Source organism: Streptomyces sp. NPDC014995, from assembly GCF_043080745.1.
Classification (GTDB): domain Bacteria; phylum Actinomycetota; class Actinomycetes; order Streptomycetales; family Streptomycetaceae; genus Streptomyces.
In genome coordinates this window covers 280032-336418 of record NZ_JBIBVX010000004.1, presented here as the reverse complement: position 1 = coordinate 336418, position 56387 = coordinate 280032, and the positions used below count along the sequence as shown (strand labels likewise).

At 72.4% G+C, this 56387-nt stretch carries 52 protein-coding genes, 1 tRNA gene and 1 riboswitch (2 of these 54 cut by a window edge); of the genes, 28 read left to right on the top strand and 25 right to left on the bottom strand.

Going from position 1 to position 56387, the window contains the following annotated elements:
• A protein-coding gene (locus ACF1A1_RS11185) for a M56 family metallopeptidase (protein ID WP_391998897.1) crosses the window boundary here: on the bottom strand, nt 1-276 show its start. 663 nt of this gene lie to the left of the window's left edge; the window shows 276 of its 939 coding nt (coding positions 1-276); its start codon is at nt 274-276; its stop codon lies off the left edge, out of view.
• A gap of 182 nt (nt 277-458) precedes the next feature.
• Nucleotides 459-1670 carry a fumarylacetoacetase gene (gene fahA / locus ACF1A1_RS11180; RefSeq protein ID WP_391999060.1) on the bottom strand — a complete coding sequence of 404 codons (1212 nt, stop codon included), beginning with the start codon at nt 1668-1670 and terminating at the stop codon, nt 459-461.
• 391 nt (nt 1671-2061) lie between these two features.
• Here fahA and ACF1A1_RS11175 point away from each other — a divergent pair, with 391 nt between their 5' ends.
• The 5 genes from ACF1A1_RS11175 to ACF1A1_RS11155 all read left to right on the top strand — a co-directional run bounded on the left by ACF1A1_RS11175 (nt 2062) and on the right by ACF1A1_RS11155 (nt 10030).
• On the top strand, nt 2062-3540 hold the full coding sequence (locus ACF1A1_RS11175; RefSeq protein ID WP_391998896.1) for a DegT/DnrJ/EryC1/StrS family aminotransferase: 1479 nt from the start codon (nt 2062-2064) through the stop codon (nt 3538-3540).
• 91 nt (nt 3541-3631) lie between these two features.
• A complete protein-coding gene (locus ACF1A1_RS11170; protein WP_391999059.1) occupies nt 3632-6295 on the top strand; it encodes a lipopolysaccharide biosynthesis protein in 2664 nt (887 codons plus the stop codon).
• Between the two features lie 182 nt (nt 6296-6477).
• Nucleotides 6478-8322, top strand: coding sequence for a glycosyltransferase (locus ACF1A1_RS11165; protein WP_391998895.1), 1845 nt, complete (start codon nt 6478-6480; stop codon nt 8320-8322).
• Nucleotides 8319-8744, top strand: coding sequence for a hypothetical protein (locus tag ACF1A1_RS11160; RefSeq protein WP_391998894.1), 426 nt, complete (start codon nt 8319-8321; stop codon nt 8742-8744). The genes ACF1A1_RS11165 and ACF1A1_RS11160 overlap by 4 nt, the downstream gene beginning before the upstream one ends.
• Before the next feature lie 149 nt (nt 8745-8893).
• Nucleotides 8894-10030, top strand: a complete 1137-nt coding sequence (locus tag ACF1A1_RS11155) for a glycosyl hydrolase (RefSeq protein WP_391998893.1) — start codon at nt 8894-8896, stop codon at nt 10028-10030.
• A 41-nt stretch (nt 10031-10071) separates the two neighbouring features.
• Here the strand turns inward: ACF1A1_RS11155 and ACF1A1_RS11150 are convergent, their stop codons facing one another.
• The 3 genes from ACF1A1_RS11150 to ACF1A1_RS11140 form a co-directional block, all read right to left on the bottom strand.
• Nucleotides 10072-10848 (bottom strand): polysaccharide deacetylase family protein, encoded by a 777-nt coding sequence (locus tag ACF1A1_RS11150; protein ID WP_391999057.1) that lies wholly within the window; start codon nt 10846-10848, stop codon nt 10072-10074.
• Between the two features lie 311 nt (nt 10849-11159).
• Nucleotides 11160-12467, bottom strand: a complete 1308-nt coding sequence (locus tag ACF1A1_RS11145) for a glycosyltransferase (protein ID WP_391998892.1) — start codon at nt 12465-12467, stop codon at nt 11160-11162.
• A gap of 202 nt (nt 12468-12669) precedes the next feature.
• On the bottom strand, nt 12670-13737 hold the full coding sequence (locus tag ACF1A1_RS11140) for a GNAT family N-acetyltransferase (protein ID WP_391998891.1): 1068 nt from the start codon (nt 13735-13737) through the stop codon (nt 12670-12672).
• A gap of 418 nt (nt 13738-14155) precedes the next feature.
• Here ACF1A1_RS11140 and ACF1A1_RS11135 point away from each other — a divergent pair, with 418 nt between their 5' ends.
• Together ACF1A1_RS11135 and ACF1A1_RS11130 are read left to right on the top strand one after the other, a co-directional pair.
• A complete protein-coding gene (locus ACF1A1_RS11135) occupies nt 14156-14617 on the top strand; it encodes a carboxymuconolactone decarboxylase family protein (protein WP_391998890.1) in 462 nt (153 codons plus the stop codon).
• Nucleotides 14618-14661: 44 nt separating this feature from the next.
• Nucleotides 14662-15486 carry an HAD family hydrolase gene (locus tag ACF1A1_RS11130; RefSeq protein ID WP_391998889.1) on the top strand — a complete coding sequence of 275 codons (825 nt, stop codon included), beginning with the start codon at nt 14662-14664 and terminating at the stop codon, nt 15484-15486.
• 21 nt (nt 15487-15507) lie between these two features.
• On the opposite strand, the gene ACF1A1_RS11125 is transcribed toward ACF1A1_RS11130, so the two are convergent.
• Nucleotides 15508-15984, bottom strand: coding sequence for a transglycosylase SLT domain-containing protein (locus ACF1A1_RS11125; RefSeq protein ID WP_391998888.1), 477 nt, complete (start codon nt 15982-15984; stop codon nt 15508-15510).
• Between the two features lie 3 nt (nt 15985-15987).
• Nucleotides 15988-16168, bottom strand: a riboswitch (cyclic di-AMP (ydaO/yuaA leader).
• A 1011-nt stretch (nt 16169-17179) separates the two neighbouring features.
• Between ACF1A1_RS11125 and ACF1A1_RS11120 the strand changes: the two genes are divergently transcribed.
• The 4 genes from ACF1A1_RS11120 (at nt 17180) to ACF1A1_RS11105 (ending at nt 21611) form a co-directional block, all read left to right on the top strand.
• A complete protein-coding gene (locus tag ACF1A1_RS11120) occupies nt 17180-18190 on the top strand; it encodes a polyprenyl synthetase family protein (RefSeq protein ID WP_391998887.1) in 1011 nt (336 codons plus the stop codon).
• A gap of 287 nt (nt 18191-18477) precedes the next feature.
• The gene (locus tag ACF1A1_RS11115; protein ID WP_391998886.1) at nt 18478-19689 is read left to right on the top strand and encodes an outer membrane lipoprotein carrier protein LolA; all 1212 of its coding nucleotides are present in this window, start codon (nt 18478-18480) and stop codon (nt 19687-19689) included.
• A gap of 34 nt (nt 19690-19723) precedes the next feature.
• Nucleotides 19724-20701 carry an ATP-binding cassette domain-containing protein gene (locus ACF1A1_RS11110; protein ID WP_391998885.1) on the top strand — a complete coding sequence of 326 codons (978 nt, stop codon included), beginning with the start codon at nt 19724-19726 and terminating at the stop codon, nt 20699-20701.
• Nucleotides 20688-21611, top strand: a complete 924-nt coding sequence (locus ACF1A1_RS11105) for an ABC transporter permease (RefSeq protein WP_391998884.1) — start codon at nt 20688-20690, stop codon at nt 21609-21611. Before ACF1A1_RS11110 ends, ACF1A1_RS11105 begins: the two co-directional genes overlap by 14 nt.
• 9 nt (nt 21612-21620) lie before the next feature.
• Here the strand turns inward: ACF1A1_RS11105 and ACF1A1_RS11100 are convergent, their stop codons facing one another.
• From ACF1A1_RS11100 to ACF1A1_RS11090, 3 genes are read right to left on the bottom strand one after another with little or no spacing between them, the layout of a single operon-like run.
• Complete coding sequence (locus tag ACF1A1_RS11100; protein ID WP_391998883.1) at nt 21621-22208, bottom strand: flavodoxin family protein; 588 nt, start codon at nt 22206-22208, stop codon at nt 21621-21623.
• A gap of 45 nt (nt 22209-22253) precedes the next feature.
• A complete protein-coding gene (locus tag ACF1A1_RS11095) occupies nt 22254-23483 on the bottom strand; it encodes an amidase family protein (protein ID WP_391998882.1) in 1230 nt (409 codons plus the stop codon).
• Between the two features lie 14 nt (nt 23484-23497).
• Nucleotides 23498-24028 (bottom strand): hypothetical protein, encoded by a 531-nt coding sequence (locus ACF1A1_RS11090; RefSeq protein WP_391998881.1) that lies wholly within the window; start codon nt 24026-24028, stop codon nt 23498-23500.
• Between the two features lie 238 nt (nt 24029-24266).
• Between ACF1A1_RS11090 and ACF1A1_RS11085 the strand changes: the two genes are divergently transcribed.
• The gene (locus tag ACF1A1_RS11085) at nt 24267-25634 is read left to right on the top strand and encodes a tetratricopeptide repeat protein (protein ID WP_391998880.1); all 1368 of its coding nucleotides are present in this window, start codon (nt 24267-24269) and stop codon (nt 25632-25634) included.
• Between the two features lie 14 nt (nt 25635-25648).
• Here the strand turns inward: ACF1A1_RS11085 and ACF1A1_RS11080 are convergent, their stop codons facing one another.
• The 4 genes from ACF1A1_RS11080 to ACF1A1_RS11065 form a co-directional block, all read right to left on the bottom strand.
• Nucleotides 25649-26599 (bottom strand): M28 family metallopeptidase, encoded by a 951-nt coding sequence (locus ACF1A1_RS11080; protein WP_391998879.1) that lies wholly within the window; start codon nt 26597-26599, stop codon nt 25649-25651.
• 240 nt (nt 26600-26839) lie between these two features.
• Complete coding sequence (locus tag ACF1A1_RS11075; protein WP_391998878.1) at nt 26840-27304, bottom strand: VOC family protein; 465 nt, start codon at nt 27302-27304, stop codon at nt 26840-26842.
• Between the two features lie 165 nt (nt 27305-27469).
• Nucleotides 27470-28504 (bottom strand): EamA family transporter RarD, encoded by a 1035-nt coding sequence (rarD, locus tag ACF1A1_RS11070; protein ID WP_391998877.1) that lies wholly within the window; start codon nt 28502-28504, stop codon nt 27470-27472.
• Nucleotides 28505-28654: 150 nt separating this feature from the next.
• Nucleotides 28655-29509, bottom strand: a complete 855-nt coding sequence (locus tag ACF1A1_RS11065; protein ID WP_391998876.1) for an SDR family oxidoreductase — start codon at nt 29507-29509, stop codon at nt 28655-28657.
• Between the two features lie 92 nt (nt 29510-29601).
• Here ACF1A1_RS11065 and ACF1A1_RS11060 point away from each other — a divergent pair, with 92 nt between their 5' ends.
• Nucleotides 29602-30009: a winged helix-turn-helix transcriptional regulator gene (locus ACF1A1_RS11060; RefSeq protein ID WP_391998875.1), complete on the top strand. Its 408-nt coding sequence runs from the start codon at nt 29602-29604 to the stop codon at nt 30007-30009.
• 22 nt (nt 30010-30031) lie between these two features.
• Here the strand turns inward: ACF1A1_RS11060 and ACF1A1_RS11055 are convergent, their stop codons facing one another.
• The 6 genes from ACF1A1_RS11055 to ACF1A1_RS11030 all read right to left on the bottom strand — a co-directional run bounded on the left by ACF1A1_RS11055 (nt 30032) and on the right by ACF1A1_RS11030 (nt 38657).
• Nucleotides 30032-31111 (bottom strand): 2-oxoacid:ferredoxin oxidoreductase subunit beta, encoded by a 1080-nt coding sequence (locus ACF1A1_RS11055; RefSeq protein ID WP_391998874.1) that lies wholly within the window; start codon nt 31109-31111, stop codon nt 30032-30034.
• On the bottom strand, nt 31104-33032 hold the full coding sequence (locus tag ACF1A1_RS11050; RefSeq protein ID WP_391998873.1) for a 2-oxoacid:acceptor oxidoreductase subunit alpha: 1929 nt from the start codon (nt 33030-33032) through the stop codon (nt 31104-31106). The genes ACF1A1_RS11055 and ACF1A1_RS11050 overlap by 8 nt, the downstream gene beginning before the upstream one ends.
• A gap of 250 nt (nt 33033-33282) precedes the next feature.
• Nucleotides 33283-33954, bottom strand: coding sequence for a LuxR C-terminal-related transcriptional regulator (locus tag ACF1A1_RS11045; protein WP_391998872.1), 672 nt, complete (start codon nt 33952-33954; stop codon nt 33283-33285).
• 66 nt (nt 33955-34020) lie between these two features.
• Entirely contained in the window at nt 34021-35445 is a 1425-nt protein-coding gene (locus ACF1A1_RS11040) for a hypothetical protein (protein WP_391998871.1), read from the bottom strand.
• A 349-nt stretch (nt 35446-35794) separates the two neighbouring features.
• Nucleotides 35795-37156, bottom strand: coding sequence for a sensor histidine kinase (locus ACF1A1_RS11035; protein WP_391998870.1), 1362 nt, complete (start codon nt 37154-37156; stop codon nt 35795-35797).
• Nucleotides 37157-37451: 295 nt separating this feature from the next.
• A complete protein-coding gene (locus ACF1A1_RS11030) occupies nt 37452-38657 on the bottom strand; it encodes a sensor histidine kinase (RefSeq protein ID WP_391998869.1) in 1206 nt (401 codons plus the stop codon).
• A gap of 498 nt (nt 38658-39155) precedes the next feature.
• Between ACF1A1_RS11030 and ACF1A1_RS11025 the strand changes: the two genes are divergently transcribed.
• From ACF1A1_RS11025 to ACF1A1_RS10970, 12 genes are all read left to right on the top strand, one after another.
• The gene (locus ACF1A1_RS11025) at nt 39156-39551 is read left to right on the top strand and encodes an NADH-quinone oxidoreductase subunit A (protein WP_189941185.1); all 396 of its coding nucleotides are present in this window, start codon (nt 39156-39158) and stop codon (nt 39549-39551) included.
• Nucleotides 39542-40147, top strand: a complete 606-nt coding sequence (locus ACF1A1_RS11020) for an NADH-quinone oxidoreductase subunit B (protein ID WP_391998868.1) — start codon at nt 39542-39544, stop codon at nt 40145-40147. Before ACF1A1_RS11025 ends, ACF1A1_RS11020 begins: the two co-directional genes overlap by 10 nt.
• Entirely contained in the window at nt 40144-41652 is a 1509-nt protein-coding gene (locus ACF1A1_RS11015; protein ID WP_391998867.1) for an NADH-quinone oxidoreductase subunit C, read from the top strand. Before ACF1A1_RS11020 ends, ACF1A1_RS11015 begins: the two co-directional genes overlap by 4 nt.
• A complete protein-coding gene (locus ACF1A1_RS11010; RefSeq protein WP_391998866.1) occupies nt 41649-42617 on the top strand; it encodes an NADH-quinone oxidoreductase subunit H in 969 nt (322 codons plus the stop codon). Before ACF1A1_RS11015 ends, ACF1A1_RS11010 begins: the two co-directional genes overlap by 4 nt.
• Nucleotides 42618-42619: 2 nt before the next feature.
• On the top strand, nt 42620-43195 hold the full coding sequence (locus tag ACF1A1_RS11005; protein ID WP_391998865.1) for a NuoI/complex I 23 kDa subunit family protein: 576 nt from the start codon (nt 42620-42622) through the stop codon (nt 43193-43195).
• Nucleotides 43192-43788 carry an NADH-quinone oxidoreductase subunit J gene (locus ACF1A1_RS11000; RefSeq protein WP_391998864.1) on the top strand — a complete coding sequence of 199 codons (597 nt, stop codon included), beginning with the start codon at nt 43192-43194 and terminating at the stop codon, nt 43786-43788. Before ACF1A1_RS11005 ends, ACF1A1_RS11000 begins: the two co-directional genes overlap by 4 nt.
• The gene (gene nuoK, locus ACF1A1_RS10995) at nt 43788-44186 is read left to right on the top strand and encodes an NADH-quinone oxidoreductase subunit NuoK (RefSeq protein ID WP_391998863.1); all 399 of its coding nucleotides are present in this window, start codon (nt 43788-43790) and stop codon (nt 44184-44186) included. Before ACF1A1_RS11000 ends, nuoK begins: the two co-directional genes overlap by 1 nt.
• Nucleotides 44183-46177: an NADH-quinone oxidoreductase subunit L gene (locus tag ACF1A1_RS10990; RefSeq protein WP_391998862.1), complete on the top strand. Its 1995-nt coding sequence runs from the start codon at nt 44183-44185 to the stop codon at nt 46175-46177. The genes nuoK and ACF1A1_RS10990 overlap by 4 nt, the downstream gene beginning before the upstream one ends.
• Nucleotides 46178-46183: 6 nt before the next feature.
• Nucleotides 46184-47758 carry an NADH-quinone oxidoreductase subunit M gene (locus tag ACF1A1_RS10985; RefSeq protein ID WP_391998861.1) on the top strand — a complete coding sequence of 525 codons (1575 nt, stop codon included), beginning with the start codon at nt 46184-46186 and terminating at the stop codon, nt 47756-47758.
• Nucleotides 47755-49278, top strand: a complete 1524-nt coding sequence (locus ACF1A1_RS10980) for an NADH-quinone oxidoreductase subunit N (protein WP_391998860.1) — start codon at nt 47755-47757, stop codon at nt 49276-49278. Before ACF1A1_RS10985 ends, ACF1A1_RS10980 begins: the two co-directional genes overlap by 4 nt.
• Before the next feature lie 193 nt (nt 49279-49471).
• A complete protein-coding gene (gene htpX / locus ACF1A1_RS10975) occupies nt 49472-50335 on the top strand; it encodes a zinc metalloprotease HtpX (protein WP_391998859.1) in 864 nt (287 codons plus the stop codon).
• Nucleotides 50332-50724, top strand: a complete 393-nt coding sequence (locus ACF1A1_RS10970; protein ID WP_391998858.1) for a YccF domain-containing protein — start codon at nt 50332-50334, stop codon at nt 50722-50724. Before htpX ends, ACF1A1_RS10970 begins: the two co-directional genes overlap by 4 nt.
• A gap of 255 nt (nt 50725-50979) precedes the next feature.
• On the opposite strand, the gene ACF1A1_RS10965 is transcribed toward ACF1A1_RS10970, so the two are convergent.
• A complete protein-coding gene (locus ACF1A1_RS10965; RefSeq protein WP_391998857.1) occupies nt 50980-52236 on the bottom strand; it encodes an APC family permease in 1257 nt (418 codons plus the stop codon).
• Between the two features lie 264 nt (nt 52237-52500).
• Between ACF1A1_RS10965 and ACF1A1_RS10960 the strand changes: the two genes are divergently transcribed.
• Entirely contained in the window at nt 52501-52767 is a 267-nt protein-coding gene (locus ACF1A1_RS10960) for a GlsB/YeaQ/YmgE family stress response membrane protein (RefSeq protein WP_391998856.1), read from the top strand.
• Nucleotides 52768-52877: 110 nt separating this feature from the next.
• On the opposite strand, the gene ACF1A1_RS10955 is transcribed toward ACF1A1_RS10960, so the two are convergent.
• Entirely contained in the window at nt 52878-53366 is a 489-nt protein-coding gene (locus ACF1A1_RS10955) for a YajQ family cyclic di-GMP-binding protein (RefSeq protein WP_391998855.1), read from the bottom strand.
• 234 nt (nt 53367-53600) lie between these two features.
• Between ACF1A1_RS10955 and ACF1A1_RS10950 the strand changes: the two genes are divergently transcribed.
• A tRNA-Tyr gene (locus ACF1A1_RS10950) sits at nt 53601-53682 on the top strand.
• 76 nt (nt 53683-53758) lie between these two features.
• On the opposite strand, the gene ACF1A1_RS10945 is transcribed toward ACF1A1_RS10950, so the two are convergent.
• Both ACF1A1_RS10945 and ACF1A1_RS10940 read right to left on the bottom strand, forming a co-directional pair.
• Nucleotides 53759-54331 (bottom strand): GNAT family N-acetyltransferase, encoded by a 573-nt coding sequence (locus ACF1A1_RS10945; protein WP_391998854.1) that lies wholly within the window; start codon nt 54329-54331, stop codon nt 53759-53761.
• 97 nt (nt 54332-54428) lie between these two features.
• A complete protein-coding gene (locus ACF1A1_RS10940; protein ID WP_391998853.1) occupies nt 54429-54719 on the bottom strand; it encodes a hypothetical protein in 291 nt (96 codons plus the stop codon).
• Between the two features lie 98 nt (nt 54720-54817).
• Between ACF1A1_RS10940 and ACF1A1_RS10935 the strand changes: the two genes are divergently transcribed.
• A complete protein-coding gene (locus tag ACF1A1_RS10935) occupies nt 54818-55030 on the top strand; it encodes a hypothetical protein (protein ID WP_391998852.1) in 213 nt (70 codons plus the stop codon).
• A gap of 117 nt (nt 55031-55147) precedes the next feature.
• Here the strand turns inward: ACF1A1_RS10935 and ACF1A1_RS10930 are convergent, their stop codons facing one another.
• Nucleotides 55148-55804 carry an SDR family oxidoreductase gene (locus ACF1A1_RS10930; protein WP_391998851.1) on the bottom strand — a complete coding sequence of 219 codons (657 nt, stop codon included), beginning with the start codon at nt 55802-55804 and terminating at the stop codon, nt 55148-55150.
• Between the two features lie 80 nt (nt 55805-55884).
• Nucleotides 55885-56387 carry the final stretch of an amidohydrolase family protein gene (locus tag ACF1A1_RS10925; protein ID WP_391999056.1) on the bottom strand. It continues 778 nt past the right edge of the window, so the window shows 503 of its 1281 coding nt (coding positions 779-1281); the start codon falls outside the window, past its right edge; the stop codon is at nt 55885-55887.

The window sequence follows — 56387 nt, the reverse complement described above, 5'->3', positions numbered from 1 at the left end:
CGAAGTCCACACCGGGGTGGTGGAGAGGTCGTACGCCTCGGTCACGGCCGGCGGGGCGGGTGCGAAGACCTGGCGGCGGACGGTGTGGAAGACGGCGGCGGCGCCCAGGACCAGGGCCGTCAGACAGCACAGCAGGACCGTGGCGACCAGGCACTGCCACGCCCACAGCGCGACCACCGGCTCCCGCTCGGGCCACGTGGCCCGGGTCAGCGCACGCGGGGCCGGCACGGCGGCCGCCAGTGCGACGACGCTCAGCAGGAGCAGGCAGAGGGTCATGCCACGGGCTCCGGATCCTGGTCGGAGACGACGGGGGAAGAACACGTCGGAGCGGACGGACCGGCCGGGCCCGCCGGACGTGGCGGTGCCGGGCCGGGCGGTCGTGCTCCGGGTGCGTGCGTACGGCGGGCGCGGCGCGAGGACCGTTCCCGCCGCCAGTATGACGGCGGGAACCGCCGGAGTCAGCCCGCGAGAACCCGCCCGCTCACCTCCCCCAGACCGACGCGCAGTCCGTCCGGTCCCGGTGCCCAGGCCGACAGGGTCACCACGTCCCCGTCCTCCAGGTAGGTGCGCTTGCCGTCGGGGAGTTCCAGGGGGTCGCGGCCGTTCCAGGTCAGCTCCAGGAGGGAGCCCCGCTGACGTTCGGCCGGGCCGCTCACCGTGCCCGAGCCGTACAGGTCGCCGGTGCGCAGGGAGGCGCCGTTGACCGTCATGTGGGCGAGCTGCTGGGCGGCCGTCCAGTACATGGTGGAGAAGGGAGGTTCGGAGATGACGTGGCCGTTGAGGGCGACGGAGATGCGCAGGTCGTAGCCGGCGGGCTCGGTGGACGCGTCGTCCAGGTAGGGCAGCAGGGGGTGGGTGCGTTCGGGGGGTGAGATCCGTGCCGCCTCCAGCGCCTCGAGCGGGGTGATCCACGCGGAGACCGACGTGGCGAAGGACTTCGCGAGGAACGGGCCGAGGGGCACGTACTCCCAGGCCTGGATGTCGCGGGCCGACCAGTCGTTGAGGAGGCACAGGCCGAAGACGTGCTCGCGGAAGTCGGCGAGCGGGACCGGTCGGCCCTGCCGCGACGGCACGCCCACCACGAAGCCGACCTCGGCCTCGATGTCGAGCCGTACGGACGGGCCGAAGACGGGGGTGGGGTCGGTGGGTGCCTTGCGCTGGCCCGACGGGCGGACGACGTCCGTGCCGGAGACCACGACCGTGCCGGCGCGGCCGTGGTAGCCGATCGGCAGGTGCTTCCAGTTGGGCAGGAGGGTGTCCGCGGCGTCCGGGCGGAAGATGGCGCCCGCGTTCCGGGCGTGGTGCTCGGAGGCGTAGAAGTCGACGTAGTCGGCGACCTCGAAGGGGAGGTGCAGGGTCACCGCGGAGAGGGGGTGCAGCAGTGGGGCGAGAGTCTCGCGGTGGGACGGGTCCGTGACCCACTCCGTGAGGGAGCCGCGCACCTCGGACCAGGCCGTGCGGCCCGCCGCCAGCAGCGGGTTGAGGGTCGGGGCGGTGAGCAGGGCGGTGTGCGGGGAGCCGAGGGCCCGGGCGACCGCGCCCGCGTCCAGGACGTGGTCGCCGAGCCGGACGCCGACGGTGCGCTGCTCGGAGCCGGGGAGGGAGAAGACGCCGTACGGAAGGTTGTGCGGGCCGAAGGGGTCGCCCTCGGGGAGGTCGAAGGGGGCCAAGGGGGGCATCGGGTGCTGCCTCGCTTTCGTGCTCGCCGTGTATGCGCCGCGTGTGCGCCGCGCATGCGCCAAATATGCACATGTGTTCGCCATGGCCGAGTGCTCGCCATGCGCCGGTGCACCGGGGTGCTCCGGGGGTGCTCTGCCTGTGTGCCGAGTCGCCGCACACGTTACGGCTGACCTCGGAGGAGAGTCACCGCGACGACACGGACGTGACACGGGAGGTGAGGAATGAGGTGGCCGACTCGCAGCGCTCCGCTTCCGCTTGTGCACGGCCCGTTGTCCACAGGCGGTACCGCATTCTTGACGGAGCGGTGCGAACAGGGAGACTCTGGGCGGGTGCTGGAAGGCCTCGGGGAGGGGGCCTTCCCCTGGCACACCTGGGGGGCGGATGGCCATTGGGGAGGCCGGCCTCGGGTCGGCGCGGCGTGGTTCACGGCCGAAGCGGCTGGCGGAGACCATGCGCGGCAGACTCGGCCGGGAATGCGTGTACGTGCCGTCCTGCCGGTTCGGGCTGTTCGTGGCCTTGCGCCACTGGTGCCCGCCCGGCGGACGGGTGTTGATGTCGCCGGTCAACGACGACGTGATCCTCTTCGTGGTGCTCGCGGCCGGACTCAGGCCGGTGCAGGCGCCGTTGAACCCGCTGGCCGCGTCGATCGACGTCGACGCGGTGCCCGACGAGGTGTGGACCTCGCTGTCCGCGGTGCTCACGACGAACCTGTACGGCAATCCGGACGACGCGCCGCGCCTGAGGGAGAAGTGCGACGCCCTCGGGATCCCGCTGTTCGAGGACGGGGCGCACGCCATCGGCAGCGAGGTCGGCGGTCGGCCGGTCGGGGCCTGGGGGGACGCCTCCGTCTTCAGCCTGTCCAAGCATGTCGGGGCCAAGGCGGGGGGCTTCCTGACCTGTGCCGACCCGGGCCTGCGCGAGGCCCTGGAGAAGACCTGCGCGGACCTGCTGCTGCCCGGTCGGCTCACCGCCGAACTCGCCTTCACGGTGCGGCCGTACGCGGAGGCGGCGGTGCGGGGGCTGCGGCTTCGGCGTGCCGCCTGGGGCACGATGCGGCTGCTCGGGCTGATGGAACGCGAGGAGATCAGGATGCCGTTGCGCGCGGCGGAGCTGGCGCGGGCGGTCGACGCGGCGCCGGACCTCACCGCGCACGACTCCTGGGTCCGCGTCGACATGCACGACTACCGGCTGCGCTCCGGACCGCTGCGCCTGGGCCGCATCGGGCGCAAGCTCGGCCACCTGGACGAGGTGCTGGACGCCTGCCGGGCGGGTACCGGGCTGCTGCTGTCGACGCCGTGGGCGAGACCGGCCGCGAGCGGTGGGCGGAGCGCGGTGCCGGACGGGGCGCGGGCCGGCCTCGGCTCCGCGACCGGTTCGGGCGCTGCGTCAGCAGCGGGGCGCGCCCGGCAGGACCCGCAGCCGGGCTCGGGGCAGGGCTTCGCGACCCGTCCGGGCCCGCTGCCGGACTCGGGGCAGCGCTCCTCGTCCCGTCCGGGTCCCTCGTCCCGTCCGGGTCCCTCGTCCGGTCCGGGCTTCTCGGCCGGGCCTTTCTCCGGGTCTCCGGCATCCGTCGTCCAACCCCTCTTCCGTGTCCCCCTGTTCGTCGCCGACCGGGACGCCGCGATCACGGCGCTCGCGCGGCGGGGGATCGTCGTCGGGTACCTCTATGACCCGCCCCTGGACGACTACGCGGGGGCGGCCTTCACGGACCCCTCGCCCGATCCGGCCGGGGCCCGCTGGTTCGCGCGGCACGCGCTGCCCGTGGATCCGCTGCGCGCGCGGCAGGTCGTCGAGGTGCTCCAGGAGTCCGGCGTGCGGCCGGCCGAGGCGCCGGGAGGGCTGGAGCCGACGCGTGGCTGAGACACGGGCCGGGACGCAGGCCGGGACACACACCGAGGCGCAGGCCGGGAGCCAGAAGGGGTCACCGGCCGGCAGACAGGCGGGGATTCAGGTGCACGAGCCCGTCGCACCGGCCGCCGCACCCCCCGCCGGCCCGACCGGCCTCGCCGGAGAGGGCGTGGCCGAGCCCGGGCCGGAGCGCCACGGACACGGCTCCGACTCCCTGTTCAGGAACGCCTACTTCCTCATGCTCAGCACCGGCGTGTCCGCCGTGCTCGGCCTGGGGTTCTGGCTGGTGGCCGCCCGCTACTACTCGGAGGAGGCCGTAGGCCAGGGTTCCGCCGCGATCGCCGCGATGCGTCTGCTCGCCAGCATCACGGCGACGACGATGATCGGTGCCGTGGTCCGCTTCGTCCCGCGCGCGGGACGGGCGACGGGCTCCCTGGTGTGGCGGGCGTACGCGGCGAGTTCGGTGGTCGTGGCGATCGCCGCCTTCGTCTTCCTGCTCACTCTCGACCTGTGGGGGGCGTCGTACGCGCCGCTCGGCACGCCGGCCGCGGGGGCGGCGTTCGTCGTCGCCTGCGTGGCGTGGGCGCTGCTCACGCTGCAGGACGGGGTGCTGACCGGACTGCGCAGGTCGGGGTGGGTGCCGGTCGGCAACGCCGTGTTCTCGGTCGGCAAGCTGATCCTGCTGGTCGTGGTCGCCGGCGCGTTGCCGGTGCTCGGCATCTTCGTGTCCTGGGCCGTCGCCATCGCCTTCTCGACGCTGCCGCTCGGCTGGCTGATCTTCCGCAGACTCATCCCGCGCCAGGCCACCGCCGACCGCGACCTGGAGCCGCCCCGGCTGAGGGAGATGGGCCGCTTCCTGGCGGGCGACTCGCTGGGCGCGCTGTTCAGCCTCGCGATGATCAACCTGCTGCCGGTGATGGTCGCCGTCCGCTTCAGCGCCGCCGAGAACGGTTACTTCTACGTGGCGTACACAGTCGGCGGCACGATGGAGTTCATGGCCATCAACATGGCCTCCTCGCTCACCGCGCACGCCTCGCACGACCCGCGTCACCTGGCCGACGGCGTCCGCGGGGCGCTGCGCCGCATGATCCTTCTGCTGGTGCCGGTGGTGCTGGTGCTGGTGCTGTTCGCGCCGCAGATCCTGCTGCCGTTCAGCGAGGACTACGCCGAGCACGGCACCACCGTGCTGCGGCTGCTGGCCGCCGGTGCGCTGCCGCGGGTCGTGGTGGAGCTGTACATCGGCGTGCTGCGCGTCCAGGGCCGCACCGGGGTGCTCGCCGCCCTCCAGGGCGCCATGTGCACGCTGGTGCTGGGCAGCGCGGCCGTCCTGTTCACCCCCGCGGGTATCGCGGGCGCGGGCTGGGCGGTGCTGCTGAGCATGTCGCTGATCGCCGTCGTCTCGGTGATCGGGCTGCGGGCGGCGCTGCGCGAGACGGCCGTCGTGCCCGCCGCACCCCCCACGGCCCCCGCCGAACAGACGACGCCCGCGGCCGCCGCTCCCGCCTCGCCCGCCACCCCCGCCGACGCGGTCCCCGGGGACGGCGCCCGCTGGGCCCGGCTGAACGCCACCGCCGGCTACGGCACGAGCTGGGCGCGCCGGACGGCCTACGAGCACGGGCCCTCCGACCAGGACACCGTCGCGCTGTTCATAGGGCGTCCCGGCTACGAGCGGGAGGCCCTGGAGGCGGACACGCTCGCCGTCATCGTCCGGCCCCACAAGGGAACCGCGCCCGCGGAGGGCGCCGAGGGGCCGCGCGCGCCGGCTCCCGACTACGAGAGGGACGGCATCTGGTCCGAGCGCGGCCAGCGGTGGCTGCGCGCCGGGCTGTGGAGCCTGCTCGGCGTCGCCGCCGTCGTCTTCTGGGCGGCGCTGCGGAACCTGCCGTGGCTCGGCGGGTACGTCGGTGACGGCCTCGCCGCCCCCATGAGCGGCGGCGGGATGCTCGACCGGCTGCCCGGCCCGGCGATCGTCGCCGGGGTGCTGCTGCTGGTGCTGTTCGTCGCCGCCGTGACGTTGGACGTGCGGCGCGACACCTGGCTGCCCGGTACCGCGCTGGGAGTCGTCGCGCTCGCCCTCTACTCCGTCCCCGTCGCCCTCGGCCGGGAACCGAGGCCGCTGGGAGGGACGTTCTACGGGGAAACGGCCGCGTTCTTCGCGCAGACACTGGGCCTGCCCGGTCCCGACCCGCTGCTGCGCTGGGTGCCGCCCGTCTGTCAGCTGCTGTGCCTGGTCCCGCTGTGGCTGCTGCTCGACCGCATCGGCGACCGCTTCGGCGACCGTCTCGGCGGACGGCTGCCGTGGGCGGCGCACTGGGGGGTCGTCTATCTCGCCGCCGTGGGGGGCTGGGCGGGAAGGGAACCGCTCGCGCCCCTCGCGCTGCCCGTGCTCGCCGTGCTGTTCCTGCTCGTCCTGCTCCTGTCCCTCCGCCGAGCCGAGCCGCCGCCGGGGCCCGCCGGCCGTCCGACGCCGACGGGGCCTGCTGACCGTCCGACGCCGTCGGGGCCTGCTGACCGTCCGACGCCGTCGGGGCCTGCTGACCGTCCGACGCCGTCGGGGCCCGCGCACCATCAGAGGCCCGCGGAGGCCGCGCACCACCAACGGTCGGCGGAGGCCGCGCACCGGCCGTCCTCGGTCGAGGCCGCGCACCGGCCGTCCTCGGTCGAGGCCGCGCGTCGCTCGTCGCCGGCGGAGGCCGCGCGAGGTCCGCACGCTTCGTATGTGAACACCCGTCCCACCGACCGGAACCGAGATCCGTCCAGCGACTGATCAAGCCCAGAGCCGAACGCCAGGGGGGAACCGTCGTGCGTCCGCCAACCACTCCACGGGAGAGATCCGAACCGGAGCCCGCACCGGGCCCGGGAGCCGACGTGGCCACCGCGCGCCAGTCGGAGCCCGCTGCCGCAACCGCGACCGTTCCGGATGCGCCCGCTCCGGCAGGTGGTGAGCCCGTGAGCGACCTCTCCGACCTCCCGCCCGTGCGTCCCTGGCGGATCGCCGCGCTGCACCCCGCCCCCGCACTGCTCGTCGCCCTCGCCCTGTGGGGCTGGGCGGTGACCCACACCGACGTCTCCGACCTCGACGACTTCGGTCTGGTGACCGCGGTGCACCCCACGTTCTGGGCGGGTCTCGCACTGCTCACCGCCGGCTTCTGGCTCACCCTCCGCGGCCCGCGCCGCCATCCCGCCTGGGCGCCGGCGTACGTGCTCGGCCTGCTGGTGATGGAGCGCGCCACCCAGGCCGTGGTGTACCCGACGCCGCTGTACGCGTGGGCGTGGAAGCACGACGCGATCATCGACCACCTGCTGACGGCGGGTCGGCTGCAGAGCGACGACGTGCTCGGGGACCTCGCCGTCTACGACCAGTGGCCGGGCTTCTTCGCCGCCCAGGCCGCCCTGGTCAAGCTGCTCGGCGTGGACGCCGCCGCACAGTTCATGGCCTGGTGGCCGCTGGTCTCCAGCCTGATGCTGCTGCTCCCGCTGCTGCTGATCTACCGCACGTTCACCGAGGACCGTCGCCTGATCTGGACGGCGGTCTGGCTCTTCTACGTCGCCAACTGGGTGGGCCAGGACTACTTCTCCCCCCAGTCCGTCGCCTTCGCGCTCCACCTCGGTGTACTGGCCGTCGTCCTGCGCCGCTACCGCCGCCCCGGCCTGACGGTGACGCGACAGCGCCAGGCGGTCTGGACGGTGCTGCTGACCGTGCTGGTCGTCGCCATCGTCATCTCGCACCAGCTCACCCCGGGCATGCTGATCGTCTCGCTGGCCGCCCTCTTCCTCGTCCGCCGCTACCGCGACAAGGTCCCGCTGATCACCACCGCGGTGATCTTCCTGGCCTGGTGCCTGACGGCCGCGCTGCCCTTCCTGGCCGCGACGATGCCCGAGATGATCCGCTCGATCGGCGACATCGGCGGCAACGTCTCCACGGGATACGGCGCGACCCCGACCGGCACGGGCGCGGTGACGACGTCCTGGGTGGCCCGGCTGCTGTCGGCGTCGGTGCTGCTGCTCGCCGTCGTCGGCGTGCTGCGGCAGCCGGTGCTGCGGCACCGCGCGATGCCGTTGCTGCTGCTCGCGGCAGCGCCGCTGCCGATGCTCGGTGCGAGCAGCTACGGCAGCGAGATGATCTTCCGGGTGCTGATGTTCACGCTGCCCGGCGCCGCCTTCTTCGCCGCGGCGGCGCTGCGGCCGCAGGTGCGCACGCTGGCGGCGCTGGAGAACAGCGGGCAACCCGGGCCCCGCGGGGGCGGGCAACCCGGGCCCCACGGGGGCAGCCAGCCCGGGCCCCACCGGGGCGGACAGCCGGAGCCCCGCCGCTACGTCTGGCTCCCGCTGCTCGCCCTCCTCGTCGGCACCCTCGCCTTCGTGCCGAGCTACTCCGGCAAGGACCGGATCAGCTACTTCCCGCCCGCCGAAGTGGAGCTCGTGCAGCAGGTGTTCGACCAGGCGCCCGACAACTCCCTCGTCGTCGCGGCCGACCGCAACTACCCGCTCGCGTTCGACCAGTACTGGAGAGTGGACCACTACTGGTTCCTCGACGACGCGCGCGAGCACGTCGACCGGATCGTGCGCGACCCGGCCGCCACCCTCGCCCGTGACATGTCCGCCGTGGAGTCGCCCGGCCGGGCCTATCTGCTGTTCACCCGGGGCCAGTTCGCCGATGCCGAGATGAACGGGCTGCTGACCGAGGGCCAGTTGGACCGCGTCGAGCAGTCGGTCGCCACGTCACCCCTGTTCGAGCGGGTCGCTGCCAACGACGCCGGCTCGGCCTACGTACTGAAGGAGGCGGGCCGGTGACCCCGCAGGAACTCGTCGTGCGGATGCTGCCCCCGTTCGGCGGCTGGCTCGCCCTGTCCGCCCTCGCGCTGCCCGGCGGCTCCCCGCTGCGGGGCGCGGCGGTGATCGTCTTCCTGGCGGCGGGGCCGGGCGCCGCCCTGCTCAGAATCTGCGGGCCCGCGCTGGCCACGGCCCCCGCCGCGGGGCCGGTCGAGCTGCGGGACCCGGCCTTCGAACGCCACTCCGACCTGCTGGAACGGCTGATGCTGACCGTCTTCGTGAGCGTGGCCGCCGTGCTGCTCGCCGCGACGGTGTTCATCGCCACGCATGCCTTCAGCGCGCAGCGCGTCCTGCTCACACTCACGCTGCTGACCACGGTCGCCGCGTTCTGCCCGCGGCTGCGCGCCTCCCCGCCGAGGACTGGGAAGGGTTCTGCTCTGTGAGGTTGCTCCACCCTTTCGGCGACGGCCGCCCGTCGGGCGCCGACCGCCGTGCACACCGCCACCGACGCCCGCGACGCCGACTGCGCGTGCCCGGCCCCCGCGACCGGTCCCACATGCCCGGCTGGTCCCACGTACCCGACCGGTCCCGCATGCCGGCCCGGTCCCACATGCCGGCCCGGTCCCGCGTCCCCGACCGCCCCCGCATCCCCGACCGACCTCGCCACCTCTTACTCGCGGTCGCCACGGTTCTGTGTGCCGTCCTGACCGCCGTACTGCTCCTGCGTGACGGCGTCGGTCCGGGGGACGCCGGCTCCGGCCGTGGTCAGGACTTCAGGTCGCGGCCGCCCGCCGTGGGCGGGGAGTGTGCCCCGACGGCGCTCCTCGAACCGCCCTGCGGCGCCTGGTTCGGCGCCTTCGTCCCGCACAACAAGAGCAACCTGACGCAGAAGGTCCGCGACTACGAGGACCGCGTCGGCCGCAAGCTCGACATCGTGTACACGTACCACGACATGTCCCTCGTCGAAGGGGACCGACTGGAGGGCCAGTTGCTCACCGAGGAGGAGCAACGGGTCGCCGCCGACGACCACTTGCTGCTGCTGTCCTGGGAGAGCAAGTGGTGGGGCGGTACGAAGGCCCAGCAGCCCACCTGGAAGCAGATAGCCGACGGCGGCCTCGACGCGTCCGTCATCGACGTGCAGGCCCGGCGCGTCAAGCAGTTCGGCAAGAAGGTCTTCCTCTCCTTCGACCTGGAGATGGACACCCGCACCCCGGCCAACGGCACCCCGGAGGACTACGTCCGGGCCTACCGGCACATCCACGACCGGTTCCGGCAACTGGGCGTGACCAACGTGGTGTGGACCTGGATCACCACCGGCTACCTGGAGCACGCCGACCTGATCAAGCGGATGTATCCCGGCGACGACTACGTCGACTGGGTCGCCTACAACCAGTACAACTACTACCGCTGCCACCGGGCGGGCTGGCTGACCTTCGCCCAGACCCAGCGGGCCACACACGACTGGATCCGCAGGAACATCTCCGACGACAAGCCGCTGATGCTCTCCGAGTTCGGCACCGCGAACGACCCGTCACAGCCCGGCCGCCAGGCCGACTGGTACGCGCAGGTCCCGGCGGTCCTCAAGAGCCTGACGGGGGTCAAGGCCGCGCTCCAGTGGAACTACCGCGACCCCGGACCCCACTGCGATCTGGCGGTGGCCGGCGACCAGGCGTGGGACAGCCTGCGCGAGGCGGTCTCCGACCCCTACCTCAACCAGCCGTTGGGGTAGGAGCGGGGCCGGAGACCGCCTGCGGACGGGGAACGAGGGATTCATCCCGCGAACACGGGCCCGCGCACCACCGCGCGGGCCTGCCGGTACCACCGCCACGCGACCGTCCTCGCACCGTCCCGGTACGGCGCGATGCGCGCCCCCTCGCCCGCCAGCCAGCTCTCGACGTCGGCGACGGTGTGGCTCCGGCGCACGATGAGCCGGGCGATGCGGTACCGCTCGTCCCGGTCCGAGCTGAGCGCGTGCCGTACGGCGGTGGCGGTCTCGTAACCGGCGGCGGCCGCCATGCGACGTACCCGCCCGCTGTTGTAGCCGTGCGGGTAGGCGAGATGGCGGACGCCGTGCCCGAGCGCGTCCTCCAGCGCGGCCCGGGAGTCGCGCAGTTCGCGCGCGAGGTCCCGGGGCGGCAGGGTGTCGAGCTGGGCGTGGGTGACGGTGTGGCTGCCGACCTCCATGCCGTACTGCTCCAGTGCCGCCGCCTGCTCCAGCGTCATCATCGGGGCGGGCGGCAGCAGACTGCGTCCGCCCGGCGCGATGGCACCGGTGGTGAGGTAGGCGGTCGCGGCCAGTCCCCGCGCGGCCAGTGCCTCGGCGGTCGGACCCGGCAGGTCGGCGAAACCGTCGTCGAAGGTCAGCAGCACCGGCCGGGCGGGCAGCGGCGCCCGCCCGGCCAGGTGGTCGGCGAGCGCGCCGACCGTCACGGGCGTGCGACCACTGTCGACGACGGCATCGAGATGCGCCGCGAACTGCTGCGGAGTGACGGTGAACTCGGCGATCCAGTCGGGCGGGTCCTCCATCACGGCGTGGTAGAGGAACACGGGGATACCCACCCGCACCCGCGCCCCGCCCACCCCGGCCCGGAGACCGCCCGCTCCGGCCCGGAGGCCGCCCACCTCGGCCCGGAGGCCGCCCACCTCGGCCCGGAGGCCGCCCACCTCGGTCCGGAGGCCGCCCACTCCGGTCCGGAGGCCGCCCACCTCGGCCATGGGCCGGCCTTTCCCGGCCAGGGGCTCACCTTCCCCAGCCAGGGGCTGGCTCTCCCCGGCTACGGGTTCGCTCTCCCCGTCCCCGTCCCCGCCCCCGAAGCCGCCCGCCCCGCCTATGCCGTCTCTGCCACCCTCCGCCCCCATCATCGTGACCTCCCGGAGGCCAGGGCCGCACGCAGCGCGCGTCGGGCGCGCAGGTAGCCGACGGGGCCGTAGGCCATTCCGCGGCGCTGGAGTCGGGACAGGCGTCGTGGCCACGGGTGGGTGCGGTCGTCGTGGGCGCCCGGTGCGCCCCCGGCGTCCGTCTCCCGGGTCGCGGTCAGGGAACGGGCGTGGGCCAGACCCCGGGGCAGGCGGGCGAGGAACGCGGGCAGCAGCGCGGGACGGTTGACGAGGATCGCGGTGAGGTAGGCGGTCAGGCCGGCGCCGTAGCCGTACGCCTGGGTCTCCAGGTCCCGCCAAGTCTCCCGGTGGTGGTGCCAGACCAGGGCCTGCGGCGTGTAGTGCAGGCGATGGCCGTGGGCGAGGACGCGGACGAAGCCGTAGAGGTCGTCGCCGCCGCGGGCGAGCGTGCCGGCGCCGGTCGCCGGGTCGAAGCCGCCGACCGCGCGCAGTACGCCCGTCCGGAAGGCCATGTTGGCGCCGGAGCCGAACCGGCCCGCCGTGAACGGGAACAGGGGCTCGTCGGCCGGCGGGTCGTGCGGGTCGTACGTGCGGGCCGTGAAGCCCTTCGCGAAGCCGCCGTGGCTCTCCAGCAGCACCTGGGCCGGTGTGCGCAGCCGGGCGGGCAGGATCAGACCGGTGGCGCAGCCGAGGCCGGGGTCGGCGGTGAAGGGCGCGGTGAGTTCGGTCAGCCAGCGCGGGTCGGCGACCACGTCGTCGTCGGTGAAGGCGATCACCTCGCCGCGCGCGGCCTCGACGCCCTTGTTGTGCGCGACGGCGAGACCGGGCACCGGCTCGGTCACGTACCGCACGCGCTCGGCGTACTTGCGCTCGATCAGGTCCCGGGTGGTGTCCGTCACCGGCGCGTTCTCGACGACGACGATCTCGAAGTGCGGGTGGTCCTGGGCGAGCATCGAGTCGAGCGCGTGAGCGAGCCGGTCGGTGCGTTCGCGGGTGGCGATGACGACCGTGGTGTCCGGCACGGGAGGCGCCGTGACGGGCGCCCCCACCGGCTCGGGCGCCCCCACCGGCTCCTCGACGATCCGCTCCCGGGCCAGGCCGGCGAGGACCGCTTTCGGGTCGGCGCCCTCCGGAACCCGCCCGAGCAGCGTGCCGACCGGTCGGCCACCCCTCCTGACCAGGCAGAACACCTCGCCGTGCGTGACGGGCGGGCTGCCGGGGCCGGATCTCAGGACGGCCTCGGCACCCTCCAGGTCCAGCTCGGCGACCTGAACAGCCCCGATGTCGAGGAACCGCCGGATCTCCTGCTCCACACCCGCACGGGACATGAACCCCCCTGACGTCATGAACCCCCCTGACCTCATGAACCTCTGTGACCTTGTGAATCCTCCGCCTGGCACGGGCCCTCCCGCGGCACGAGTCCTCTCCGTCGCCCGGCACGGGCCCTCCCGCGGTACGAGTCCTCTCCCTGCCATGACTCCCGCTCTTGCCATGACCCCTCCCCACCCCCACCACGAACCACGAACCGCGTCACGCCGACCGGCGCAGCCGGCCCGCGTGCCTCAGGATCCGTGCGGCCGCCGCCGCGAGCCTCGGCCGGTTCCGCACGAAGTGGTGCGCGCGGCGCGAGGGCTCACGGCTGAGCCAGTGGAGCGCGGCGCCCGTCCCCGGGCGCGTCCACGCTCCCTCGTAGACGGGCAGTTCACCCGTCTTCAGCGAGTCCTTGTACTCGGCCGCGCCCCGCCCCAGGTCGAGCAGGCCGATGCCGTCGGCGGCCGACGCCTCGGCCATCCGCAGATGCAGCACCAGGCCGGGTGAGTACTTCGAGAACTCCGGGTCGTACGCCGGGAACCAGCAGGCCAGGACGGTCGTCGAGCGCAGTCCGAAGTGCGCGGCGATCGGCCGCTCACCGGCGTAGAGGACGGACAGCGTGCCGGAGCACTCCGGGGCCCGTGTCACGGAGAGCGTGTCCACGAGCCGGATGATCCAGCCCTGCGCGAACCGGTCCCGGCGGCCGGTCCTGCGGTACTGCGCCGACTTCCAGGCCATGAGCGCGCGCAGCGCGGCCGGGTCGCGTTCGTCGAACACGAACCGCAGCGGTCCGACCTGGCGACCGAGCCTGCGTTCCTTGGCGAGCGTCGTCTTCAGGAACTTCGGTGACTGCGCGCGCAGGACGGACTCGTAGGTCTCGTACCCCTTCTCCACGTCGATGACGTAGGCCGCGTACTCGGCGGCCGCGTGCGGGACGAACAGCCCTTGTTCCGCCTCCAGGTTGTCGAAGGCGAAGCTCGACAGGGAACACGCCCGCATCAGTTCGTCGGCGTTCAGCCCGGTCCCCGGGCCGAGCACGGCTCCCTGGGCGTCCGAGACGCCGTACGCGAGGGCCTGGCCCTGGCCGAGCCGGCCCCGCTCGTGCGGCAGGAAGCCGACCGGCTCACGCCCCTCGTACACCACCGCCACCCGCGCGCGGGACCGTACGCGGCCCACGGCGTCGGTGAACTCCGGTTCCATGAACGGGTTCCGCGCAATCGTCGATGCGGCGCGCAGCGCCCGCCACCGCTCCCGTTCCCCCTCGCCGAGCTCCTCGGGCCTCAGCACACGAATACGTCCACTGCTCAACCTGACCCCCCGATCAAGTCCCCCCTGGACTCTTTGGACGGTACCGCTCCAGCCAGTTCGGGCGGTAGGTAGCGGAGCATGTTGTTGCCAACCGGTGCAGAGGCCTTTAACCGGTCCGTACCCGGCGTTGCGGCAGAAAGCCGTTTCTCGCCCTGCCGCGACCCTGCCGAATTTTTGCCCGCGCTTTTCTTCGGCGGCCCTGTCACATCTTTCGCGCCCGCTCCGTCAGTGCGGTGGAACCGTCAGTGCGGTGAAGACGCCGGTGCGGCCGAGGCACCCGCCGAGCACCCGCACGCACCACTCACTCGCACGTGCTCACACACACCGCACCTACTCACACACCGCACCTACTCACACACCGCACCTACTCACACTCACGCACCGAAGGAGACCGGCCATGCAGGCTCGGATGAAGAACCCCGCGTACATCCTTCCCGGCGCCGCGAAGGGCGTCGGCATGCTCCTCCAGGCCATCGGCGAGGGCGGCCTGCCGCGGGAGCTGGCGGAGATCGTCGGGTTGCGCGCCAGCCAGATCAACGGGTGCAGCGCCTGCGTCCACGGGCATGTGCACAACCTGCGCAAGGCGGGGGTGAGCGAGGAGCGGATCGCCTCCGTCTCCGCCTGGCGCGAGGCGCCGTTCTACGACGACGCCGAGCGCGCCGCGCTCCAGCTGACCGAGTCGGTCACCCGTCTCGCGGACCGCTCGCACGAGTGCGTGCCGGACGCGCTGTGGGACGAGGTGGCCGACCACTTCGACGAGAAGCAGCTCTCCGCGCTGATCCTCGTCATCTCGCTCACCAACCTGTTCAACCGCCTCAACGCCACCATCAAGGAGCCCGCGGGCATCACTTGGGACTGAACGGGCGGTGAGTTGGAGGCGGCCGGGATCCGTATTCTCTGATCATGGCCGCACCCCTCGCACACGCCGCGCGCTGCGCGTACTCCCTCATCGCCACCGACCTGGACGGAACGCTGCTCCGCGGCGACGACACGTTCTCCGACCGGTCGCTCGACGCGCTCGCGCGGGTGGCGGCCGCCGGCGCCCGCCACCTCGTGGTGACGGGCCGTCCGGCGCCCCGGGTGCGGCCGCTGCTGGACAACCTGCACAGCAGGGGGCTGGCGGTGTGCGGCCAGGGCGCGCAGTTGTACGACGCCGGCGCGGACCGCCTGCTGTGGTCGGTCACCCTGGACCGGGAACTGGCCGAGACCGCCCTCGGCAAGATCGAGGCGGAGGTCGGTCAGGTGTACGCGGCCGTGGACCAGGACGGCGTCGACGGGCTGACGCTCATCGAGCCGGGCTACCGGATGCCGCATCCGACCCTGCCGGCCCTGCGTGTCCACTCGCGCGACGACCTGTGGTGCGCGCCGATCAGCAAGGTGCTCCTGCGCCATCCCACCCTGTCCGACGACGAGTTGGCGGCGACGGCCCGCTCGGTGGTCGGCTCGCTCGCGACCGTCACCATGTCGGGGCCGGGCACGGTGGAGCTCCAGCCGTGCGGCATCACCAAGGCGACGGGCCTGGCGCTGGCCGCCGAACACCTGGGTCTGGGGCGGCAGGACACACTCGCCTTCGGCGACATGCCCAACGACATCCCGATGTTCGACTGGGCGGCGCACGGCGTCGCGATGGCCAACGGCCACCCCGAACTGAAGGCGGTGGCCGACGAGGTGACGACATCGAACGAGGACGACGGCGTGGCCGTCGTCCTCGAACGCCTCTTCCCCTGAGTACCGGTGGGGGAGCCGGGATCAGTACGGGCCGAAGACGTTGTCGATCGAGCCGTACCGGTGCTGCGCGTAGTGGCAGGCGGCGGTGATGTTGGCGACCGGGTCGTACGGGTCGTACGAGGTGCCGGCCACGTGGTACGCGGCGAAGGTCGGGTCGATGACCTGGAGCAGGCCCTTGGACGGGGTGCCCTTGGCCGCGTTGGAGTCCCAGAGGTTGATGGCGTTCGGGTTGCCGGACGACTCGCGCATGATGTTGCGGTAGATGCCGTTGTACGTGCCCGGAATGCCCTTCTCAGCCATGATCGCGAGCGACTCGCGGATCCAGCCGTCGAGGTTGTTGGGGTACCCGGCGACCGTGGTGGCCGGCGTCGTGCCGGCCGCGGAGGCGCTGGTCGCGCCGAGGAGCGGGAGGGCGAACACGGCGGCGCCGGTGCACATGACGGCGACGGTCCGGGTGAGACGGGTGCGGGCGCGGCGGGGCTGGGCGGCAGCGGGCATGGCGAAGTTCCTCTCCGGCGCCTGCGGGGTGAGCTGTCGGGTTCGGGCGGGAGGTGCCCGGCCGGCCGCCGTGGGGGTACGGCGACGCGACTTCACCCCGAGCCGGTCCCGTACGTGCGATGACGTACGGCCCGGCGTCCTACCTGGGTCCCCCGCTCCTGCCGTGCGCGAGTGTTCGTCGATGGGTGGCGAAGGGCGGCGGCAGGATTAGGCGTCCGCCCGACTGGCCGGGAACGTATGCGAGGGCACATGTCCGGAACAAGTACCGGATTCACAGAACACCCCTATTGACCTTGATCGGAGGCCTATGGGGTGCTTGATCCTTTGCTGTCGTCAAACGTCAACTCACTTACCGGAAAAGCGGAATAACAGCGTCCGGCGTCGGTCGTGGCATCGATGGTGAAGTGAGCCAAGTCACCACCCTTAACAAGAGGGGTGAATCGGACAATAAACCTCAAGTCCCTTTTATGGGACGCGATGTGGGGCGGCGCGGCGCGGCCGGCCGAGTGTGGCCGGGAGGGTGAAGCCCGTCGCCCACTTCCGGTGGGGCCGGCTCCGCGGTCGGCACGGGAGGAGAGGGTGAGGGTGAGGGCGGGGCGCATGGGAGGCAGGCGTGATTCCGGTCACGTACGGACCCCTCACCGGAGTGCGCGGCGGCAGGACCGGACCGGTGGCGACCGCGGCGCGCATCCCCCGGCGTGCCGTCACCCGGCCAGGTGACGGCGGCCCGCCACGTACTCGACCCGGCCGCACGTCATACGGGCCGCGGCCGCCGAGAGGCACCGGTTCCGGACGAGCCGGCCTGCTCAGGTCGCCGGGGAATGTGTGAGCAGACCCTTGGGACGGCAAGGGAAAGGCATGGCCGTCGTGGAGAGGGCGCCGTCGCGGAGGGGGCGCCCCTCGGGGACGCGACGTCTGCCTTCCGCCTCCGCGCGGGACATGAATCACCGCTTCCCGGTCAGTCGATGAATGTCCGCCCGTGTCGATGGATCGGAAAGGTGCCGGTCGTGATCCGAAGCCGCCCGGGCTGATCCGGACACCTCCCGGCGCCTCCCGGTCGAGCGACCGGGGACCGGGGGACGTGGGGGCTTATCGGTGATCGAAACGTGACCGGATACGCTGACTCGAGTGATGGCAGCGACCTATCGACAAACCGTGTAATCGCCAGTAGACACCAGCAGACAGGAGACCCCTCGTGACCGTCGTCGGGCCGTTCGGGCTGAGCGTGCGGGACCAGGCTCTGGAAGCCGATGTCCAGGCCGGATTGGCGGCTGTCGAGGAAGGCTTGCTCGAGGCCACCAAGAGTGAGGTTCCGTTCATCACGGAGGCCGCCCAGCACCTGGTGCGGGCGGGCGGGAAGCGGTTCCGGCCGCTGCTCGTGATGCTCGCGGCGCAGTTCGGTGATCCGTACGCGCCGGGCGTGGTGCCGTCGGCCGTGGTGGTGGAGCTCACCCACCTGGCCACGCTGTACCACGACGACGTGATGGACGAGGCGGCGGTACGGCGGGGGGTGCCGAGCGCGAACACCCGCTGGGGCAACTCGGTCGCCGTCCTCACCGGTGACTTCCTCTTCGCCCGTGCCTCGCACATCCTCGCCGACCTCGGGCCCGAGGCGGTGCGGGTGCAGGCGGAGGCGTTCGAGCGGCTGGTCACCGGGCAGATCCTGGAGACGGCGGGGCCGACGGACGGTCGGGACCCGGTCGAGCACTACCTCGACGTGCTCGGCGGGAAGACCGGGTCGCTGGTGGCGGTGTCGTGCCGGTTCGGGGCGATGATGTCCGGCGCCGACGACACGGTCGTGGACGTGCTGACGCAGTACGGGGAGCGGCTCGGGGTCGCCTTCCAGCTCGCGGACGACGTGCTGGACATCGCGTCGGACTCGCACGAGTCGGGCAAGACGCCGGGGACGGACCTCCGGGAGGGCATCCCCACGCTGCCGGTGCTGCGGTTGCGGGAGCAGGCGGCTCGGCTGTCCCGGCCCGAGGACATCGCGCTCTGCGAGCTGCTGGACTCCGACCTGAGCGACGACGCGCGGCACGCCGAGGCACTGGCGGCCCTGCGGGCCCACCCGGCGCTGGAACAGGCCCGGCGGGACACCGTGCGGTACGCGAAGGAGGCGCGGTCGGCGTTGGCGCCGCTGCGCGAGTGCGGGGCCAAGGCGGCGCTGATGGAACTGTGCGACGCGGTGGTGCACCGGGCCGGGTGAGGCGCCGCCCTCGCCCACCCGCCCGCCCGAGCGGGTGTCTTGAGCACCCTCCGGTCGCGCCGCCCCCGACGCCCTCCCCCTACGGGTAACCCCCGCCCGCCCCACCCCGTGTCATACCGCAGGCGTACGTGGAGTTGAGTCCTCGGGCTGACGAATGTGGTCGGCTGATTTGGTGAGATGGAAACCACGGAAATCACCACTCCTCACCGATTCGGGTGAGAATGGCGGCTCGGGTGGGGACCTTCGCGAGATGACCAGCCGCCGCCGACGACGGAGGTAAGGCACACATGGCACCGTACGCATCCGACGACAGCACGAACGCCGGGGAGGCCGACGACCCGCGCGTCGGGCGGCGCAAGGCCCTGCGGTACGTCGTTCCGGTCACCGTGGCGGGCGTCGCGGCGGCGACGATCGGGCTCGTCCCGGCGCTGGCCGACTCGGGCGACCCCGACCTGCCCAAGATCAGCGCACAGCAGCTCATCGAGAAGATAGCCGCATCGGACGTACAGCAGCTCTCCGGCACCGTGAAGATCAGCACCGATCTGGGCCTGCCCGACCTGGGCGGGCTGGAGAGCGGGCTGCTCTCCGAGGCCACGGGGGAAACCGGCGGCTCGTCCGCCGACCCGTCCGCGAAGCTCACCGAACTCGCCTCCGGCACGCACACCCTGCGCGTCGCCGCCGACGGTCCGGACAAGCAGAAGCTCTCGCTGCTGGAGAACGCCGCCGAGTACAGCGTCATCCACAACGGCAAGGACCTGTGGGGGTACGACAGCGCCTCCGACGAGGTCTACCACTCCACCGTCGAGGAGGGGTCGAAGGACGCCGAGGCGCCCGTGCCCGCCACGCCCAAGGAGCTCACCGAGGAAGCACTGAAGGCCGTCGACGACACCACGTCCGTCACCGTCGACGGCACCGTCCGGGTGGCCGGCCGCGACGCCTACAAGCTGCTGGTCAAGCCCAAGCAGTCCGGCTCGACCGTCGGTGCGATCAGCGTGGCCGTGGACGCGAGCACGGGGCTGCCGCTGAAGTTCACGCTGACCCCGGCGAGCGGCGGCGCCGCCGTCGTGGACGCCGGCTTCACCCAGGTCAGCTTCGCCAAGCCGGCCGCCTCCACCTTCGACTTCACCCCGCCCCAGGGCGCGAAGGTCACCGAGGGCGACGCCGGCGACGGGGCCGGGGCGCCCGAGCACTCGGGCAAGCTCCCCGAGGAGGACTTCGGCCGGGACCTCGCCGGCCTCGACGTCCTCGGCGAGGGCTGGACCTCCGTCGCCACCTTCGACACCGGCGGCGAGGGCGTTCCGTCCTCCGGGGACATCCCCGACGCGGGCGCTCTCGGCGGCTTCCTGGACTCGTTCGGCGACAAGGTCACCGGCAAGTTCGGCTCCGGCACCGTCTTCTCCACCCGTCTGATCAACGCCCTGGTCACGGACGACGGCAAGGTCTACGTCGGCGCCGTCACCAAGGACGCCCTCGTGAAGGCGGCCGGCTCGGGGCAGTAAGTACCCTGACGAGTACCGACGATCGGGGGAGCCGATGGACGACGACGCGGCGGAGGCGCCCGGGGCGGTGCCGGGTGTGGGGGACACCGTCATCCACACCCGCGCCCTCACCAAGCGCTACCGCGGCGGACAGCTCGCCGTCGACGGCCTCGACCTGGCCGTCCCGGCGGGCAGCGTCTTCGGCTTCCTCGGTCCGAACGGCTCGGGCAAGACCACCACGATCCGCATGCTGATGGGCCTCATCGAGCCCACCTCCGGCACGGCGCGGGTGCTCGGGCGGCCCATGCCGCACGCCTCCCGCGCCGTGTTGCCGCACGTCGGGGCCCTCATCGAGGGCCCCGCCCTCTACGGCTTCCTCTCCGGCCGCGACAACCTCCTGCGCTACGACGCCGCCGACCCGACCGCCGACCCGCGCACCCGGCGTGACCGCGTGGCGGAGGCGCTGGAGCGGGTGGGTCTGACGGCCGCCGCCGGCAAGAAGACGAAGGCGTACTCGCTCGGCATGAAGCAGCGGCTGGGTCTGGCCGCCGCGCTGCTCCAGCCCCGCCGTCTGCTCGTCCTCGACGAGCCGACCAACGGTCTCGACCCGCAGGGCATGCGCGAAATCCGTGTCCTGGTCCGGGAGCTGGCCGCCGACGGCACCACCGTCTTCCTCTCCTCCCACCTCCTCGACGAGATCGAGCAGGTCTGCACGCATGTGGCCGTGATGGCACGCGGACGCCTCCTCGTCCAGGGCCCGGTGGCCGACCTCGCGGCCCGGGCGCGGGGCCGGCTCGTCGTGACCACCCCGGACACGGCGGAAGCCGCCCGGGTGCTGAAGGAGCAGGGCGTCGGCGACGTCGTCGTCACCGAGGACCGGGTGACGGGCGAGCCCACGGACCGCGAACCGGCCGACCTCAACGCCGCTCTGGTGACGGCGGGCGTCCGCGTCCGCGGCTTCGGCGTGGAACGCGCCTCCCTGGAGGACGCGTTCGTGGCACTCACGGGGGAGGGGTTCGATGTCGCGGGCTGACACGACGGCACCGGCACACACCGAGGTCGGACGCGGGCCCCACACCGAAGTCGTCCGCGGGGGCAACCCCTTGTGGACCCTCGGGCTCTTCCGCAGCGAGTTCCTCATCACTCTGCGGCGCTGGCGCACCCTCGCCCTGCTGGGCGTGCTGGCCGCCGTGCCGGTCCTCGTCGGCATCGCCGTGAAGATCGAGACCAGCGACGGCTCGACGGCCGGGCCGGGCGGTGGCGGCGGCGAAGGGCCGGCGTTCATGGCGCAGATCACCAACAACGGCCTGTTCCTGGTGTTCACGGCGCTGGCGGCGACGCTCCCGTTCTTCCTGCCGATGGCCGTCGGCGTCGTCGCGGGCGACGCGGTCGCCGGCGAGGCGAACGCCGGCACCCTGCGCTACCTCCTGGTCGCCCCCGCCGGCCGCACCCGCCTCCTGTTCGCCAAGTACGTGACGACGGTGGCCTTCTGCCTGCTGGCCACCCTCGTCGTCGCGGTCTCGGCGCTGGCGGTCGGCGCGCTGCTGTTCCCGCTCGGCGACCTCACCACGATCTCCGGGACGCGGATCAGCTTCGCCGACGGTCTGGCCAGAGCCCTGTTGATCGCCCTGGTCGTCGCCGCGTCCCTGCTCGGCGTGGCCGCACTCGGTCTGTTCGTCTCCACGCTCACCAACAGCGGGATCGCGGCGATGGCGACGACCGTGGGACTGCTGACCACCGTGCAGATCCTCGACCAGATCCCGCAACTGCACGCGATCCAGCCGTACCTGTTCTCCCACTACTGGCTGTCCTTCGCCGACCTGATGCGCGACCCGGTCTACTGGGAGGAACTCCAGAAGAACCTCGGCGTGCAGGCCCTCTACGTCGCCGTCTTCGGGTCGGCGGCCTGGGCGCGCTTCACGGCGAAGGACATCACCGCGTAGCCGCTGCCGTCACTCGGTCTCGAAGGGGAAGCGGGCGAGGGGCGCCTCCTGCGCGAAGAAGGTCTTCGCACGCGCCAGCGCCTCCGTGTCGTTCAGGACGTCACCGGGCTTGCTGCCGTTGCCGAGCAGCACCCCGCCGAACCGCATCCCCATGTACGCGGCCGAGTTGTGCAGCGAGCCGGCCAGCGGATCGGCGACCACCGGCTCCTCGTGGGCGAGCGCGGCCACGCCCCACAGGGTGCGGCCGGCGAGCCTCGCCTTGAAGTCGAGGCCGGGCGTGCGCAGCCAGCCCGCCCAGTGGTCCAGGTAGCGCTTGGTCTGGCCGGAGAGCGAGTACCAGTACAGCGGCGAGGCGATCACGATGTCCGTCGCCGCGAGCGTGGCGTCGAGCAGCAGTGCCACGTTGCCCTCGGTGGGGCGGACGTGGTCTTCGTCGTGGCGCAGGTCCTCGAAGTCGGGCAGCGGGTGCTCGGTGAGACGGATCCACTCCTGCTCGACGTCGGCGGGCAACTGCTCGGCGGCCCGGCGGGCCAGCAGTTCGGTGTTGCCCTCGCTGCGAGCGCTGCCCAGCACGAACAGGAAACGGCGGGTGCTCATGGGTTCCCCCAGATTGTCGGCGTACGACGATAAAGCGCATCTGCATTATATGCGCATGCAATCAGTCTCGCCAGTGGCTTCTGTCGGTGCGGGTCCTGTCGGCGGTGGCGGTGGCACCAGGACCCCGGTCTCCGCCTCCGCGGCCGCCGCCAGGGCCAGCAGCAGCGCCTCGCCTCCGTGCGCCGCCACCGCCTGGAGCCCGGCCGGGCACCCATCCGCGCCGACCCCGGCCGGGATGCTGGCCGCCGGATGCCCGCCGAGGTTGAACGCCCAGGTGAGTGCCGTCGAGTAGCGCTCGCCGGGGCCTTCGTGACCGTGCGGGGGGTTGGGGGTCGTAGGGGTCAGCAGCAGGTCGGCCCGTGCGAAGAGGTCGGCCAGCCGCCGGTCGTTGACACCCCGGACGGCCGCGGCGGTGCCGGCACCGGTACCGGTGGCGCCCGGGGCGCGGAGTGCGAGCCAGGCGGGCGCGGGGTCCTCCAGCCGTACCGGCACCTCCGGCCGCAGCAGCCGTACGACACCGGCGTCCGCGAGACGCGCGGCGGCGGCGCGGGCCAGGGCCAGGGGCTCCGGGTCGGGATCGGCGAAGCCGAGGCCGGGGGAGAAGACGGCGGTGAGCGGGCGAGGGCCGCGCGGCAGGGAGACGGCCGACGGCGCTCCGGTCATCACCCGCCAGTACGCCTCCGCGTCCGCCGCGTACCGCACGAGCACGCCCGGCGCCGCGAGCCCCGTACGGTCGGGTGACGGAAACCGGCCATGCGTGACCTTCAGGCCGATGATCCCGCACCACGCCGCCGGGATCCGCACCGAGCCCGCGCCGTCGCTGCCGGTCGCGAGCGGGACCAGACCGGCCGCGACCGCCGCCGCGGAACCGGCCGACGAGCCGCCCGGCGTACGGTCGGCCCGCCACGGGTTGACCGTACGGCCGTACGCGCCGAGTCCCCAGGTCTGCCAGGGAGTTCCGGGACCGGGCACGGCGGTCGCCCCCACCGGCACGCACCCGGCGCGGATCAGGGGTCCCGCCGCCCGCAGCCCGTTCCGGCCCTTGACGCCGATGGGCACTCCGGCCAGCGGCAGCCACTCACCCGCGGCGACCCGCACGTCGACCTCACTCGCCGACGCCATCGCCGCCTCCTCCCACACCTCGGCGAACGCGCACAGCACACGGTCGGCCCGCCGGATCCGCTCCACCGCCTCCGCGACGACGTCGACGGCCCGCAGCCGCCCCTCCCGCACGGCGGCGGCGGTCCCGACGGCGGGCGGGGGAGGCGGTGCCACGGGTGCGGACCGGCTCAGCGCGCCCGCCGCACGTTCGCGCCCGTGAGGCGGGACAGCGGCTCCGTCTCGCGCGGCGGCTCCCCGGACAGGTCGCCGAGGCGCCAGGACGGGACCCAGGGAACGCGGTACACGTCGATGGCCGACTCGATCAGCCGGATCCGCTGGGCGAGCGGGCGGGGCAGACGGCCCGGGGCGTCCGCCACCAGGACGACCGCGTCCAGGTCGAGGCCGGGCGGGGCGTCCCCGCGGCGGAAGACCTCCAGGGCCCGCAGGGCGGACGCCAGGCCGGTCGCGTGCGTCCGGGCGACCAGCAGGACGGACGAGGGGGCATCCGGGCCGGGCCAGTCACGTCCGCAGTCGTGGCCGCCGTAGACCGCGGCGAGCGTGGAGGCGCCGGCCCCGCCGTGGGTGGCGAGCCACGAGAAGCGCCGGGGCGTGGCGGCGGAGGCGGCCACGGACTCGTACGGTCCCGGTACCGGCTCCGGTGCGGCCACCGGCCCGCGGATCCAGATCTCCGGTCCGCGCTGCCCATCCGTCGTCCGCATGATCCGTGCTCCTCCTCGTCCGCGTCCGGCCTGGTCCGCGTCCGGTCCCCTACCCGTCGCCGCCCCGGTCTCCCCGAACGTGACGACCGGCCCGACCGGCCCTTGGAACGAGGCTGTGACGTCGTGGTGACGTCGGGACAGGGAGCGAGCGGAGAGACTCACAGTACGTGTACGTATGGCCGCACGGGTTATGAGCACGAGGTACGTGCACGGAAGCCGTGTCCGAGTGAGGGAACCGATGTCGCGACTCAGCCGCGAGAAGAAGCGGGAACAGCAGCACGCCGGGCGTCCGGCCGCCGTGGTGGCGCCGCTCGACGTGCACGTCCCCGGGGGCGGGCCGGCGACGATCGGCGGCGTCCCCGTCGTCGCGGCCGACGGCCAGGAGATGCAGCAGGCCGTCCTGGGCCACCTCCACCGCATCGCCCTCGCCACCGGGCATCCGGTCGCCGCCACGGTCCACGACGAGCGCATCGGCTACGTCGTTCCGCTGCGCGTCGACCCGGACGGTTCCAGCCACTTCGCGGGGGAGCCGCTGCGGGTGGCTGCTGAGAGCGAGCCGGAGGAGCCCGACTCTCCCGATCCCGCCGCCCCTCACACCTCATCGCCCGCCGAGGCCCCTGCCGTCCCTCCCGGCCACGAACCGTCCGCGCAGCCCCGGCGGGACAGGTCCACGCACGTTCTGCGGTCCGTGCCGGAACCGGTGAAGGAGACGGCTCCCACGTTCCCGTTGCGCACGGTCCCCGAGCAGCGGCCACACGACGACGTCCCGGCCCTCGGTACGGTCACCGCCCCGACGGGCGTCTTCGGACCACCGCCCACGATGGACGCACCGCCGACCCCGGACACCGACCTCACCCCTCCGGGCCGCGAGCCGGCCTCTGCCCTCCACCGGGAGTCGGTTTCCGTCCCGGACTCGGAGCCGGCCCCTGCCCACGCCCTGGAACCGACACCCGCCTCCGTCCCCGAGCCCGCCCCCGTCCTCCTTCCCGAAGCCGGTCCGAGCCCCGACTTCGACCTCGCTCTCGCCCCCGACTTCGACCCCGACCCCAAACCCACCCCCGCCCGCGGCTTCGACGCCATGGCGGAGGCCGTGCTCGGGGACGACCCGCGCACGCTTCCGGGTGCCGGCGGTGTGCCCGCCCTCCTCGGGGAACCGGTGGCGCAGATCAACGAGGCCGTGCGGGCGGGCCGGACCGAGACGGCGGCGGCGCTCGCGGAGCGGACCGTGACGGAGGCGTCGGCGACGCTGGGGCCGGAGCACCCCGAGGTCCTGCGGCTGCGCGAACTCACCGCGTACATCGCCTACCTGGCCGGTGACCCGCTCCGCTCCTTCCATCTCTCCCTCGACCTGGCCCGGATCCGCCGCCGCGCCCGCGACGCGGAGGCCGCGTACGGCAACGTCCAGAGCGCGGCGGCGGCCTGGCGTGCCGTACGCGACCCCTTGCAGGGCCTCAACCTCGGCGCCGAACTCCTCGTCCTGTGGACGGAGTTGACCACGGAGGAGGGGCCGGCCGCCGAGGACGTCGAGGAGTTGGAGTCGGCGCGCGCCCGCATGACCCGGCTGGCCGAGCGGGCCCGCGCCTCGGGCGCGCTTCCGCGGGGTTGACCCCGCACGCAGGTCTACGCCGACAGCGTCCACACCGCGTACGCGAGCGCGTCCGCGTTGCGGTTCAGGGCCGTGTCGTTGACGTTGGCCGTGGTGTCGCAGGAGGAGTGGTAGCAGCGGTCGAAGGCCTGCCCGGACGTACCGCCCCACTTCGCCGCCTGCGCCGCGGTCTTGGTGCGGCTCGCTCCGGTGAACAGGCCTCCGACCGGGACGCCCGCACTCTTGAAGGGCGCGTGGTCGGAGCGGCCGTCGCCCTCGGTCTCTATCTCGGTCGGGACGCCGAGGCCGGTGAAGTAGTCCTTGAAGGTCTTCTCGATGGCCGGGTCGTCGTCGTAGACGAAGTAGCCGGGGTTCGGCGAGCCGATCATGTCGAAGTTGAGGTAGCCGCTGATGCGGGCGCGGTTCGCGGCGGACAGGCTGTTGACGTAGTACCGCGAGCCGACCAGGCCGAGTTCCTCCGCGCCCCACCAGGCGAACCGCAGGTGCTTGGTGGGCTGGTAGTTGGTGCGGGCCACGGTCAGCGCGGCCTCCAGGACGGCCGCCGAGCCGGTGCCGTTGTCGTTGATGCCGGCGCCGGAGCTGACGCTGTCGAGGTGCGAGCCGGCCATGACGACCTGGTTGGTGTCACCGCCGGGCCAGTCGGCGATCAGGTTGTAGCCGACGCGGCCGGAGGCGGTGAACTGCTGGACGGTCGTGGTGAATCCGGCGGCGTCCAGCTTGGCCTTCACATAGTCCAGGGAGGCCTTGTAGCCGGTGCGGCCGTGGGCGCGGTTGCCGCCGTTGGCGGTGGCGATGGACTGCAACTGGGTCAGGTGCGCCTTGACCTCGGCCACCGGGATGTCGGGGGCCGCGGTGATCGCGACGGGCTCGGGGACGGGCGCCGCGCCGGCTGTGGAGCCGGTGGCGAGCAGCGTGGCGGCGACGGCGGCGGCCGCCGTCGCCCGCCCGGAGACGGAGAGCTTCATGGTGGGGGGCTCCGAGTTCCGCAGGGGCTCCCCACGGGATGACCACAGGGAACCCACAGTGAATGGGGTGCCTGGATGGTGAAGCTGTGGCCAACTCTCCGTCAAGAGCGCTATCTGGACAGCGAGTTCACATAACGGAGCGCGGCTGTTCGCCCAGTGCACACACCCGGTGCACGCGCCCGGTCACTCGCTCGGTGCACGCGCCCCCACTCGCTGAGTGCACGCGCCCGGTCCACTCGCTCAGTGCACGCAGAACTCGTTCCCCTCCGGATCCGCCATCACCACCCAGCTCCCGGACGGCTCCTTCACCTCCCGCAGCACACTCGCCCCCAGCGCCGTCAGTCGTTCGACCTCGCCCTCGCGCCGCCCGTCGCCGGGGTGCAGATCGAGGTGGAGCCGGTTCTTGGCCGTCTTCGCCTCCGGCACCCGCTGGAACAGCAGCCGCCGCCCCAGCCCGGTCCCGCTGCCCGCGTCGAACGGGTCCTCGGGATGCCGTACGGCGATCAGGTCCCGGAAGGCGGGCCGGCCGTGGTACTCCACCGTCGCCTCGCCCGGCAGCGCGCCGACTTCCAGCAACCGCTCGATCAGCGCGCTGTTGTCCTCGACCTCGTAGTGCAGTGCGGCGGCCCAGAAGTCGGCCTGGGCGTGCGGGTCGGCGCTGTCGACGACGAGCTTCCAGTGCACGGGTGCGGGTGTCTGCGTCATGCCACCAGTTATAGGCGTCCGGCCCCTGAACCCGTGCCTCCGCCCGCGGCGCGTCGTCGCGTCCAACGCCCCGCCCGGAAACGCGAGTTCCCTGCTACGGCTCGACGACCTACGGCTCGACGACCTATGGCTCGCCCACCGCTTGGCGAGCTGCGGCTCGAGGGTCTACGGCTTGGCGAGCGGAGACGGTTCGGGCGCCGTGGGTGTGCCCCGCCCCGAGGTCCCGCTCTCCGCCTTCCGTACGGCGTCGGCGGTGGTCGTCGTCAGGGTGGTGCCGGGTACGTCGGTCCCGGCGGCGAGCGTGCGGGCCGTCCGGCGCGCGGTGCGCAGCGCGTCCCCGGTGAGCAGGGCCAGCGCCAGCCAGACCAGCGCGAACCCGGCCCAGCGCTCGGGCGGCATGGCCTCGCCGAAGTAGAGGACGCCGAGCAGGAACTGGAAGACCGGCGCCAGGTACTGCAACAGGCCCAGCGTGGACAGCGGCACGCGGATCGCCGCCGCGCCGAAGCAGACGAGGGGGAGCGCGGTGACGATGCCGGTGGAGGCGAGCAGGGCGGCGTGTCCGGCGCCCTCGGTCGCGAAGGTGGAACCGCCGTCGGCGGACAGCCACAGCAGGTAGCCGAGGGCGGGCAGGAACTGGATCGCGGTCTCGGCGGTCAGTGACTCGACCCCGCCGAGGTTGACCTTCTTCTTCACCAGCCCGTAGACGGCGAAGGAGAACGCCAGACAGAGGGAGATCCACGGCGGACGGCCGTAGGCGATGGTCAGCACCAGCACGGCGGCGAAGGCGACACCGACCGCGGCCCACTGCACGGGCCGCAGCCGTTCCTTCAGGATCAGCACGCCCATGGCGATGGTGACCAGCGGGTTGATGAAGTAGCCGAGGGACGCCTCGACCACGTGCCCGCTGTTCACGGCCCAGATGTAGACGCCCCAGTTGATGGTGATGACGGCCGCGGCGACCGTGACCAGTCCGAGCCGGCGCGGCTGCCGGAGCAGTTCGCCCGCCCATGCCCAGCGCCGCACGACGGCCAGCGCGGCGGCGACGAACACGAGGGACCACACCATCCGGTGGGCGAGGATCTCCACCGCCCCGGCGGGCTTGAGCAGGGGCCAGAAGAGGGGGACGAGCCCCCACATTCCGTAGGCCGCGAAACCGTTCAGCAGCCCTGCCCGGCCCTCACCCCTCGATGTTCCGGCCACGGGCCCTCCTTCTCATGACAGGCATGCGTGGAGCGTCAGGCATGCGTGCACGACGGTAACGCCGAGCACCCCCGCCTGTCATGCCCGTATCGGCATACGGTCATGACAAGCGGGGGTGTGTCGCGCGGGTGTGTCGCTGAGGGGCCTTGGTCAGCCCTTGAGCGCCGTCGTGATCGCCTCGGAGAGCGGGGTGGTCGGGCGCCCGGCCAGGCGGGACAGGTCGCCGGTGGAGACGGTCAGTTCGCCCTTCTCGATCGACGCGTCCACCCCGGCGAACACCGCGGCGAGCGGCTCGGGCAGCCCGGCGCCGACCAGGATGCCGGTCAGGGCCTCGGTGGACACGGCGTGGTAGCCGATCTCCTTGCCGGTCTGCCGGCTCAGCTCCGCCGCGTACTCGGCGAAGCTCCACGCCTCGTCACCGCCGAGCTCGTACGTCTTGTTCTCGTGGCCCTCGCCGGTCAGCACGGCCACCGCGGCGGCGGCGTAGTCCGCGCGGGAGGCGGAGGAGACCCGGCCGTCACCGGCGGCCGCGACGACCGCGTTGTGCTCGAGCACCGGGGTGAGCTGTTCGGTGTAGTTCTCGTGGTACCAGCCGTTGCGCAGCAGCGTGTAGGGCAGGCCGGAGGCGAGCAGGGCCTCCTCGGTGGCGCGGTGGTCGTCGGCCAGCGCCGCGGTCAGGCCGCCCGGCGCGCTGGTGTACGCGAGCAGCGCGACACCGGCCGCCTTGGCGGCGTCGATGACGACCTGGTGCTGCCGCGGGCGGCCCTTGTCGAACTCGTTGCCCGAGATCAGCAGCACCTTGTCCCCGGCGGCGAACAGGCCGTCGAAGGTCTCGGGCGCGTTGTAGTCGGCGACCGCGAGCTTCACGCCGCGGGACGCGAGGTCGGCGGCCTTCGCCTCGTCGCGCACGACGGCGGTGATCTGCTCGGCCGGAACCTTCTCCAGCAGCTGCTCCACGACGTGGCGGCCGAGGTGCCCGGTGGCTCCGGTGATGACGATGCGCATGGTTCACGACTCCTTGAGGGGTGCGGTCTGGCACTAACCCTAGGGAGTGCGCTAACTCTGCGAAAGTACCCACTTTGAAGTAAGGTACTGGCATGGCCGTAAGTAAGCAGGTGGAAGCCCCGGAGTCGGGGGGCATGTGTCCCTCCCGTCTCCTCCTGGAACACGTCACCAGCCGCTGGGGCGTCCTCGTCCTGATCGAGCTGCTCGACCGCCCGCATCGCTTCAGCGAGCTGCGCCGGGTGATCAGCCGGTTCGGCCGGGGCGTCAGCGAGAAGATGCTCACCCAGACCCTCCAGACCCTGGAGCGCGACGGTCTGGTCCATCGCGACGCCAAGCCGGTCATCCCGCCCCGCGTCGACTACTCCCTGACCGACCTCGGCCGTGAGGCGGCGGAACAGGTGCGCGGGCTCGCCGCGTGGACCCACGAGCGCATGGCCGACGTCGAGAAGGCCCGCCAGGCGTATCACGAGGCCCGGGACATCCAGTCCCGGGCCTCGTGAACCGCTGCCGGTCCCGGCGGTCTCAGCCGACGACCGTCCAGGTGTCCCCGCCGGCCAGCAGGGCGGCCAGGTCGCCCTTGCCGCGCTGTTCGATCGCGGTGTCCAGTTGCTCGGCCATCTGGGTGTCGTAGACGGGCCGTTCGACGGAGCGGAAGACGCCGATCGGGGTGTTGTGCAGGGTGTCGGGGTCGGCCAGCCGGGACAGGGCGAAGGCGGTGGTGGGGGACGGGGGGTGCGCGTCGTGGACGAGCACCTCGGCCTCGTTCTCCGCGGTCACGGTGACGACTTTGAGGTCGCCGGTGGCCGTGTCCCGTACGACGCCCTTGGACAGGTCGCTTCCGAAGCGGATGGGCCGTCCGTGTTCCAGCCGGATCACCGCTTCCTCGGCCGTCTGCTTGTCCTTGAGTGCCTCGAAGGCGCCGTCGTTGAAGATGTTGCAGTTCTGGTAGATCTCGATCAGTGCCGTGCCCGGGTGGGCGGCGGCCTGGCGCAGTACCTCCGTCAGGTGCTTGCGGTCGGAGTCGATCGTGCGCGCCACGAAGGACGCTTCGGCGCCGATGGCGAGGGAGACGGGGTTGAAGGGGGCGTCCAGTGAGCCCATGGGCGTGGACTTGGTGATCTTGCCGACCTCGGAGGTGGGGGAGTACTGGCCCTTGGTGAGGCCGTAGATGCGGTTGTTGAACAGCAGGATCTTCAGGTTCACGTTGCGGCGCAGGGCGTGGATGAGGTGGTTGCCGCCGATGGACAGCGCGTCGCCGTCCCCGGTCACCACCCACACGCTCAGGTCGCGCCGGGAGGCGGCCAGGCCCGTGGCGATGGCGGGTGCCCGGCCGTGGATGGAGTGCATGCCGTAGGTGTTCATGTAGTACGGGAAGCGCGAGGAGCAGCCGATGCCGGAGACGAAGACGATGTTCTCCCTGGCCAGGCCCAGCTCCGGCATGAAGCCCTGGACGGCCGCCAGGATCGCGTAGTCACCGCAGCCGGGGCACCAGCGCACTTCCTGGTCGGACTTGAAGTCCTTCATGGACTGCCTGGCCTCGGCCTTGGGAACGAGCGAGAGCGCCTCGATCGTGCCCGTGCCTTTCGTGGACGTCTCAGCCATCGATGGCCTCCTTGAGCGCCGCGGCGAGCTGTTCCGCCTTGAACGGCATGCCGTTGACCTGGTTGTACGAGTGAGCGTCGACCAGATACCGCGCCCGGATCAGGGTGGCGAGCTGGCCGAGGTTCATCTCGGGGATCACGACCTTGTCGTAGGCCTTCAGCACCGCGCCCAGGTTCTTCGGGAACGGGTTCAGATGCCGCAGATGGGCCTGCGCGATCGACTCCCCGGCCGCCCGCAGTCGCCGTACCGCGGCGGTGATGGGCCCGTAGGTCGATCCCCAGCCCAGGACCAGGATTCTGGCCTCGTGCGGGTCGTCGACCTCGACGTCCGGGACGTCGATGCCGTCGATCTTCGCCTGGCGGGTGCGCACCATGAAGTCGTGGTTGGCGGGGGCGTACGAGATGTTGCCCGTGCCGTCCTCCTTCTCGATGCCGCCGATGCGGTGCTCCAGGCCCGGTGTGCCCGGGACCGCCCAGGGCCGGGCGAGGGTCCGCGGGTCCCGCTTGTACGGCCAGAAGACCTCGGTGCCGTCCTCCAGGGTGTGGTTGGGACCCTGCGCGAACTGCACGGTCAGGTCCGGGAGCTCGTCCAGCTCCGGGATCCGCCAGGGCTCGGAGCCGTTGGCGAGGTAGCCGTCGGACAGCAGCATCACCGGCGTGCGGTAGGTGAGCGCGATCCGGGTGGCCTCCAGGGCCGCGTCGAAGCAGTCGGCCGGGGTGCACGGGGCGACGATCGGGACCGGGGCCTCGCCGTTGCGTCCGAACATCGCCTGGAGCAGGTCGGCCTGCTCGGTCTTGGTCGGCAGCCCGGTGGACGGCCCGCCGCGCTGGATGTCCACGACCAGCAGCGGCAGCTCCAGGGAGACGGCGAGCCCGATGGTCTCCGACTTCAGGGCCACCCCCGGACCGGACGTCGTGGTCACGGCGAGCGACCCGCCGAAGGCCGCCCCCAGCGCCGCCCCGATGCCCGCGATCTCGTCCTCGGCCTGGAAGGTCCGCACACCGAAGTTCTTGTGCTTGCTCAGCTCGTGCAGGATGTCCGAGGCCGGGGTGATCGGGTACGAGCCCAGGAACAGCGGCAGATCCGCCTGCCGGGAGGCGGTGACCAGGCCGTAGGCCAGGGCGAGGTTCCCGGAGATGTTCCGGTAGGTGCCGACCGGGAAGGCCTGCGCCGCCGGGGCCACCTCGTAGGAGACGGCGAAGTCCTCGGTGGTCTCACCGAAGTTCCAGCCGGCACGGAAGGCGGCGATGTTGGCGGCCGCGATGTCCGGCTTCTTCGCGAACTTCGACTTCAGGAACCTCTCGGTGCCCTCCGTCGGCCGGTGGTACATCCATGACAAGAGGCCGAGCGCGAACATGTTCTTGCTGCGCTCGGCCTCCTTGCGGGTGAGGTCGAAATCCTTCAGGGCCTCGACGGTCAGTGTCGTCAGCGGCACCGGGTGCAGCTGGTAGCCGTCGAGCGACCCGTCCTCAAGCGGTGAACTCTGGTATCCCACCTTCTGCATCGCCCGTTTGGTGAACTCGTCCGTGTTGACGATGATCTCCGCGCCGCGCGGCACGTCGTCGATGTTCGCCTTCAGAGCCGCCGGGTTCATGGCGACCAGCACATTGGGCGCGTCGCCCGGGGTGAGGATGTCGTGGTCGGCGAAGTGCAGCTGGAACGAGGAGACGCCGGGCAGGGTGCCGGCGGGCGCACGGATCTCGGCGGGGAAGTTCGGCAACGTCGAGAGGTCGTTGCCGAACGACGCCGTCTCGGAGGTGAAGCGGTCACCGGTGAGCTGCATACCGTCACCCGAGTCGCCCGCGAACCTGATGATCACCCGGTCGAGACGACGAACGTCCTTCGTCCCGCCCGGTTTGCGCTGCTCTCCCACGACGGTTTCGTCGGCCGGTTCCGCTGGGCTGCTGACCTGACTGGTCACTGAACTGGACCTCCCTCGAGGTGGCTGTCCGGGAGGGACCTTCCCGAAGGTCCTCCCTGGATCAACCCTACGTCTGTGAGGGTCGCCTTCCCTCGGTCATTTGTATGACGGACACTGCCCTGAGACGACCCGGCGCCCTGACTTGTCATGATTTCCCGCCCTCCGGCGCTGTGCCGGAAGACGCTCCGGCCGAACGCACCGGTTCTCCTGTCACCCACCGGCCGGCCGGCGATACACCGACACCGCCGGCTCAGGAATTCAGGTAGGTGAGGACCGCGAGAACCCGTCGGTGATCGCCGTCACTGGGGGACAGGCCGAGCTTGAGGAAGATGTTGCTGACGTGCTTCTCGACCGCGCCGTCGCTCACCACCAGCTGCTTGGCTATCGCCGAGTTCGTCCGCCCCTCGGCCATCAGCCCCAGGACCTCCCGCTCCCGTGGGGTCAGCCCCGCGAGCACGTCCTGCTTGCGGCTGCGCCCGAGCAGCTGGGCCACGACCTCCGGGTCCAGGGCCGTACCGCCCCGCGCGACCCGCACCACCGCGTCCACGAACTCCCGCACCTCCGCCACCCGGTCCTTGAGCAGATAGCCCACGCCCCGGCTGGAACCGGCCAGCAGCTCGGTGGCATACCTCTCCTCCACGTACTGCGACAGCACCAGCACCCCGAGCCCCGGATGCGCCCTGCGCAGCTGTACGGCGGCCCGCACCCCCTCGTCGGTGTGCGTGGGCGGCATCCGCACATCGGCGACCACGACGTCGGGCAGCTCACCCGCCGCGTCCAGCTCGCCGACCGTCTTCACCAGCGCCTCGGCGTCCCCCACCCCCGCCACCACGTCGTGCCCCCGGTCGGTCAGCAACCGGGTCAGCCCCTCCCGCAACAACACCGAGTCCTCGGCGATGACCACCCGCACCCTGTCCTCCACGATCTCCGGCCCCCCAGCGCACCCGCTCCGTCATCGGCCCCTCAGTATCCCGCGATCCGCGCTCCGCTACCGGGCCTGTGGACAGACCGCCCGGCCCTTCTCGGTCTCTGCGGGCACGAAAACGGCGTCTTCCAGCCGCATGCTCAAAGACTGGCCGGTTTTCGGGTCCCAGAGGGAGATGCGGTCACCGGACGGGCCGAAGGTGACGACGGGGCGGGTGGCGGGTGGGAGGGTGCCGTAGACGGGGGGTGTCCTGTCGGTGGGGCGGACGCAGACGAAGTCGGGGTGGAGGCCGTAGAGGCCGTCCGGGACGCGGCCGTCGGCCAGGGTGTGCCGGTCGTCCGCGGCGGCGGCGTCGACCCGGCTGATGGCTACGACCGACAACGCGAGCGCCGCGGCTGTGCCGTACAGGGCGCCGATCACCAGGGAATGCGAGAACGGGGCGCCGGCCCGCGCGCCGAGGCGGTGCACGAAGCCCGCCGTCCCGACCAGCAGAAGGAAACCCGCCAGCGCGCACAGACAGGTGAACACACCGGCACGCAGTGAGTCCCACCAGTCGGTGGTCACGGGGCTGCCGGGGAGGTCGAAGTGCGCGAGGTACCTGTTCTGGACGACACCGCCGACCCGGGGCACGCCGGCCAGGAGGACGGGCAGGGCCAGCGGGATGGTCCAGGGCAGGGCCAGGCGTAGCGCCGCCGAGTAGCGGACGGCGTGCGCCAGCCCGAATAGGCCCACGGTGACCGCCAGAGTCAGCGACAGGGCGAGAGCGAGGGCCCGGACCATGTTCGGAGCCGTCCCCGGCGCCAGGTTCGTCAGGTGGATCAGGCCCCCGAGGCCCGCCGTGCCCAGAAAGCCGAGGCCGACGACCAGCAGCGCCGCCATGGACGGCCGGAAGGTCAGGCGCCGCAGCCGGTGATCGGCCGGGACGAAGGGCTGCGGGTCGAGCGCCGTGGACAGGGAGGCGATGTCCGGCGTCGGGGACGGCGATCCCTCGGGCACACGGATGACGTGCTCGGGCCGGTCGTCCTTGTCGCCGTTGAAAAAGCCGCGTACCCGGTCCCGCGGGGAGACGGTGACCGGAACGACCTCCCACTCCTGCCCGGGGCTCTCCGGCCGGCGTATCAGCGCGGCCTCCCGCACGACCAGCGACAGCCCGGTGCTGCGGGCCAGCCGGTCCAGCTCGTGCGCCGCCTGCGCCGCGATCCCGCGCCGCGCCCCCAGCAGCCGCACCTCGACCACCTGGGCGACGTGCGACACGGTCACGCCCCCCGTCGGGCCCTCACCCGGCCTCGGCTCCCGCATCGGCCATCCGAACCCCCCGACGACCTCCTTCGCCAGCGCGATCTCGTCGGGGTCGTCCCGTATCTCCACCAGGACCCGCACCCGGTGGTCGAAGGGCGTCCACGGCGCCGCCGGCGCGGTCGCCGTACCGCCGTCCCCCGGCAGCGGCACGGGCGTGGCCGCCCGCTGGCCGTTCAACCGTCCCCGCACCCGCCCGAGAATCCCGTAGCCGGCCACCGCACCGCCCCCGATCCGCACGAAAGGCAAGCAGCGTGCCAGGCGCTGTGCCCGATCGCCAACCGGGTCGACGGCGGGGGCAGGTCCGGGCCGACGGCGGGGGTGGTCCGGGCCGGCACGTATCCGGTCGGCCCGCCGTCTGCCGACCGCCGCTCGCCGTCTGCCGTATGCCGCCCGTCGGCTGCCGTCCGCCGCTCGTCCGCCGTCCGCCGTCTGCACGCCCACCGTGCCACTCGCCCGAGGGGTGTCCGCCCGGTGGCTGGGGCTCTCGTCGCCCGCCGGACCGGCGGACGGTCAGGGGATTGCGGCCGTACCCGTCCGGCTAGACCGACCGCCAGGGAAGTTCCGCCGTCACCCGGGTCGGGCCGCCCACGGGCGAGTCCACCACCAGGATTCCGTCCACCGCGTCCAGCCGACCGGCCAGGCCCGCCAGGCCCGACCCGGCGGAGGTGTCCGCGCCGCCCACGCCGTCGTCGATGACCTGCACCAGCAGACGGCTGTCCACCCGCCACACGTCGACGGAGGCCGACCGTGCCCGGCTGTGCTTGCTGACGTTCTGGAGTAGCTCGGAGACGGTGAAGTAGGCGATGCCCTCGATGGCCGGCGCCGGCCGTTCCGTGAGGTCGACCTCCACCTGCACCGGCACGGTGCACCGGGAGGCCACCGACGACAGCGCGGCGTCCAGGCCACGGTCGGTCAGGACGGCCGGGTGGATGCCCCGGGCCAGGTCCCGCAGTTCCTGCAACGCCGTCTTCACCTCGCCGTGCGCCTCGTCCACCATCAGCGCCGCCGCCTGCGGATCCTCCCGCAGCTTCTCCTTCGCCAGCCCCAGATCCATCGCCAGCGCCACCAGCCGCGCCTGGGCCCCGTCGTGCAGATCCCGCTCGATGCGCCGCAGGTCGGCCGCCGCCGTGTCCACCACGACCCCCCGGTCGGACTCCAGCTCCACCACCCGCGACGCCAGCCGCGACGGCCCGAGCAGCCCGTGCACCAGCACCCGGTCCACCGTCGTCAGCGCCCGCACGATCCACGGCGTGGCCAGTGTGAACAGCAGCCCCACCAGCGCCGTGAGGGTGATCTCGAACGGGTTGTCGAGGTAGACCTGGTGCTGCTCGTCCCCGTACAGCTGGAGCCCGCCCTGCCCGCCGTACACCGGGAACAGCCAGAACCACAGCGGATACGTCAGCATCGCCCAGCCGTACGACCAGAAGGCGACCGCGACGGCGAAGGAGAACACCGCCCACGGCAGGTGCAGCACCGCGTACAGCACGTGCCGCCAGGACGTGCCGCTCCTGAGTACCGCGCCCATCCAGGACAGCGCGCCCCGCCCGCGCGGCCGCAGCGGCTCGGGCGTGGCCACCTCCAGGCCGAGCAGTGTCCGCGCCCGCGTCCGCTCCACCGTCCCGAAGCCCCGGCAGCCGGCCAGCCCCGCCGCCAGCACCGGGATGCCGAGGAACGTCACCAGCAGGCCCGCGCCCAGCGACAGCGTCGTCACCGCGAACGTGAACAGCACGATGCTGATCGGCAGGCTCAGCAGCACGTAGGCGAACTCGCGCCAGGCCCGTGCCTCGACCGGCGCCCGCAGCGCGAGCGGCAGCCGGTGCCGGCGCCCGCCGCCGGGACCGTGCCCGTACCCGTCCGTGTACCGGGTGTACTCCCCGTACTCGCTGTACTGCGTGGTCATCGGCGTCGTCCGTTCTACTCGTCTCGTTGGCGGGGTGTCGGCGGGTTCCTGGCGCTCGGCGGGTCCGGTCTCCGGGGCAGGCTCCGGCGGGGCGACCTCCGGTGGGTCGGTCTCCGCGGGGCCGGTCTCCGGCGGGGTCGGTGGGGCCGCTCTCGGTGGGTCTCGCCGGGTGTTCACCAGGCGCTCGTCAGGAGTGCGTCGGGCGCTCGTCAGGTGTCGCCCCCTACCTCCACCCTGCTCGGTGGCGGGCGCACGGACCATGGAGTCCGTCGGCGTCTTGGACGGGGGGTTTTCCCTACCCCGCGCGCTGCGGACGGTCCGGCCGGCCCGGCTGTTCCGTCCGGTCCCGCCAGGGCAGCTCCGCGGTCACCGTCGTGGGCCCGCCCGGCGGCGAGTCCACGACGAACAGTCCGTCCACGGCGCCCAGCCGCTCCGCCAGCCCCCGCATCCCCGTGCCGCCGTCGAGCCGCGCGCCGCCCCGGCCGTCGTCCCAGACCTGGATGAGCAGCCGGTTCTCCACCCGCCACACGTCGACGGAGGCCGACCGCGCCCCGCTGTGCTTGCTGACGTTCTGGAGCAGCTCGGAGACGGTGAAGTAGGCGATGCCCTCGATGGCCTGCGCGGGCCTCGACGGCAGGTCGGCGGTCACCTGCACCGGCACGGTGCACCGGGAGGCCACCGACGACAGCGCGGCGTCCAGGCCCCGGTCGGTCAGGACGGCCGGGTGGATGCCCCGGGCCAGGTCCCGCAGTTCCTGCAACGCGAGCTTCACCTCGCCGTGCGCCTCCTCGACCATCGCCGAGGCCGCGTCGGGGTCCTCCAGCAGCTTCTCCTTGGCCAGGCCCAGCCCCATCGCGAGGTTGACGAGCCGGGCCTGCGCCCCGTCGTGCAGATCACGCTCGATGCGCCGCAGATCGGCGGCGGCCGTGTCGACCACGACCCCCCGGTCGGACTCCAGTTCGGCGATCCGCCGCTCCAGTTCGTCGGAGGGGGACAGCAGGGCACGGACCATCGCCCGGTCCGCGTTGGCCAGCCCGCGCGCCACGAACGGCAGCACCGGCCACAGCACGAACAGCGAGGTGAAGACGATCGTGAACGTGACGAGGCCCCAGGGCAGCCGGATGAAGTCGTACAGGACCGTCCGCCAGGCCACCGGGTCCCGCAGCGCCAGCCACATCCCCTGGAAGACGTTGCCCGCCCGGCGTAACGGCAGCGGGCTCGGCTCGTCGATCCGGACCCCGAGCAGCATCCGCGCCCGCCCCCGCTCGAACCGGCCGATCAGCCGCGCCCCCAGCAGCCCCAGCGCGAGCAGCGGCAACCCGATCACCGTCAACGTCAACGCGGCGCCGGTGAACAGCACCGTCATCACATACGTGAAGCCGAGGAGCGACATCGGCAGGTTCGCCAGGAGATGCGCGATCTCCTTCCACGTGTGCGGGTCGTAGGCGAGGCGGGCCGGCGGCAGACGGTCGCCCCGTCCCGCCTTCCCCCGATCGGCCACGGGCGCGGGAACGGCCACGGGAACGGGCACGGCGGGCGGGCGCACTGCCGCGGGGGCGGGCCGGTACCCGGCTCCGGGAGCGGGCGGATACCCGGCTCCGGGAGCGGGCGGGTACCCGGCTCCGGGGGCAGGCTGGTGCACGGCTGCGGGGGAGGGGTTCGATCCGGCTCGGGGGGCGGGCCGGTGCACGGCTCCGGGGGCAGGCTGGCCCGCCGCCCCGGAAGAGGGCTGGTACCCGGTTCCGCGGGAGGGCTGGTACCCGGCTCCGGGGGCGGGCTTGGATGCGGTCATACGGGTTAGCGTGCCGCGCGCCGCCCCGCCGCGCCATGGAGTTCGCCGCCTCTGTCGCCTGGGGAAAACCCCACCCCCGTTGCCCCAAGCGTGACGGGCTGCTTACCGTGCCTTTATCAGGCCCTAGACTCCCGTGCGTACAGATCGTCGAACAGGCCGAGGTCGGGGAGCGAGGGACGGACGGTGCCGCAGACGTCGCACGAAACGTTGAGGGATTCGACGGTCGTCGTCGCGTCGGACTACTTCCACTCCTACGCGGTCGTCGGACTGCTCGCCGCTGTCGGCGTGCTGTTCGTCGCGGTCGCCTTCGGCGCGGGCCGCCTGCTGCGCCCCGTGGTCCCGACCCCCGAGAAGCTTCTGACGTACGAGTGCGGGGTCGACCCCGTCGGCGAGGGCTGGGCCCACACCCAGGTCCGCTACTACGTCTACGCCTTCCTCTACGTGATCTTCGCGGTCGACTCGATCTTCCTCTTCCCCTGGGCGACGGTCTTCGCGGCCCCCGGCTACGGCGCCACCACCCTCGTGGAGATGTTCATCTTCCTCGGCTTCCTGGCCGTGGGCCTGCTGTACGCCTACAAGAAGGGCGTCCTGGCATGGACGTGACCCCCGCTCCTTCCGAGCCCGTGTACCTCCCGGAGCCGAAGCGGCTGGGCGCCCTCGCCCGCCTCGCCCCCGAGCCGATGAAGGTCGTCCTCAACTGGGGCCGCCGCTACTCGCTCTGGGTCTTCAACTTCGGCCTCGCCTGCTGCGCGATCGAGTTCATCGCCGCGTCGATGGCCCGCCACGACTTCATCCGCCTGGGCGTCATCCCCTTCGCCCCCGGCCCGCGCCAGGCCGACCTCATGGTCGTCTCGGGCACGGTCACGGACAAGATGGCCCCGGCCGTGAAGCGCCTCTACGAGCAGATGCCCGAGCCGAAGTACGTCATCTCCTTCGGCGCGTGCAGCAACTGCGGCGGCCCCTACTGGGACTCGTACTCCGTCACCAAGGGCGTCGACCAGATCATCCCGGTGGACGTGTACGTCCCCGGCTGCCCGCCCCGCCCCGAGGCACTGCTCCAGGGGATCCTCAAGCTCCAGGAGAAGATCGCCCGGGAGTCGCTGGGGGAGCGGTACGGGACGTCCCGCCCGTCGGCGGCGGCGCTGCAGAGCGGGCTGGTGCAGCCGCCGGCCGGCGCTTCGGGGGAGGCGGACCGATGACCGCCGTCGGCTGGCTGCCCACCCCCGCCGAGGAACTCTTCGGCCCGGACGCCACGGCCGAGGAGGCCTACGACGTCCTGACGGTGGACGTCCCCCCGGCCGCCTGGACCACGGCACTGGAGACGGCCCGCGACCGCCTCGGCTGCACCTACTTCGACTGGCTGAGCGCGGTCGACGAACCCGGCACCGGCTTCCGCGTCTCGGCCCACGTCGTCGCCCTCTCGCCGGTCCGCCGGCTGCTGGTGCGCACGACGGTCCCGCACGAGGCCCCGACCCTCGCCTCCGCCGTCGGCGTCTACGCGGGCGCCGCCTGGCACGAACGCGAGACGCACGAGATGTTCGGCGTCGTCTTCGAGGGCCACCCGGCCCTGGACCACCTCCTGCTGCCCGAGGGCTTCGAGGGCCACCCCCTTCGCAAGGACTTCGTCCTCGCGTCGCGCGTCGCCAAGGCCTGGCCCGGCGCCAAGGAACCCGGCGAGTCCGAGCACGGCGGCCCCAAGCGCCGCCAGATGCTTCCCCCGGGCGTCCCCGACCCGAACGAGTGGGGCCCCCTCAAGGGCCAGCTCCCCCCTGCCCCGGCCCGCCCGGCGCGGGGCGCGGCGGCGGGCCGCGCGGCCGGGGAACGGCCGGCCCGGGCCACCGGCGAACGTCCCGCGCGGGCTGCCGGGGAACGTCCGGTGCGGCGTGCGCGCACGGCGGCCGAGGGCTCGGCCAGCCAGGCAGCGGCGCTGGCCCCGGCATCGGGGGCGGCGACCGAGGGCGCCCCGGCTCCGGCGGAGGCCGCGGAGACCCCGAAGACCACGCCCCCGAAGGCCACGCCCGCGACGGGTACGGCACCTTCCCCGGCACCGTCCGCTCCCCGCGAGCCCCGGAGCGCGGCCGGACCGCGCCGGTCCCGCAGCGTGAGCGACGGCTCCGCCTCGCAGCGGACGCCTACCGCTGAGGAAGCGCCTGCCGCAGAGGAAACGGCTACCGCAGAGGGAGCGCCTACCGCAGAGGGAGCCTCTGCCGCCGAGGAAGCGGCTCCCGGGAAGGAAGCGGCTTCCGCCGAGGGAACGCCTCCCGCGGAGGGTCCGCAGTCCCCGGCGACCCCGCACCCCCCGGCGCGCCCCCGCAGCTCCGACGCCCCCTGGCACCACGCCCGCCCGGCCTTCGACGAACCGGAGCCGCCACGGACCGGCTCCGATCAGCCGAAGCCGAAGGGGCCCGCACCCGAGCGGCCGGGACCGCAGCCAACCGACTCCGATCAATCGCAGCCAACCGGCTCCGATCAGCCGGAGTCCCGGCCGGTGCCGGGTGCCACGCCGGTTCCGGAGTCCCGGCCGGTGCCGGAGCCCGACAAGGAGCCGTCCTCCGCAACGGACGACTCCGAGACCCCGGCCCCCGAGACCCCCGTTCCCGAGCGCCACACCCCGGAGAACGACACCCCCGGCAACGACACCCCCAAGCACCACAGCCACCCCGACGACAAACCCCCGGCGAACCCCCGAGGAGGCCCGCAGTGAACGACGCTCTCGACGTCGCCCTGCGACTCCTGGTCGTCTTCGTCGTCTTCCTCACCTTCCCCTTGATCATCGGCCAGACCGAACACAAGGTGATGGCCCACATGCAGGGCCGCCTCGGCCCGATGTACGCCGGCGGCTTCCACGGCTGGGCCCAGCTCATCGCGGACGGCGTGAAGTTCGCGCAGAAGGAGGACGTCGTCCCGGCGGGCGCGGACCGCCGTATCTTCCAGCTCGCCCCCGCCGTCGCCCTCCTCCCGTACCTCCTCGTCCTCCTCGCCATCCCGATCGGCCCGAGCGAGGGCGCGGTCGGCGAGGTCGTCGACGCGGGTGTCTTCTTCGTCCTCGCCGTGATGGGCGTGGGCGTCCTCGGCTCCCTCATGGCCGGCTGGGCCAGCGCCAACAAGTTCTCCCTCCTCGGCGGCCTGCGCACCGCCGCCCAGCTCCTCGCCTACGAACTCCCGATGCTCCTCGCCGCCGCCTCGGTGGCGATGGCGGCCGGGACCGTGTCGATCCCCGGCATCCTCGACGCCTTCGAGTGGTGGTGGCTGCCCTGGCAGATCGTCGGCGCGATCGTCTTCTTCGTCGCCGGCCTCGCCGAACTCCAGCGACCCCCCTTCGACATGCCCGTCGCCGACTCGGAGATCATCTTCGGCGCGTACACCGAGTACACCGGCCTCCGCTTCGCCCTCTTCCTGCTCGCCGAGTACGCCGGGATCGTCGTCCTGTGCGGCCTGACCACCGTCCTCTTCCTGGGCGGCTGGCACGGCCCGTGGGGCGCCGACGGCCTCGGCTGGGTCTGGACCCTGCTGAAGACGGCGCTGCTCGCCTTCCTGGTCATCTGGCTCCGCGTCACCTACCCCCGCCTGCGCGAGGACCAGCTCCAGAAGCTCTCCTGGACCCTCCTCGTCCCCCTCTCCCTCGCCCAGATCGCCCTCACCGGCGTCGTCAAGGTGGTGATCCAGTAGCCATGGCCGAGTCTCTCCCGCCCACCCGGCCCCGCATCCCCGGCAGCGGCCTCGCCAAGGGTCTGGCCGTCACCCTGCGCACGATGACGAGGAAGACCGTCACCCAGCAGTACCCGGACACCCAGCCCGACCTCCCGCCCCGCACCCGCGGGGTGATCGGCCTGTTCGAGGAGAACTGCACGGTCTGCATGCTGTGCGCCCGCGAGTGCCCCGACTGGTGCATCTACATCGACTCCCACAAGGAGACGATCCCGGCGGCGGCCCCCGGCGGCCGCGAACGCAGCCGCAACGTCCTCGACCGCTTCGCCATCGACTTCTCCCTGTGCATGTACTGCGGTATCTGCATCGAGGTCTGTCCTTTCGACGCCCTGTTCTGGTCCCCGGAGTTCGAGTACGCCGAGACCGACATCCGCGACCTCACCCACGAACGCGACAAGCTCCGCGAGTGGATGTGGACCGTCCCGGCCCCGCCCGCCCTCGACCCCGGCGCGGAGGAACCGAAGGAGATCGCCGCCGCCCGCAAGACGGCCGAGAAGCTGGCCGCCACCCAGGCCGGCCCACAGGAGGGGGACGCGTGAGCCTCGCAGCCGAAGCCCACGGCTTCCTCTCCCCGACCGGCGTCGAGATCGCCTTCCTCCTCGTCGGCCTGGTCACCTTCGGCGCCGCCCTCGTCACCGTCACCACCCGGCAACTGGTCCACGCCGCCCTGTGGCTGGTGGTCACCCTCGGCGGCCTGGCCGTCGAGTACCTCCTGCTCACCGCCGAGTTCATCGCCTGGGTGCAGGTCCTCATCTACGTCGGTTCCGTCGTCGTCCTCCTCCTGTTCGGTCTGATGCTCACCCGGGCCCCCATCGGCCGCTCACCGGACGCCGACTCCGGCAACCGCTGGGCCGCCCTCACCGTGGCCGTGGCCGCCGCGGCCGCCCTGGTCTGGGTCGTCGTCGACGCCTTCCGCGCCACCTGGATCGACCTCGACGGCCCGGCCGCCGGCTCGACGAAGGTCACCGGCGCGAGCCTCTTCCAGAACTGGGTCCTCCCCTTCGAGGCCCTCTCCGTCCTCCTCCTCGCCGCACTGGTCGGCGCGATCGTCCTGTCCCGCAAGGCGAAGGCGGACAAGCCCGGCGCGCGGAACCCGGCCCAGGACAAGGCCGACAAGGAAGGTGTCCGCTGATGCACCTCGCCTATCCCGCCGTCCTCGCCGCCCTCCTCTTCTGCACCGGCCTCTACGGCGTCCTCGCCCGCCGCAACGCGATCCTGGTCCTGATGTCGGTCGAGCTGATGCTCAACGCCGTCAACCTCAACCTCGTCGCCTTCGACGTCTGGCTCAGCAGGGCCGCCGAGGAGACCCTGCACTCCGGCCAGGCCCTGACCCTGTTCACCATCGCCATCGCCGCCGCGGAGATCGGCATCGGCCTGGCCATCGTCCTCGCCGTCCACCGCAACCGCGGCACCGCGGACATCGACAAACTCCGCGACACGGCCGAGGGACACGAGAGCCACCCGGGCGACGGCCCCGACAGCGACGCCGAGCCGACCGAGCGGACCGAGAAGGCTGAGGCCACCGCGTGACCACGACCACCCTCGCCGTCCTCGTCCCCCTCCTTCCGTTCCTCGGCGCGGCCGCGGGCCTGCTCCTGGGCCGCACCGCCCCCGGCTTCGTCCGACCGCTCGCCGTCCTGCCGACCCTCACCTCCCTGGTCCTGGCCGTCCTGGTCGCCGTACGCCAGGGCGGAGACACGGCCGTCGACGCGGCCACCGAACTCACGCCCACCGGCTCGGTCCCGGTCGAACTCGCCCTGCACATCGACGGCTTCGCCGCCCTCGTCGCCGTCCTGGTCGGCCTCGTCGCCACCTGCGTGCAGATCTACTCGACCGGCTACCTCCGCGACGACCCGCGCTACCCCTCGTACGCGGCCCTCGTCTCCCTGTTCACCTCCGCGATGCTCCTCGTCGTCTACTCCGGCGACCTGATCGTGCTGCTGGTCGGCTGGGAGGTCATGGGCATCTGCTCCTACTTCCTGGTCGGCCACTACTGGGAGACCCCCGAGGCCCGCGCCGCCTCGATCAAGGCCTTCCTGGTCACCAAGCTCGGCGACGTCCCCTTCCTCATCGGTCTGTTCGCCCTCGCCACCGACGCCGGCTCCTTCCGCATCACGCGGGTCCTCGGCGCCGTCGCGCACGGCGGACTCGACCACCCGACGCTCATCGCCCTGCTGCTCCTGGCGGGCGTGGCCGGCAAGTCCGCGCAGTTCCCGCTGCACACCTGGCTCCCGGACGCGATGGCGGGCCCGACACCCGTCTCCGCGCTGATCCACGCCGCGACGATGGTCGCCGCCGGTGTCTACTTCGTCGCCCGTCTCCTCCCGTTGTTCGAGGCATCCCAGGCCGCGATGGTCGTCCTCGCCGCCATGGCCGCCGTCACGATGGCCGGCTCGGGTCTCGCCGCGCTCGCCCAGGACGACATCAAGCGCGTCCTCGCCTACTCGACGATCGGCCAGCTCGGCTACATGACCGGTGCCCTCGCCGTCGGCGACCGCGGTGCCGCCGTCTTCCACCTCCTCTCGCACGGTGCCTTCAAGGCCCTGCTGTTCCTCGCCGCCGGCGTGGTCATCCACGCCGCCGGCACCAACTCGCTGGCCGCCATGTCCCGCATGACCGGCCTGCGCGACCGCGTCCCCGACGCCTTCTGGACGATGACCGTGGCGCTCCTCGCGCTCGCCGCGATCCCGCCGTTCAGCGGCTTCTTCTCCAAGGAGTCCGTCCTCGGCGCCGCCGAGCACGTCTCCACCGGCCACACCGAGCACGCCCCCGTCGCCGCGGGCTGGATCGTCCTCGTCGCCGGCCTGCTCACCGCCCTCCTCACCGCCGGCTACGCGGCCCGTCTGTGGCTGCTGGCCTTCCGCGGCCGGGGCACCGAGGCTCCCGACCACGGCCGGCAGCCGCTGCCGATGACCGTCGTCCTGTGGGTGCTCGCCGTCCCCTCCCTCGCCCTCGGCGGGTTCGCCTACCGCTCGCTCCCCGACTGGTTCGACGGCGGCGACCTCGCCCCGACCGTCACCACCTCCGTCCTCGGGACGGGCGTGGCCCTGGTCGGCGGCCTCGTCGTCTACGCCGCCTGGCGGCACACCACCGCGCTGGCCCCCCGAATCCCCCTGGGCGCGGTCGCCGCCCACCCCGAGGGCGACGCCGGACAGGTCGAGGCCGAGGCCATCGCGACCCACGCGCCCGCCTACGGAGACATCGCCTCCGCCCCCGACCCGGCCGACCCCGGACGGCTCCTGCTCGGCCCGCTGCACCGCCACGCGGCCGTCGGCTTCCACCTGGACGCCGTCTACCGGGCCCTGTTCGTCCGCCCGGTGCAGGCCGCGGCGAGCATCGTCCGGTTCCTCGACCGCGAGGTCGTCGACACCTACGTACGCGGCGCGGGCACCCTGCCCCGCTGGCTCGGCACCGCCGTACGGCGCGCCCAGACCGGCAACGTCCAGACCTATGTGAGCGCGCTGCTCGCCGGCACCGTCGTCCTGGCGGTCGCCGCCCTCCTCGTCGCCACGGGAGCGTGAGCAGGCGTGATCGATATCAGCGAGTCCGTGATGCAGTTCCTTCTGGCGTTCATCGTCGTCGGCCCGCTCCTCGGCGCCGCCGCCGCTCTCCTGCCGGCCCCGCCAGGACTGAAGGGGAAGTCGCCCGAGCAGGCCGTGCTGCGGCACGGCGTCACCGTGACCGGCGCCATCCTCATCGCCGCGATCGTCCTCGCGCTCGGCTTCGACCACGACCAGCCGTCGAAGATGCAGGCCACGACCGACATCAGCTGGATCCCCGCACTCGACGTGCGGATCCACCTCGGCATCGACGGCATCTCCCTCCCCCTTCTGGTCCTGACCGCGCTGCTGACCTTCCTCTGCGCGCTCTACTCGTACTTCAACCTGCCCGCGGGTCCGAGCCCGAAGGCCTTCGTCGCGCTCCTGCTCGTCCTCGAGTCCGGCACCCTCGCGACCTTCGCCGTCCTCGACCTGCTGCTGTTCTTCCTCGCCTTCGAGATGGTCCTGATCCCGATGTACTTCCTCATCGCCCGCTGGGGCGGCGAGGGCCGGACCCAGGCGGCCTGGAAGTTCATCCTGTACACGCTGCTCGGATCCGTCGTCATGCTGCTCGGCCTGCTCCTGATCGGAATCAGGGCGGGCACATTCGACATGGTGGCACTCGCCACTGACAACGGCCGGTCGCTGACCACATCCGTGCAGGTCATCGCCGTTCTGGCGATCGGAGTCGGGCTCGCGGTCAAGACACCGATGTGGCCGCTGCACAGCTGGCTGCCCGACGCGCACACCGCCGCCCCGACCGTCGGCTCGGTCCTGCTGGCCGGAGTCCTGCTGAAGATGGGTACGTACGGATTCGTCCGGATCCTCCTCCCGGTCGCGCCCGACGGCTTCCGCATCTTCGCGCCCTACCTCGCCGCCTTCGCCGTCGTCGGCATCATCTACGGCTCCCTGGCCTGCCTCGCCCTCGCCAAACGGGGCGCGAAGGGCGACCTCAAGCGCCTCATCGCGTACTCCTCCGTCGGCCACATGGGCTTCGTCCTCCTCGGCATCGCCTCCACCACCCCCACCGGCGTCAACGGCGCCCTGTTCGCCAACGTCGCCCACGGCCTCATCACCGGCCTCCTCTTCTTCCTGGTCGGCGCCCTGAAGGACCGCACCGGCACCACCGACCTCGACACCCTCGCCCAGGAGACCGGCGCCGCCCTGTACGGCAAGGCCCCGCGCCTCGGCGGCCTCCTCGCCTTCGCCGCCGTCGCCTCACTCGGCCTGCCCGGCCTCGCCGGGTTCTGGGGCGAGATGCTCGCCCTCTTCGGCGCCTTCGACCCCGCCGACCACCTCAGCCGCCCGGCCTTCCTCACCTTCACCGCGATCGGCGCGTTCGGCACCCTGCTGACAGCCGCCTACCTGCTCGTCGTGGTCCGCCGCGTCTGCATGGGCACCGTTCCTCAGGACGCCCCGCGCCTCACCGACGTCCGCACGTACGAGTTCGCGGCCTGGACGCCCCTCGTCGTCCTCACCGTCGTCGCCGGCCTCTGGCCGAAGGCACTCCTCGGCCTGACCGACCCGGCCGTGCAGCAGCTCCTCGCAGGAGGCACCCGATGAGCTCCCTGGCCCAGCCCCTGGCCGAGTCGCTCGTCCAGTCCGTCGACTGGCTCGCGATCGCCCCGCCCACCCTCGCGGCGGTCGTCGGCCTCGCCGTCCTCGTCACCGACCTGTTCGTGCCCGACGCGCGCAAGCCGCTCCTCGGCTGGCTCTCCGTCGCCGGACTCGCCGTGTCCACGGCCCTCCTGCTGCCCCTCCTGGACGGCGACCGCTCCACCTTCTGCCTGACCGGCGACCCGCGCGTGTGCAGCTACACCGCCGACCGCTTCACCCTGGTCATCCAGTTCCTGGTCCTCGGCGGAGCACTGCTGGCCGCCCTCCTGTCGGTCACCGCCCTGAAGGACGCGCGGGGGCGCCTGCCCGAAGGGGAGTTCTGGTTCCTGCTGCTGTCCTCCGCCGCAGGCGCCGCCCTCCTGCCCGCCTCCCGTGACCTCGCCACCCTCGTCGTCGCCCTGGAAGTCGCCTCCCTGCCCGCCTTCGCCCTCGTCGGCATCCGGCACGGCGACCGCAGGTCCTCCGAGGCGGCCCTGAAGTTCTTCCTCTCCTCCGTCACCGCGACCGCCGTCAGCCTCCTGGGCATCAGCTTCGTCTACGCCTCGACCGGCAGCCTGTACCTCACCCGGATCGCCGACCGCATCCAGGACGTGGACGGCCAACTGCACACCCTCGCCCAGACCGGCGTGGTCCTCACCCTCGTCGGCTTCGCCTTCAAGACGGCCGCCGTCCCCTTCCACTTCTGGGTCCCCGACACCTACATCGGCGCCCCCCTCCCCGTCGCCGCCTACCTGTCCGTCGTCGGCAAGGCGGTCGGCTTCTCCGGCCTCGTCCTCGTCACGGTCGTCGCCTTCCCCTCGTACGCCGACGTCTGGGGCCCCGCCCTCGCGGCGCTGGCCGCCCTCACCATGACCGTCGGCAACCTCGGCGCCCTCCGCCAGCAGGCCACGCGCGCGTACAGCGCCGTACGCCTGCTCGCCTGGTCCTCCGTCGGCCAGGCCGGCTACCTCCTCGTCCCGATCGCCGCCGCCGCGTACTCCGACGACCCCGACCACGCGATCGGCTCCACCGTCGCCTACGCCCTCATGTACGCCGTCGTGAACCTGGGCGCCTTCGCGGTCGCCGCCCTGGTCGGCCGCACGAACCCCGCGAACCGCGTCACGGACTACCGGGGCCTGCACGCGAAGAACCCCCTGGCCGCCCTCCTCCTGGCCTTCTTCCTGCTCTGCCTCGCCGGACTGCCGCCGGGCATCATCGGCCTCTTCGCCAAGGTCACCGTCTTCTCGGCGGCCGTCGACGCGGGCCTGGGCTGGCTCGCGGTCGTCATGGCCGTCAACGTGGTCATCGCCCTGTACTACTACCTCCAGTGGACGGCCCTGCTCTTCCGCGCCCCCGAGGGCGAACCCGTCAGGCACCGCGTCCCCGCGCCCCTCACGGCCGCCCTCACCCTCACCGCGGTCCTCGGCCTCGCCCTCTCCGGAGCACCCCAGCTCGTCCTGCGCTTCGCCGGCACCGCCCTCTTCTGAGCCGCCTCCGCGCCCTCACCCGAACGGCCCACGCATGCCCCCGGACGCACAAGGGAACTAGTGCTGCTCGCCTGGCGTTGACCAAACCGGGAGGTTCCACTGGACGTGACACCACGACACCAGTGGCACCGCAGACCAGAGGCAAGATCAGCAAGCGAAGGGTCCCCCTGCCGCACGACTTGGAGGGCGTACCGTGCACCGCCGGCACAACGGGCTCAGGACCGCAGTACTCCTCGGGGGACTGTCCGCGCTCATCATCGTCATCGGCAGCTTCTTCGGCCGCGCCGGGCTCGTCGTCGCCGTCCTGATCGCACTGGGCACCAACGCCTACGCGTACTGGAACAGCGACAAGCTGGCCCTGCGCGCGATGCGCGCCCGCCCGGTGAGCGAGTTCGAGGCCCCGGCCCTCTACCGCATGGTCCGCGAACTCTCCACCCAGGCCCGCCAGCCCATGCCCCGCCTGTACATCTCCCCGACCGAGGCCCCCAACGCCTTCGCCACCGGTCGCAACCCGCGCAACGCCGCCGTGTGCTGCACCGAGGGCATCCTCCGCCTCCTCGACGAGCGTGAACTGCGCGGCGTCATCGGCCACGAACTGAGCCACGTCTACAACCGGGACATCCTCATCTCCTCGGTCGCCGGCGCCCTCGCCTCCGTGATCATGTTCCTGGTCAACTTCGCCTGGCTGATCCCGATCGGCCGCTCGGACGACGACGACGGCCCCGGCCTCCTCGGCATGCTCCTGATCATGCTCCTGGGTCCGCTCGCCGCCACCCTCATCCAACTCGCCATCAGCCGCTCCCGCGAGTACGAGGCCGACACCTCCGGCGCCCAGCTCACCGGCGACCCCCTGGCCCTCGCCGACGCCCTGCGCAAGCTCGAACTCGGCACCAAGCAGCTCCCGCTGCCCCCCGAGCCCCGTATCGAGACCGCGAGCCACATGATGATCGCTAACCCGTTCCGGCCGGGCCAGGGACTGTCCAAGATGTTCTCGACGCACCCGCCGATGGCGGAGCGCATCGCCCGTCTCGAGAAGATGGCAGGTCACCACCAGTGAAGACCATCCTGAACGTCATATGGCTCATCGTCAGCGGCTTCTGGCTGTTCCTCGGGTACATGCTGGCGGGCCTGCTGCTGTGCGTGACGATCATCGGCATCCCGTTCGGCGTCGCGGCGTTCCGCATCGGCGTCTACGCCCTCTGGCCCTTCGGCTACACGACGGTCGAGCGCCGTGACGCGGGTGCCCCCTCCTGCGTGGGCAACGTCCTGTGGCTGGTCCTCGCCGGCTGGTGGCTGGCGCTGGCCCACATCGCCACCGGCATCGCGCTCTGCGTGACGATCATCGGCATCCCGTTCGGCATCGCCAACTTCAAGCTGATCCCGGTCTCGCTGCTCCCGCTGGGACGCGACATCGTGCCCACGGACCAGCCGTTCGCCGCCCGTTGACCTGGGCCCCGCTACCCGTCGGCGCCCATCCCTCGACCGCCCGCTGTCCACAACCGGCCGGTTGTCCACAGGCCGGCCCGGATGTCAGTGGCGGCCCGCATCATGAACGCATGACCGAGCACGAGCAGGCACAGACCCGACCGACGTCAGGGCCGGCCCACGCCCGTCCGCGGCGCGCGGACGGGATACCCGGGGCGGCCTGAGGCGCCGACCTCGCAGTACGGAAGCGGACGCCCGCCCGGCCGCGGTCCTGCCCTACCGCCGCCCCGCCGCCATCCGTCCCCGCACCCCGTACGCCACGACACCCACCGCCAGCACACCCGCCCCCACGACCACCGAGGTCACCGGCAGCGCGAACGCCAGGACCACGCAACCAACAAGGCCCAGTGCGGGCAGCGCCCGCTTCGGGGGAGCCGGATCCAGCGTCCACGCCGACGCGTTGGCCACCGCGTAGTACGCCAGCACACCGAAGGAGGAGAAGCCGATCGCGCCCCGGACGTCCACCGTGGCGGCCAGGACCGCGACCACCGCACCCACGGCCAGTTCGGCCCGGTGCGGCACCTGGAAGCGCGGATGCACGGCGGACAGCGCGCCGGGCAGATGGCGGTCCCGCGCCATGGCCAGCGTCGTACGCGAGACGCCCAGGATGAGGGCGAGCAGCGAACCCAGCGCGGCCACGGCGGCCCCGACCCGGACCACCGGCACCAGCCCCGGCACGCCCGCCGCCCGCACGGCGTCGGCCAACGGCGCCGTCGCGCGCCCGAGATCCCCGGCCCCCAGCACGGAAAGGACAGCCACGGCCACACACGCGTACACGGCCAGCGTGATGCCCAGCGCCAGCGGGATCGCGCGGGGGATGGTGCGCGCCGGATCCCGTACCTCCTCGCCGAGCGTCGCGATGCGCGCGTACCCGGCGAACGCGAAGAACAGCAGACCGGCGGCCTGCAACACCCCGCCGACGCCCCCGGACGCCCCGACGTCCAGCCGTCCGGCGTCGGACTCCCCGGACCCCAGACAGACCACGACCACGGCAGCGAGGACCGCCAGGACCACCGCCACGATCGCCCGCGTCAGCCAGGCCGACTTCTGGATGCCGCCGTAATTCACCGCGGTCAGCGCCACCACGGCCGCGACCGCCACCGCGTGCGCCTGCCCCGGCCAGACGTACGCCCCGACCGTCAGAGCCATCGCCGCACAGGAGGCCGTCTTCCCGACCACGAACGACCACCCCGCGAGGTACCCCCAGAACGGGCCGAGCCGCTCGCGTCCGTACACATAGGTGCCGCCCGAGGCCGGGTAGAGCGCGGCCAGGCGGGCCGACGACGTGGCGTTGCAGTAGGCGACCACGGCGGCGAGTCCCAGTCCCAGCAGCAACCCGGAGCCTGCCGCGTGCGCGGCGGGAGCGAGGGCGACGAAGATGCCGGCGCCGACCATCGAGCCGAGCCCGATGACCACGGCGTCCCCGACGCCCAGGGTGCGCCGCAGCTCGGCGGCCGATCCGGACTGTGTCATGGGCCGCACCTTACTGACCAAGGGAACCGGGGGATGCCGCCAGGGCGTCGTCCAGCTCAACACCGCACGAATCAGTACGCAGGAATCAACAAGGCGCGAACCACAGAGCCCGACGCGCGCACCACGGCACGACGCGCGCAGCAGGCACACGCGCGACCACGCACGACGAGAACGGCGCTTGACGCCACGAACGCACAGCCGGTCCGGAGCGACTTCACAGTGCCGGGACAGTGCGGGCACAGCGCGGAAGGGCAGGTTCAGGGCATGAGCATCATCAGCTGGATCATTCTGGGGCTGTTGGCCGGAGTCATCGCCAAGGTCCTGCTGCCGGGCCGGGACCCGGGCGGCTTCATCGGCACGACCTTCATCGGCATCGCGGGCGCGTTCATCGGCGGCTGGATATCGGCCCGTTGGCTGGACCACCCCATCAGCAAGGACTTCTACGACGGCGCCACCTGGGCCGCTGCGATCGGCGGTTCCCTCGTGCTCCTCATCGGCTACCGGATCCTGTTCGGCCATTCGCGCGACTGAGCGCGCCCCTGCCCCGCAGCCGGCGGGCGAGAAGGGCGGGCGCCGCCCGGGTGCCCACCCTTCCTCGTCCTCCTCGTCACCGGCGGCACCGGGCGACCGGTACCGGATGCCTACCGGTAGTTCACGAACTGGATAGCGAAGTCGAAGTCCTTGCCCTTCAGCAGGGCGATGACGGCCTGCAGGTCGTCACGGCTCTTGGAGCTGACGCGCAGTTCCTCGCCCTGGACCTGGGCCTTGACGCCCTTGGGGCCCTCGTCACGGATGATCTTCGCGACCTTCTTCGCGTTGTCCTGGGAGATGCCCTCCTCGATCGACGCGAAGATCTTGTACTCCTTGCCGGAGAGCTGCGGCTCGCCGGCGTCCAGCGCCTTCAGCGAGATCCCGCGCTTGATCAGCTTCGACTGGAAGACGTCGAGGACAGCCTTCACCCGGTCCTCGGAGTTCGCCTCCATCAGGATCTTGTCACCGGACCACGAGATCGAGGCGCCGACGCCCTTGAAGTCGTAGCGCTGCGAGATTTCCTTGGCGGCCTGGTTGAGGGCGTTGTCGACCTCCTGCCGCTCGACCTTCGAGACGATGTCGAAACTGGAGTCGGCCATGTCCTGTGGCTCCTTGTATTGGGTGCTTATCGGGTACGTATGGGTGCGTGTCGGCGTCCGTGGGGCTGCCGCCGAGCCCGGCGTAAGACGCGGGCCGCATCCGGACAAGCCTAGCCACCCGGCCCGGTCCCGGCGGCGCGGAATCCGGGTGGCGAAGCACCCCTCCCCATCGGGTATCGTTTACGTCGTTGCCAGGGAGCACCGCCGAAAAGCGGTTCGAACTGCAGCAAACCCGGCGGTGTGCCCGAGCGGCCAAAGGGAGCAGACTGTAAATCTGCCGGCTCAGCCTTCCCAGGTTCGAATCCTGGCGCCGCCACACAAGACGAAGGGCCCGTGACCTGCTGCAACAGCAGGTCACGGGCCCTTCGTCATGCCCCTTGGCGGCCGAGTCGTCAGCGCAGGTCGCGTCGCATCAGGATTCGGGGATGGCCGGCCAGTACCGAGGTGGTGTCGGCGGCGTGGGTGAAGCCGGCGCGTTCGAAGTTCTTCCGGATTCCGGCGTACGCCATCGTCAGGTCGACCTTCGCGTCGCCGTTGTCGAGAGGGTATGCCTCGATCGCCGGTGCGCCGTGGGCGCGGGCGAAGTCGACCGCGCCGGCGATGAGGGCGTGCGAGAGGCCCTTCCTCCGGTGACCTGGGCGGACGCGGATGCACCACAGTGACCAGACCGGCAGGTCGTCGACGTGTGGGATCTTGCGGTTGCGCGCGAACGAGGTGTCCGAGCGGGGTGCCACCGCGGCCCAGCCGACCGGCTCGTCGCCGTCGTAGGCGAGTACGCCGGGAGGGGGATCGGCGCGGCACAGCCCGGCGACGTACTCACCCCGGGCCGGCCCGCGGAGCTCGTTGTTGAGCTTGGACGGGATGCGATGGCTCAGGCACCAGCAGACGTTTGCCGCGGGTGACTTCGGGCCGAGCACCGTACGGACGTCCTCGAATACCGAAGCGGGGCGCACCTCGATGGTCATGGCACCACGATGTCACGGCGCACGCGGCGTCGCCGCTCGGTCTTCGCTCCACCTGCTGGGCTGCCGGGGCGCTCGGGGGGCTTGGTGGAGCGGTTCGTCAGTCCTCCCCGGTGGGTGCCTCCTCGGGGCTCTTCGCGGTCCTCTTCACGTCCGCCTCGACGTCCGCGCGCGATCTGCCCTCGTCCTTGGCGTATTCGGTCACCGCGGCCTGGACGTCCCGGGCGAGGTCGCGCCAGGCGCGCCACGCGGTTTCGTAGGTGTCGGTCTGGGTCTCCGACCAGGGGGCCGCCGTGGGCGCGCCGTAGGTGTCCCGCAGGTGCAGGACCCTCGCGTGTGCCTCGTCGGCCGCGCGCTGTTTCTCCACGAGTTCCTCGAAGGTATGTGCCACATGTACGGATGCTAGGGAGAGGGGCGCACTTCCGCGCGGCGAGCGGGGCGTGCGGTGCGCGGGGGTACCCGCCTGGCGCACTGGGGCAGACTTGCCGCATGTCCAGCCGCCGCAGAACGTGTCCCGAGTGCCGTCGCGAGATCGCCGTCGTCGCGGGGCGCTTCGCCCGGCACGACCCGCCGGGCGCGCGGGAGAACGGGCAGCTCACCTCCTGCCCCGGCTCGCGCCGGACGGCGCAACTGGGCGCGGCCCAGCCGTCGTTGGACGGGTACGTCGTCCCCGACGTACCCGGTCAGCTGCCCCTGTTCTGAGCCTCGGAGATGTGACCTCCGGAGGTCTGAACTCGGGCGGTCTGAACTCCGGAGATCCGAACTCCGGAGATCCGAGCGTCGGAGTGGTGACCTTTCGAGGTGGGTGCCTCGGGGCGCTCAGTTCCCCGCGACCGACTTCACCGCCACCGACACCGGTGTCGACCCGCTGACCAGTTCCAGGGTCAGGCCGGCCGTCGCCGGGGTGTCCAGCAACTCCGCGAGGACGGTGGCCACGTCGTCGCGCGGTACCGAGCCGCGGCCCGTGTGCGCCTCCAGACGGACCAGCCCCCTGCCCGCGTCGTCCGTCAGCGAACCGGGGCGCAGAATCGTCCAGTCGAGGGCCTCCAGCCCCTGGACGTACGCGTCCGCCTCGCCCTTGGCGCGCAGGTACACGTCGAAGACCTCCTTGCCCTGGTGGTCGGGGTCGGCGCCGTAGGACGACACGACCACGAAGCGCCGTACGCCCGCCCGGACCGCCGCGTCGGCGAACAGCACCGCCGCGCCCTTGTCCACGGTCTCCTTGCGGGCCGTCCCGCTGCCCGGGCCCGCGCCCGCCGCGAACACCGCCGCGTCCGCGCCGCGCAATCGCTCGGTGACCTCCTCGACCGACGCCGACTCCAGGTCCAGTACGACGGGTTCGGCGCCGACGGCCCGCAGGTCGTCGCCCTGCTCGGCACTGCGGATGATCCCGGCGACCTCGTCCCCGCGCGCGGCGAGCAGGCGCTCCAGCCGCAGCGCGATCTGACCATGTCCTCCAGCGATGACAATGCGCATGCTTCCGACCGTACGCCCGGACGGCCCCGCCTGCCGACCAGATCGAACGCCTGAGCGGGTGGGGTGCGGCGCGACGGGTCCTACGCCGGCTGGCCCCGCCCCTGCCGCGGCAGCCCCAGCTCCGCGGCCGCCACCGAGTCGCAGTACTCACGGACCGCGCTCGTGCGGGACACCACCCGGCCCCGGTGGATCACGATGCGGCTGTACGCCAGGGACAGCGCGGCCGGCAGGCGGTCGCCGCGGACGGCCAGGAGGTCGGCGGGGAAGCCCGCCTCCACGCGGACCTCGGGCAGGCCCAGGGCCCCTCGGGCGGAGTTGCTCACGGTGTCGTAGGCGTCCTCGGGGCGCAGGCCGTGCCGGGAGGCGAGCAGGTAGGCGGCCTCCAGGGGGTCGCCGCGGCCGACCGGGTTGGAGACGTCCCGCAGGGCGCCGCTGCCGGCCGCGACGCGGACGCCGGCCGCGCGCAGGAGCCGTACGGGGGCGGTGCCGCGGCGTTCCACGGAGCCGCAGCCGCCCTGGGGGAGGCAGACCACCGTCACGCCGGCGGCGGCCAGTTGGTCGGCGGTGCGGGCGGCGGCTTCGG

Excerpts from the sequence above, each read along its gene's own strand:
- ACF1A1_RS11175 (WP_391998896.1), top strand. The coding sequence starts at position 2,062 with ATGGCCATTGGGGAGGCCGGCCTCGGGTCGGCGCGGCGTGGTTCACGG.
- ACF1A1_RS11155 (WP_391998893.1), top strand. The coding sequence starts at position 8,894 with ATGCCGGCCCGGTCCCACATGCCGGCCCGGTCCCGCGTCCCCGACCGC.
- ACF1A1_RS11145 (WP_391998892.1), bottom strand. The coding sequence starts at position 12,467 with ATGTCCCGTGCGGGTGTGGAGCAGGAGATCCGGCGGTTCCTCGACATC.
- ACF1A1_RS11135 (WP_391998890.1), top strand. The coding sequence starts at position 14,156 with ATGCAGGCTCGGATGAAGAACCCCGCGTACATCCTTCCCGGCGCCGCG.
- ACF1A1_RS11130 (WP_391998889.1), top strand. The coding sequence starts at position 14,662 with ATGGCCGCACCCCTCGCACACGCCGCGCGCTGCGCGTACTCCCTCATC.
- ACF1A1_RS11125 (WP_391998888.1), bottom strand. The coding sequence starts at position 15,984 with ATGCCCGCTGCCGCCCAGCCCCGCCGCGCCCGCACCCGTCTCACCCGG.
- ACF1A1_RS11115 (WP_391998886.1), top strand. The coding sequence starts at position 18,478 with ATGGCACCGTACGCATCCGACGACAGCACGAACGCCGGGGAGGCCGAC.
- ACF1A1_RS11110 (WP_391998885.1), top strand. The coding sequence starts at position 19,724 with ATGGACGACGACGCGGCGGAGGCGCCCGGGGCGGTGCCGGGTGTGGGG.
- ACF1A1_RS11105 (WP_391998884.1), top strand. The coding sequence starts at position 20,688 with ATGTCGCGGGCTGACACGACGGCACCGGCACACACCGAGGTCGGACGC.
- ACF1A1_RS11100 (WP_391998883.1), bottom strand. The coding sequence starts at position 22,208 with ATGAGCACCCGCCGTTTCCTGTTCGTGCTGGGCAGCGCTCGCAGCGAG.
- ACF1A1_RS11090 (WP_391998881.1), bottom strand. The coding sequence starts at position 24,028 with ATGCGGACGACGGATGGGCAGCGCGGACCGGAGATCTGGATCCGCGGG.
- ACF1A1_RS11085 (WP_391998880.1), top strand. The coding sequence starts at position 24,267 with ATGTCGCGACTCAGCCGCGAGAAGAAGCGGGAACAGCAGCACGCCGGG.
- ACF1A1_RS11080 (WP_391998879.1), bottom strand. The coding sequence starts at position 26,599 with ATGAAGCTCTCCGTCTCCGGGCGGGCGACGGCGGCCGCCGCCGTCGCC.
- ACF1A1_RS11075 (WP_391998878.1), bottom strand. The coding sequence starts at position 27,304 with ATGACGCAGACACCCGCACCCGTGCACTGGAAGCTCGTCGTCGACAGC.
- ACF1A1_RS11065 (WP_391998876.1), bottom strand. The coding sequence starts at position 29,509 with ATGCGCATCGTCATCACCGGAGCCACCGGGCACCTCGGCCGCCACGTC.
- ACF1A1_RS11060 (WP_391998875.1), top strand. The coding sequence starts at position 29,602 with ATGGCCGTAAGTAAGCAGGTGGAAGCCCCGGAGTCGGGGGGCATGTGT.
- ACF1A1_RS11055 (WP_391998874.1), bottom strand. The coding sequence starts at position 31,111 with ATGGCTGAGACGTCCACGAAAGGCACGGGCACGATCGAGGCGCTCTCG.
- ACF1A1_RS11035 (WP_391998870.1), bottom strand. The coding sequence starts at position 37,156 with ATGACCACGCAGTACAGCGAGTACGGGGAGTACACCCGGTACACGGAC.
- ACF1A1_RS11020 (WP_391998868.1), top strand. The coding sequence starts at position 39,542 with ATGGACGTGACCCCCGCTCCTTCCGAGCCCGTGTACCTCCCGGAGCCG.
- ACF1A1_RS11015 (WP_391998867.1), top strand. The coding sequence starts at position 40,144 with ATGACCGCCGTCGGCTGGCTGCCCACCCCCGCCGAGGAACTCTTCGGC.
- ACF1A1_RS11005 (WP_391998865.1), top strand. The coding sequence starts at position 42,620 with ATGGCCGAGTCTCTCCCGCCCACCCGGCCCCGCATCCCCGGCAGCGGC.
- nuoK (WP_391998863.1), top strand. The coding sequence starts at position 43,788 with ATGCACCTCGCCTATCCCGCCGTCCTCGCCGCCCTCCTCTTCTGCACC.
- ACF1A1_RS10980 (WP_391998860.1), top strand. The coding sequence starts at position 47,755 with ATGAGCTCCCTGGCCCAGCCCCTGGCCGAGTCGCTCGTCCAGTCCGTC.
- ACF1A1_RS10965 (WP_391998857.1), bottom strand. The coding sequence starts at position 52,236 with ATGACACAGTCCGGATCGGCCGCCGAGCTGCGGCGCACCCTGGGCGTC.
- ACF1A1_RS10960 (WP_391998856.1), top strand. The coding sequence starts at position 52,501 with ATGAGCATCATCAGCTGGATCATTCTGGGGCTGTTGGCCGGAGTCATC.
- ACF1A1_RS10955 (WP_391998855.1), bottom strand. The coding sequence starts at position 53,366 with ATGGCCGACTCCAGTTTCGACATCGTCTCGAAGGTCGAGCGGCAGGAG.
- ACF1A1_RS10945 (WP_391998854.1), bottom strand. The coding sequence starts at position 54,331 with ATGACCATCGAGGTGCGCCCCGCTTCGGTATTCGAGGACGTCCGTACG.
- ACF1A1_RS10935 (WP_391998852.1), top strand. The coding sequence starts at position 54,818 with ATGTCCAGCCGCCGCAGAACGTGTCCCGAGTGCCGTCGCGAGATCGCC.
- ACF1A1_RS10930 (WP_391998851.1), bottom strand. The coding sequence starts at position 55,804 with ATGCGCATTGTCATCGCTGGAGGACATGGTCAGATCGCGCTGCGGCTG.